Origin of the sequence: Bartonella sp. AP11XZML, assembly GCF_042196445.1 — a bacterium.
In the GTDB taxonomy this organism is placed as follows: domain Bacteria; phylum Pseudomonadota; class Alphaproteobacteria; order Rhizobiales; family Rhizobiaceae; genus Bartonella.
This window is the reverse complement of the sequence record NZ_JBHIQF010000042.1, coordinates 288,358-344,690: the sequence shown is the minus strand read 5'-3', so window position 1 is coordinate 344,690 and position 56,333 is coordinate 288,358. Positions and strand designations below refer to the sequence as shown.

Below are 56,333 nucleotides of genomic sequence, written 5' to 3'. Positions count from 1 at the left end.
CAGTTTGTTGTTTTTCATCAGAAAGAGGATGAGAACTTCCTGAACCTAAGACTTCAATAACGTGACTTCCAAGAGAGGAAATAGTTGGAGATACAGAAGCCTGAGATTTTTGCCTTAAGTTTTGGCGGTTTTTTCTTCGACGTGGCAATTTAATAGCATGCTCTTGTGGTGCTGTAATCGTTGAAAGAGAAGAAACTGATTGATTTTGATTTAAATGCCGCATAGATCTGCTTCTACTACGTGGTAAACTGTTGAGAAATGAAACATTATCAATAAATACTGCAGATAAATACCAAACTTTTTCACCCCCATCCTCATCAATTCTCTGTTTTAAACCATACGTATAGGTTCCGCCATCAATAGTTTTAACATTTGCACCAGAAAAGCTTCTCAGGGTAAAATGTGCGCCTCCACTTTGATCAACAATTAAATCAAGTTCTGTTGAAGAAGGATCAACAATTTCAATACCGGAATCTAAAATATTTATTGTGTGAGAACCACGGCCATTTTTGATAAAGAGATAATCACCTTCTCCTTCTGCAAGGCTGACATTAAAATCGAAATGTAGACTCCCCAAAAGATTATCAATATAAAGCTTAGAGTAATGTAAATCGGATTCTGTAGAAGTAAAAATGACTTTTCCTACACCGCTTAACTGCTGAATGTGTGTACTTTTATCGTCAAACCCACGAGCAACGGAGTATAATTGAGCGTCTTCTCCGTTTAATTCAATGTTTTCTACTATAGTTTGTTGACCATTATCTCCAGCATCAAGATGGAGCCCACCAAAATCCTGAACTTTTATTTCTCCTCCTAATATTGCACCAGGAGAAATCCATGAATTAGCATTACCTTCAATCGTTAGATTTTTTACAATGCTACCAGCATAGACTTTTTGAACACCACCAGTGCGTAAAATGACTGTATTTGCTTCACCTCCTGCTAAAACACGCTGCACACCCTCTGAAAAGATTTCAGCATTTACAGCTAAACCGCCGGCTTTTTCTGCAAAGTTATCATCATTAGGAAACCACTTAGCAAGAGTTTGTACTCCTCCACTCATCACTTTTGTTCCCACAGCCATCCCATCATCATATACATTCTGCTGTCCCGGCGTATCACCTTGACCATAAAGTGTCGTGTTATAAGCACTGCTCCCCACAATTCCACCATTTACATAACCATTTCCGAAAACAAGCTGCTCCCCACCATAAATTTCAGCTCTCAATGCAGAGCCTCCCCCCTCCACTTTTTGTTTTCCACCCTCGTAAATAATCGTAGATTCTGAGACCCCCTGTTCCCCTACAATCTCAGTACCACCATTTTCAATGGTTGTATTTTTACTGAAACCACCAGCTTCAACATAAAGTCTTCCTGATCCCTGAATTGTATTATTAATAGACTTCTTAAGAACACCTTGCTCTCCATCATCAGAGACATAAACTACGTTATCATCACCGAGCAAAGAGCTTTGTAGAATTCCTCCTCCTTCCCCAATGCTGTAATGAATTACATCAGAGATACTAAAATCTTTTGCCGATGTCATATTTTCTTCTTTTTCAGGAAGCTTATCTATAGGCGACTCCACATGAGGTGAAGGAATTACAGGAGCAGAAGTTATTTGTGATGTAGCCAAAGACCAAGTCTTTCCCCCATTATCATCTTTTGTCTTTAAGCCATACATGTAGGCTCCACCATCAATCGTACTCGTCTCTTCACCAGAAAAATCTGTCAGAGTAAAATGCGCATTTCCGCTTTGAACATGAATTAAATCAAGCTCCAAAACTAAATTCTGATCTTGTAGAGGAGAATTGGTAATTTCAACACCAGAATCGGTAACACTTATGGTGTGATTACCTGATCCTTGTTTTATCAGAAGATAATCACCGCGCTGTTCTGCAAAATTAGTATGCAACCTAAAATGTAAACTCCCTGAAAGATCATTGATCTCAAGTTTAGAGTAATGTGGATTAAACACGGTAGAAGTAAAAATAACACGACCATTCCCACTCAGATTCTCAATCAAAGAACTTTCACCATCTATATTAGAGGCAATCGCGTACAATTTTGTATCTCTACCATTTAAGACAATTTTTTCTACTTCAGTACGAGATTGCTCTGCACCAGCATAAAGATAAATCCGTCCAGAATCATTAACCGTTGTCTTTCCTTCCAATGTTGCGCCACCATGTAACCACGATTGTGCTTGATCCTTAACGGTTAAATCTTTTACATAACCTCCTAAATCTATTGCCTGAAAAGCAGTTCCTTCTAAAAGAACGCCAATCGCGATTCCTCCCGCTAAAACATGTTGCTGTCCACCAGAAAAGACCTTCGTATCAAAGGCAAAACTGCTATAATGGTCTAGATCTTCTTCCACAAAAAGATTTTGTACCCCTCCTTCCATGATCTTTGTGCTAAAAACCTCTCCATCATCATACACATTCTGGTATCCTAACACTCCATTTTTACCAGAAACGATAGTGTCATAGGCACTGCTTCTTACCATCTCACCTTTGATATCAGACTTTCCTGAAACAAATTGCTCACCTCCGTAAATTTTAGCCCCTTCAGCTTTTCCCCCTCTTTAACCTTTTGTTGCCCACCTTTATGAACAATAGTATCCTGTGAAAGACCCTGTGTTTTAATAAGCTCAGTGCCACCTCTTTGAATTGTCGTATACAAGCTAAAACCACCGCTATAAACGGAAAGCTTTCCACCATCTTTAACTGTATTACTAATTGAAGTTTCTCCATTGCTATCAACTTCCTTGCTACTCGTGTCAAAGCTAGGATCTGCAATAGAAACAGTTGTTCCTTGATCAATTGTGAGTTCTGTAAGTAAATCACTTGATGAACCAGTATATGGTTTCAATACACTATCAAAAACTTGAGAAGTTGTCTCATCAATGGTGTGGTTTGCATCTAAGTACCAAATTTTACCAGTACCCTTATTGTTTCTATGTTTCAAACTGTACCGATAGGTTCCGGCATCAACAGTTCCGATTTTTTCACCAAAAGTGTTTGTCAGAGTAAAATGGGCATTTCCGCTGCGATCAGTAATTAATTTAAGCTTTTTGTAAGAAGAATTTGTAATTTCACGCCCAGAATCAGCCACACTTATTGTGTGAGAACCAGAGCCCCTTTTTTTAATCACAAGATAATCACTAAGCTGCTTGGCAAAATTGACATTAAAATCGAAATGTAAAGAACCTGAAAGATCATCGATATTAAGCTGTGAATAATGCTTATTAGTCCCTAAAGACGTAAAAATAACTCTCCCATTTCCTTTTAAATTCTTAACATTAATCTCAGTTTTTTTGCCGTTATCTTCAGACGCAATAATGTATAGTTTGCTATCTTCTCCATTTAAATTAAGATTTTCTACTTCCGTAACAGCTTCACCATTTCCAGCATAGAGATAGAGGTTGCCAAAATCATTAACATTTGTATCCTTATCTAATATCGCACCGGCAAAAACCCATGATTGTGCTTGATGATTAATTGTTAGATTATCCACGTATCCAGAATCATATATCTTCTGAGTAGCTCTATCGTATAAAGTAACTTCGCTCGCATTCCCTCCTGCAAAGATATTCTGCATACCATTTTTAAAAAGTTCGGTACTCAGTGCAAAAGCCCCCTCATTAATTGTAAAATCTTCATCTTTTATATCGGCTGTATCAGCATCTTCTGAGAAACCGTTATGAAAATTCTCTTTACCATCAAGATTCTGGACACCACCTTCCATAATCTTTGTGTCAACAGCCATCCCCCCACTATAGACACTTTGTATTCCTAGCATTCCATCTGCAGCATGAATTTCAGTGCCATAAGCACTACTTGCCTTATCTTCACGCGACAAACCATCCCCAAGAAACCCCTTACCAAAAATAATCTGCTCACCGCCATGGATTTGAGCCCCTTCTGCATTTGCACCACTCTCAACAATTTGTTTCCCCCCTTTTTTAACAGCGGCATATTCCGAACTGCTCAAGTTTTGGACAAACTCAATCCCACCATGCTCAATTGTCGTATCCCTGCTAACACTTGCTGCATCAATGTAGAGTTTTCCCCCTTCTCTAACCGTATTATTAATGGAATAAGCTGCATCTTTATAGTTAAAGCTATTTATTTCAGAACCTTCAGAGTCACGGTTAGTAATATAGATCGTAGCACCATCGCTTATTATTGAATTTGTGAGTACTTCAAAGAATAGCTTTTCTAATCTCTTCCTTTCCTCTTCTGAAAGATCACTTCCTTCTACTGTCTGTTTATTCTCTATCTTTTTTGATCCCCCCTTTTTTTCTTTTAGTCCCCTCACTTCCGATAACAACTTTCTTGTCTCTTCTAGGTGTTCACTGATACTTACTGGTGTTAATAACTTTTCTCTTGGTGTAGCTACTCCATATGCACTCGCAATCTTGACAAAAAAACCACTGGCCATTACCGCACAAAAACTTAATTTCAATTTGCGTTGCATTATTTACACTCCATAATTTTAAATTTAAATTCTCCCATTTAGAAAAAAGTGCATAGATCAAAACAACACAACGTAATTGCTCAACCTCATGTCTTTTAAGATAGCAAAGCATTCGATGGATTAAGCTCTGACAGATCAAATATACACCATGTGTTTTAAAATGCATGCACAACTAAAAGATTTAATTTGTTTTAGATACACTTTAAAAGTGTTATAATTGCATCCATGAAAAATATTTTTAATATTTTGAGACACTAAACACTGATCTACGAATAAGATTGATTCCTTAATAGATAAAAATGGCATTAAACTTTAAAGGAAACAGCAATGTGAATGAGAGCTGCGTTTATGGCCACCTATTGCCATCTTCTACAGCATTTAAAGCAGTGTCTTTATTTTATTCAATATGGATAATATATACACCACTTATTCATACTCATCAGTCCATAATCATTGTTCTAATATATAACGAAGTGTCATAATATTGACTCGACACTGATTTGAAATTTCTATAGTTATAGTCAGTTAACTCGTCATTTGATTTGTCATATACTGAAAGGGACATTCTATTCATGTCTATAAACTCAGAAATGAAAGCTACAAGCAACAGAAATTCCCCTCGTCGCATTTTGTTTGCAAGCCTTATTGGCCCAACAATTGAATTCTTTGATTTCTATGTCTTTGCCACTGCCGCAGCTCTCATATTTCCTCATGTGTTTTTTCCAACACAAAATGATCAGATTGCCATTTTACAATCTTTCCTGATCTTTGGAGCGGCCTTTTTTGCTCGGCCCTTTGGATCAATTGTTTTTGGACATTTTGGAGATAAAATTGGAAGAAAAGCAACACTTATTGCTTCTCTTCTCACAATGGGTCTTTCAACAGTCATTATTGGTTTTCTTCCTACTTATGAAACCGCTGGATGGTTTGCCCCTTTCCTCTTGACCTTGTGCCGTATTGGACAGGGAATGGGATTAGGAGGAGAATGGGGAGGAGCTGTTTTGCTCGCAACAGAAAATGCCCCTCCAGAAAAGCGCGGCTGGTACGCGATGTTCCCCCAATTGGGTGTTCCAATCGGTTTATTTTTATCTATTGCCGTTTATTTAGGTCTGTTGCATTTCCTTGATCATGAAGAACTTTTAGCTTGGGGATGGCGCATTCCTTTTATTGCTTCAGTTATTTTTATGATTATAGGATTATGGGTCCGTCTTTCAATCAATGAAACTGTTCAATTCAAAAAAACTCTTGAAAGTAAAGAACGTGTCAAAGTTCCTATCATCGATGTCTTTTTAAAATGTCCACGAATCCTATTTCTTGGAATATTTTCTGGTATGGCAACATTTGTTTTGTTTTACTTGGTCACTGCATATTTGTTAAGCTACTCAACAAACCATCTGCAATTGCCATTTCATCAAGCTCTTCAAGTCGAAATTGTTGGTGCTATTTTCTGTGGAATTTTTACTGTCATCACTGGAAAACTCGCTGATCGTATTAGACGTCGAACTTTGATGATTTGGGTTACAATCATCACCGGTATCTATTCTTTTGCAATTCCTTATTTCTTAAATTCTGGAGTTATAGGAGTCCTTGCAATGTCTGTTATCGGTTTGTCTATCATGGGGATGATATACAGTCCTCTTGGTGCTGTTTTGGCTTCACCATACCCAACAGCAATTCGATATACTGGTTCTTCTATTACTTTCAACTTATCGGGTATCGTAGGAGCCTCTCTTGCGCCTTATATTGCAGAATATCTGGTACAACATTTTGATACATCTTATATCGGCTATTATTTGCTTCTTGCTTCTTTTATTTCACTGATTTGCTTCGTCGGATTTACAGATGATGAAATATCCAACTAAAATATAATAAAGAAGAATAAAATAAGTACTGGCAGCAAAAATGCTGCCAGTTTCATTTTTAAAGACAGGGGTTGAGGTATTTTCCACCACAATATTCCCGCGAACAAGGCACTCAAAAAGAAAAATAAAAAATCTGCAATATTGCTTATATAAGAAACAGCAAACATTTCTGATAAGATATGCGTTGTCCCCAACCATGAAACGCAAAAGAAGGCCAACATCACAGCCCATAAAACAAGCAAAATTCGATCAATAATTATCATTATGGCGTTTCGTTTTTTTAATTATAGTCCATATATTTAACATGCCTAAAAGAAAAATCACAATAAAAACCCAACGCCCTCCCCCTGAGCCTTCCGTAATAAAAAGTGCAGGATTTACTATTCCCAGTAATCCTATAAAAATCAGAACAATAGATACAAGACGCATTAAACCTGTTTTTCCCAGCGACGATCTTCAGTCTGTTGCCAATACGTTAAATTATGATTTTCCATTTTATATTTTTTCCACTGTGCACGAACGAGATTCAACTGCTCTTCACTTCTACCATCAAATATCACGACAAGCCGTTGATAAGCATCAATATCCGAACAAACAGCTCCCTCTATGAGAAAACGAATCTTTGAATCATTCGGATTTTCTTGTCCTGTCGTAAGAAATACAGGCTGAAAGTTTGGATATTGATCACACTCCGTTCCATGTCCAATAAATGATTCATCAGTATAAACCCATAAATGTATATCTATAGAATCGCGTTGTTCTTTACTCACACACTGTATTGTTACTTTACCAAAACGAGCCAATGCACGCTCCACAAGCGTCGGCAAAATATCCTTCAGCGTTGACTGCGTCAAATGATAGAATAAAATATCCAATCTCTTAAGCCTTCATCATTCTTTATAAAAAGCTAACATCTTTTTAAAAAAACTTCTATATCCCTAATACAAAGGAAACGGTTCAAGATATAAACCCTCTTTTTTGATTGAGATGCATTATCTTTTTGCACGTGTCTTTAAAAGACAAAAATTTTTATCTTCAACGTTAATAAAAAAGTTTTTTAAGTTATTTTCTAGATTCTTTGTAGACTATAGTTGAAAATAAAATATAATATACGGAAAATTTAAAGAGGACCTCATAGGCAATTTTATATTATTTATTTGGTAAAAATATCCAATTCATGAAAGGATATTTTTTCAAACTTTATTACATTTTAACCGAAAGCAGTAAGAATATTTGCTATCGAATTAAAAACTGAGGATTTTCCCCAATTTATGCGTATTATTGAGTTCTACATCCTGAAACGTGTCCTTGTTTTGTTTAGTTCTGTCATGATTGCAGCAGTGGGCGTTAGTTGGACTATACAAATTCTTGCACGGATAAACTTTCTCACAACAAGTAAACAAACACTCCTCACAGTCTTACAATTTTCACTCTCATTGGTTCCTTCTGTTATTTTTGTTGTCATTCCGTTTGCATTAGTTATCGCAATTACAACCATCCTCTCAGCAATGCATCAAGACTCAGAACTTGCTGTCATCAATGCCTCTGGTTTTCCTAAAAGTATTGTTTGGAAACCTATCCTTCTTCTTGCTATTGTTGCATCCTGTATCTCCTTTTCTATAGCTAATTTTGTTGTTCCTCAAGCGCGTCTTCATATGCGACAAATGCTAGCAAGCGCTCATTTTGATCTTATTAATCTATTCATTAGTGAAGGGAGCTTCCAAAAACTCGCCAATAACCTTTACATAGAAATTGGTGAACGAAATCCAAATGGAACACTTGAACGCCTTTTCATTGCCGACCAGCGTGATCCTAAGACTGATCTTTTTTATTATGCAACAGACGCATCCATTGTGAGCAATAAAAACGGCAGTTTTCTGGTTCTCAATAACGGTGAAATAGAAAGAGTCAATCATCAAAATAACAGTGTTTCAATCGTGCAATTTAGCTCATATACTTTTAGCCTAGGAGAGTTTATCCCTAGTGATAAAACACCTACTCTTTATCCAAAAGATCGGTCTCTTTCTTATTTACAAAACCCTGACCCAAAAGATCCCTACTATCAACGAAAACCACTCCAATATAAAGCTGAATTTCACCGCAGATTAACACAATGGCTCTACCCTATTGTTTTTTCACTTATTGCATTAGCAGCAGCAGGGGATGTACGCTCCCATCGACAAGCTCGTCATTCCGCAAATATCTCGGCAATTGCCCTTTCTTTTCTGGTGTATTGGATAGGATATTTTTTCGCAGAAAAAGCAAAAAGCGATCTTGCATACGTTCCTCTCCTTTATATTATACCTATAGGAACAAGTGCATTTGTCTTTTTTATGCTTTTAACGAATCATAAAATTGGGCTTCCCACAAAAGTTAATGAGATACTTCAAATCGCTTTTCAAAAAATAATGAACAAATTTGAACATCGAAAATCTCAAGATTCCTCGGATGAAATATCATGATTGGGTGGACACTTGGACGATATTTTTTTATACGTTATCTTAAAATAACTTGTTATTTCTGGGGAAGCATTTTTGTTCTTGCTCTTTTAATCGATTTCACAGAGAATTCCGGTAGGCTATCTTCCCTTCCGCATTATACAGCAAAAGATGCATTTTTCCTCTCTGTTTTACGCATCCCTTTTATCATGCAACAACTTATCCCTTTCATTGCACTCTTTTCTGCAATGGCAACGCTTATCTCGCTCAACAAAAAACTTGAACTTGTGGTGACTCGTTCAATCGGTGTTTCTGCATGGCAATTTCTTATGCCAGCTTGTTTTGGAGCTTTTCTTTTAGGATTATTTTCAATTCTTCTCATTAATCCACTTGCTGCATGGGGATTTTCTCAAGCAGAAAAAAAGATGACTGAATGGCGCAATCACAATGTACTAACACCTCTTCACAATACAAGTATCCACTGGTTAACACAACGTACAAATTTAGGCAGAACAACCATTGGTGCTAAATCTATCACCGATCAAGGACTTTCTCTTCTCGATGCCACCTTTGTACAATACAATGACAATGCAACCGTTAAAAATTGGATTAACGCCCCAAAAGCAACCTTGACTAATGGATTTTGGCTATTAACAAATGGAACAATCTATAAAATAGGGCATCCTCCTGAAAAATTTACCGTGTTGCAAATAAAAACCAATCTAAAACCTGAATTTTTAACGGAACGTTTAGTGAATCCCGCAACTATTCCATTTTACCAATTGCCAAAAAAAATTATGATTGCACGTTCATTTGGCTATTCTGCTAATAATTTTGATATGTATTTCCAATCTTTGATTGCATTACCGGCATTGCTTGTGGCAATGACCCTCATTGCAGCAACTGTATCTTTAAATTTTACACGTTTTGGGCAATCTAGAATGTTGATTCTTGGTGGCGTAATAGCTGGGTTTATGCTTTATGTTATTTCCGTACTTGTTCAAGCTTTCGGTAATGCTGGATATATTCCACCAATTATTGCAGCTTGGACACCCGTTGTTATTGCGTTATTCTTAGGAATCTCTTTTTTACTTCATAAAGAGGATGGCTAAGTGAAAGCATTAACACTTAAAAAAACTATTTTAACAAAATTAAGTGCTCTCGCTTTTAAAAGTGTTGTGGGGGTTATTTTAGGAAGTGCTTTGTCTTATTGTGCGCACGCTCAAAGCCTTCTATCTCCTTCTCAAAGTCGCATTCAAAATCCGGAACCTCCTCTTTTGCTCTCTGCGGATGAACTCATCTACAATCGTGATGAAAACACTGTTTCTGCACACGGTAATGTTCAAATCGAATATGATGGCAATAAAGTTGTCGCTCAAAAAATTATTTACAATCAAAAAACAGGACGGCTTATAGCACAAGGGAACGTTGAAATTACTCAAAAGGATGGTAATAAAATTTATTCCAACCAAATTGATATGACCAAAGATCTTGGCGAGGGTTTTGTAAACGCCTTACGTATTGATACAGCCAACAATGTTCACTTTTCAGCCCAAAATGCTACACGCAAACACAACCACATAACAGTCTTTGAAAATGCAACCTATACAGCCTGTGAACCTTGCTCTTATAAACCAGATAGAGACGTCCTATGGAAAATTAAAGCAAGAAAGATCATATGGAATAATAACATCAAAAAAATTCGGTTTGAAAATAGCAGTTTTGAAGTTTTTGGTGTACCGATTATAAAATTTCCAAATTTTGAGATCTATGATCCAACTGTCAGGCGTGCTAGCGGTCTGCTTACTCCTCATTTTTTTTATACTGATTATCTCGGTATGGGGATAAAGAATTCTTATTTCTGGAATCTCGCCCCCCATTATGATTTTACCCTTTCTTCTACGGTTTATACCCAACAAGGGCTTTTAACCGAAGGGGAATGGCGTCAGCGTTTAAAAACGGGACGTTATAACATTCGCTTTGCTCATATATATCAAATGAAACCGCATAGATTTGATAATGATACGATTGATGCCCAACATAAAAACCGTTATATGCTGGCGACAAAGGGGGATTTTCGTATTAATTCACACTGGACTTATGGATGGGATATTCTTGCACAATCAGATCGGCATTTTAGTCGTGCCTATAAACTTGAAAACTATAACAATCCTACACAACTTTCTCAGATCTATCTGAATGGTCTTGCAGGAAAAAATTATTTTGATATGCGTTTTTATCATTTTAAAGTTCAAGATTCAATATTGAATGATCCTCATTATGAACGTCACTCTCGGCAAGCGTGGGTCTTACCACGCATCGATTATTTTTTCACACCAGATGAACCCATTTATAATGGAGAGCTTACCTTCCATAGTAATATGCAATCAGTTTATCGTCGCCATGCTGACTTCAGTTCACCCGACCAGAACGGAACCCCTCTCAACACAGTAAAACTTTCTGGTATGGCTGGAAATAGTTTGCGTTTAACAAACGAGCTTCAGTGGAAAAAGCGCTTCAACACGCACAACGGACTCATCTTAACCCCTCTTCTCTCTCTACGAGCTGATATCATTACAACCAATGCAAGCGAAAATCACACAGATTCTATAGAAAACAATGCCTTATCCGCAATTCATGGTTCAGCAATTCGTGGCATGGCAACAGCAGGGTTGGAACTACGTTATCCCTTCCTCATTACAGCTGATCATTCTACACATATTATAGAACCAACTGCACAAATTTTTATACGCAATAATGAACAATATATTGGACAAATTCCTAATGAAGATGCTCAAAGCTTTGTCTTTGATGCAACCACTCTCTTTCAACGAGACAAATTTTCTGGTTATGATCGTGTAGAAGGTGGTACAAGAGCCAATATAGGTATAAGATATTCTGGAAGCCTTAATGATAATTGGTCTCTTTATGGTCTCATTGGACAATCCTTCCATCTAGCAGGAAAGAATTCTTTTGCAGAAAAGGACTTTATCAATGTCGGTACTCATTCTAGCTTAGAGGCAAAACGTTCAGACTATGTTGCAATGTTTGGTACAACCCATAAAAGTGGTTTTTCCTTAGAAACGCGTGGACGCTTTGACAAAAAAACAGGAAAAATCCGCCGTAGTGAAATCGAAGCATCACAAAAATGGCAAAATTTTTGGGCGGCTCTACAATATGCCTATATCGCAAAGCAACCAGACTATGAATATTCTCAAGAGCGCCAAGAAATTTCTTTTCAAACAGGACTTAAATTAGCAGATTATTGGTCCATTAATAGCAACGCCGGTTATGATTTAGTATCTGGTACATTTATAAAGCGAGGAATTAGCTTGAGTTATATGGATGAATGTTTCGGGTTAACATTCGGTTATCAACAGGTAACGAATCCAGGCAGGAAAGCACCCTTGCAAAACTTTAATTTCTCTCTTTCATTGCGTACGATTGCAGATATCGGAAAAAAGATAGATTAATTTATAAAGGGAATGTATCAGTCATTTAACTTATCATTGTTTTTATGAAAGAAAGCGTGTATTTTAAGTTGTTGATGAGAATTAATAAACAATGCGAAAGCCTATTTACATGAATAAATTGAAAAAGCGTTTTCTTGCTTTATTTTATATTGCGTCTTTGAGCGTAAGTAGCCTGTTAATAAATGGATTTTTGATTCCGACAGTCTTTGCGCAGACTTCTATTGTTGTTACAGTTAATGGCAACCCCATCACAAATTATGATATACAAAGACGCCTTGCTTTTCTCAGATTACAACAAAAGCAAGGCAATTTGGTGGCACAGGCTAAAAAAGAGCTTATTGACGAAAAGCTAAAAAATATTGAAATAAAACGTCTTAATATTGAAGTAAGCAATGATGAAGTTGATAGAGCTTTTGAGAATTTTGCGACACAAAATAATATGACGATTGATCAGCTCAACCAGATTCTGATCCAAACTGAGATCACAGTGCAACACTTTAAAGATTACATCCGTGGACAAATAGGATGGGGGCGTCTTGTTAGCGCACGCTATCAAGCTGAAACAGGTATGATTAGCGAACAAGAAGCTGTACGCAGAATATTAAAAAATGGTGGTGTAAAACCTTCAACCAACGAATATACATTACAGCGAATTGTTTTTGTCATTCCTGCGCATCGTCGTTCAGAGATCTTTGAAAGACGTCAAAGAGAAGCAAGTAATTTTCGCGCACATTTCCGTGGATGTGCCAATGCTCACAATCAAGCAAGAGGTATTTTAGACGTTACTATCCGCCACTTAGGAAAGTTTCTGGAGCCACAACTTCCTAATGCATGGGAACAAGCTATTCTTGAAACGCCTGCTGGAAAAATGACAAAATTACAAGAAACATCTGATGGAATTGAAGCAATTGCTGTCTGCAAAATAAAAAGAGTTTCTGATGATTATGTCGCTCGACTGATATTTTCTCTTCAAGATAGTAAAAAAAGAAGCCCGCAAAAACTTGAAGAATTAAGCGACAAATATTTAGGAGAACTGCGGCGAGTGGCACGCATTCAAAATTCATAATGGCTGCTCTTATTGTTAGTGGTGGTGATCCTGCCGGTATTGGTCCTGAAATAGTATTAAAAGCGTGGAATTTGCGTGTTACGCGCCAAATTCCACCTTTTGTACTTCTTGCTGATCCAGATGTTATTCGTTCGCGCGCTCGTTTTTTACAGATTGATGTTGAGGTGCAATCTGTTTTAAGCAATAATCCTGCAAAAAATTTTCAAAACGCTCTTCCTATCATACCGTTAAAAAACAAACAAAGTGATCAATTAGGTATACCTTCATCGAATAATGCCGCTGGAATTATTGAAGCAATTAAACGCTGTGTTCAATTGATTCAAAATGGCCATGCATGTGCACTTATCACTTGTCCTATTGCAAAAAAGAATCTTTATGATGCCGGTTTTCAATTTCCAGGTCATACAGAATTTTTAGCTGATTTAGCCCATAAAGCTTTTCATAAATACTATCATCCAGTTATGATGTTAGCAGGACCTCGATTAAAAACAGTACCAATAACTGTTCATATTCCATTTAAAAATGTTCCTTCACAGCTTACCCGTGATTTAATTATTCAAACGGTACTTATTACTGAATGTGACTTAAAAACACGGTTTAAAATAACGTCACCCCGACTAGCTGTTGCTGGTCTTAATCCTCATGCTGGAGAAGGAGGTGCAATGGGCAAAGAAGATATTGAAGTTATCACTCCTGCTATTGAATATCTTAAAAAGAAAGGACTCAATATTGCAGGCCCGCTACCTGCCGACACAATGTTCCATGAATGTGCAAGAAAGGCATATGACGTTGCCATTTGTATGTATCATGATCAAGCCCTTATCCCTGTTAAGACATTAGACTTTGACAGCACTGTTAATGTCACGTTAGGTCTACCTTTTATTCGCACGTCTCCAGATCACGGAACTGCTTTTGACATTGCTGATAAAGGGATAGCCTCTCCCGAAAGCTTTATTGCTGCTCTTAAACTTGCAAATCAACTTGCAAAAAATAGTTTAAACCCATGCCAATAGATAATCTCCCTCCTCTGCGTGAGGTCATTGATATATATGGATTACAAGCGCATAAATCTTTGGGGCAGAATTTTCTTTTTGATCTTAATTTAACATCTAAAATTGCTCATCAAGCAGGCAATATAGAAGGAAAACCTGTTCTTGAAATTGGTCCAGGTCCCGGAGGTCTCACACGTGCCTTGCTAGCAAAGGGTGCCATTGTAACAGCAATAGAACGCGATGAGCGCTGCATACCGGCTCTCTTAGAAATAGAAAAACACTATCCTAAAAAATTAAAAGTTATTTGTAATGATGCACTGAAGCAAGATTTCTCAAAACTCTTTGAAACAAGCCCTGTAAAACCGCGCATTATTGCAAATCTTCCCTATAATATTGGGACACAACTCTTATTAAATTGGCTTTTGACTGAACCATGGCCTCCTTTTTATGAATCAATGACATTGATGTTTCAACGTGAAGTTGCCAAACGGATTACAGCTAAACCTCAATCTACTCATTATGGACGTCTTAGTGTCTTAACTGGCTGGCGTACCACTGCTAAAATTGCTTTTGATGTCCCCCCTCAAGCCTTCATACCAATACCTAAAGTAACGTCTTCCGTTGTTCATATTATTCCGCGAATACAACCTCTTTCCTGCTCTGCACAAAAACTAAGCCTCGTCACAAAAACCGCCTTTGGGCAAAGACGAAAAATGCTTCGTCAAAATCTCAAAATACTTGGAGGTGAAAAGCTATTAGAAAAAGCTGGAATTGATGGAACGCGCCGTGCTGAAACGCTCTCGATTTCTGAATTTGTAACTTTAGCGCATCTAGTGCTCTAAAAAATGCACTTTGTGTTATAAAACCTTTTTTAATCACAACATTTATCGATTTTTTCAGCAATAAGCCCATCAACAAAAGAGCCAAGATAAGAACAACGCTCACGTTTTACGGTTTCAGCTAAATAAATTGATTTAATAAAAGATAAAGACTGATCTAAATCTTCGTTAATCACAACATAATCATAAGAAAGCCAATGCTTTAACTCCGTTCGTGCATTTTCCAATCGCAAATTGACAGTATCTTGACTATCTTCTGCTCGACGATGTAAACGCGAAACAAGCTCTTTCATTGATGGTGGAAGAATAAAAACAGATACAGTGTCTCCTAGCATCTTTTTTTGCAGCTGCTCGGTACCTTGATAATCAATATCAAATAACATATCTTGGCCAGCATTCAATGCGCTTTCAACAGTTTCACGTAAAGTGCCATAATAATTTCCGTGAACTTCTGCCCACTCAATAAATTCATCCCTATCACGCTTATATTCAAACTCTTCTTTTGAAATAAAGTAATAATGCAGCCCATCTACTTCACTAGGACGCCTTTTCCTTGTAGTCATACTTACGGAAAGCTCTAATTGTCCCTCTTTTAGAAGTAATCGAGAAATTGTTGATTTACCAGCACCTGAAGGCGAAGAGAGAATAAATAAAAAACCGCGGCGTTGATTCATTTTTATAGTACTCAATTTACTTTCAAAGACTGTCATTACATCACTCTACTTTGTTCATAAATGTTTCTCCAAAATTTGAATTATACATTATCTCAACCTCTCTCCTAATCAATGTGTTTTCTTAGCAATTCTCAATGTTATTCTGCTCTTTTTTGAGATAAGGTATTAGCAGTATATTCACTTCTTTCTTAAATATTTTTCTCCATACGCCAACCCCACTTGTGACAGACAAGAAAATGATTTTTTATCATTCTCATAAAAAGTTTAAATAGAAAAATTTTACTATAATTGGGATTCTCATTTACGATGCAAAAAGATGTGTTATCACTATAAATTCAATGTTTTGCCTTTAATTCTCGCCACTTGCGAACATTCATATTATGTTCCTCTAAAGTTCGAGAAAAAACATGCCCTCCTGAACCATCAGCAACAAAATAAAGTGCATCACTGCTTGGTGGATGTGCCACCGCTTTTAAAGAATCTCGACCTGGATTTGTAATAGCCGTTGGGGGCAAACCATTAATTTTATAAGTATTATATGGTGTTTCCTTCTCAAGATCTGAACGATAAATTGCACGACCGGATGGTTTTCCTTTTCCTCCGAAGAGACCATAAATTACTGTTGGATCCGATTGAAGACGCATATGCTTTGTAAGGCGGTTATAAAATACCGCAGCAACCATTGGTCTTTCTGCTGCAATTCCCGTTTCTTTCTCAACAATTGAGGCTAATATAACAAATTCATCAATTGATTTAATGGGTAAATCAGGTGAACGCGTAGCCCATATAGCATGAATTAATTTTGTCTGTCCTTCACGCAACCTGTTTACAATCTCTTTACGCGTTGTTCCCCGAATAAAACGAACAGTATCCGTCATTAAATAACCTTCTGGAGGCAAAATTTTTGGAAGGTCTCCAATCAAAATTTCATTCGCAGCTAATCGATCGAAAACTTGCTGAACCGTTAAACCTTCAGGTACTGTAAATGTATACTCTATAGATTTTCCTTTCACAAGAATATCCATAATATCCTGCATCGAAGCATGAGCTGGAATTAAATATTCACCAGCCTTCAGATGCGTTGTTTTTTGGTGATAACCAACCCCATAAACAAAAATATCTGATGATCGAATGAAACCACGTTTTTCTAGCAATGAAGCAATTTCACGAATTCCGGTACCAGGATGGATAAGAACAATTTGTTCTTCCTCAATTTTTCCCTTTTCTTCAAAAATACTTTTTCCAATATAAAGAGGAATACTTATGGCAAAAAGAATAATCACAATCAGCATAAGAAAAAAATGACCGAGAATGACCAACGGATTACGGACGATAGATGATTTCTTTCGTTTTTTATGTATTAACATGTCATAACTATCTGCTAAATGATTCGAAGAGGAATCACTTACGTCCTTTAATGATTTTCCATTTTTCACATCGGACATAACCCCTCAATAGCGATTAAGTATAATATTATAATTTCTTATTCACCTTATAATAAAGTAGAAAACTCAAAAGCAAAAATTAAATAAAAATACTTATTATCCCCTAAAACGTCGCATCACCAACGATGCATTTGTCCCACCAAATCCAAAAGAATTAGAAAGAATCGTATCAATCTTTCGTTCACGCGGTTTGTGTGGTACAAGATCGATTTTCGTTTCAATCGATGGATTGTCAAGATTAAGTGTCGCTGGGGCTATATTATCCCGTATAGCTAAAATAGAAAAAATAGCCTCAGCAGCACCGGCTGCACCAAGTAAATGCCCGATAGATGATTTCGTTGATGACATAGAAACTTGTGGTGCATAACTCCCTAAAACACGCTCAACAGCCGCTAGCTCTATGGAATCAGCCATCGTAGATGTACCATGAGCATTAATATAATCAAGTTCACTTACATTCACTTGTGCACGCTTAAGAGCAGCTATCATACTACGCTGAGCCCCTTCACCACTTTCTGAAGGCGCTGTAATGTGGTAAGCGTCACCAGATAAACCATAGCCAATAACCTCAGCATAAATACGCGCTCCTCGTTTTTTTGCATGTTCCAGCTCTTCTAAAACAACAACAGCTGCTCCTTCCCCCATCACAAAACCATCACGATCAGTATCATAAGGACGTGACGCCCGTTCAGGATCATCATTGCGACAAGTGGAAAGAGCTCTACAAGCTGCAAAACCTGCAAGAGATATCCGATTTATTGGAGATTCGGTTCCCCCTGCCACCATGACATCTGCATCACCAAACATAATCAAACGTGCCGCATCACCAATCGCATGCGCCCCTGTTGAACAAGCCGTTACAACAGAATGATTAGGCCCCCGTAAACCATATTGAATAGACACATAACCAGAAGCAAGATTAATCAAACGACCTGGAATAAAAAAAGGAGAAACACGACGTGGACCCTTATCACGAAGCGTATAACCAGCTTCAACAATACCCTCAACTCCCCCAATTCCCGAACCAATTAACACGCCTGTACAAATCTGATCTTCATCACTCTTAGGAAACCATTCGGCATCTGCAAGCGCTTGGTTAGCAGCTGCCATTGCATAAACAATAAATGCATCAACTTTACGTTGCTCTTTAGGTTCCATATACAAATCAGCATTATAAGTCCCCTCTGTTCCATCCCCTAAGGGGATACGCGCAGCAATCTGGCATGGCAAATCTGACACATCAAACTCAGTGATACGTCGGACACCACTTCTTCCTTCAAGAAGTCGTTTCCAACTATATTCAGTATTACCAGCTAATGGAGATACCAACCCTAAACCAGTAACAACAACACGTCTCATAACTTCTAACCTTGAACTAAACTTCACCTCTCAAAGCTCTCTTTTCAAAAGAGCTCCGAAGAATATAGGCAAAAGCAATTTATGCCTTTGCCCTTTAGTAATCACGCAGAAGCTTTATCAATGAACTTGACTGCATCGCCAACTGTAAAAATCGTTTCAGCAGCTTCATCTGGAATTTCTACCCCAAACTCTTCTTCAAAAGCCATAACGAGTTCAACCGTATCAAGGCTATCAGCCCCTAGATCATCGATAAAGCTTGCATTTTCTACAACTTTATCAGCATTAACCCCAAGATGTTCCACGATAATTTTCTTAACGCGCTCTACTGTATCACTCATGTTGAAATCCTCGAATTTATATTTCCTATAATTTGGTTAACTATATCGGTTCATCTAATCAAGCAATAGATGCATTACTTTAAAAGATTTTAGTAATGATTTAAAACATCCTGTGGATATCCCCTACAAAATGAACCAATCTGACATTCCGACATCAATTGATCAACGACCATATTAAAGAAATAGATGCATCTATCCATTTCAATCGTTACTATCTAAAATAATACAACTCATAAATCAATGTGGAATAAAATAAATACTCAAATCATTGCCATTCCACCATTGATATGGAGTGTTTGACCTGTCGTATAGGCTGCTTCATCGCTTGCTAAATAAACAGCAGCAGCGGCTATTTCTTGCCCACTTCCCATACGCTTCATCGGAATCGCAGCCATAATGGCTTCTTTTTGCTTTTCATTAAGCTTGTCTGTCATTGCAGATTTAATAAATCCTGGAGCAATACAATTGACAGTGATGTTTCGCGAAGCAATTTCTTGTGCCAATGCTTTAGAAAAACCTATCAAGCCTGCTTTTGCAGCACAATAATTCGTTTGTCCAGGGTTTCCCACAACACCAACAACAGATGTAATGTTAATAACCCTTCCATAACGGCGGCGCATCATAGAATGTATTAATTCACGCGTCAAAAGAGAAGCAGCTGTTAGGTTAACTTCTAAAACATCATCCCAGTCTTTATCTTGCATACGCACAAAAAGACCATCCCTAGTGATTCCCGCATTGTTAACCAAAATATCGACGCCATCCATTTCTCTTTCTGCAACTTCAGCCAATTGTTTAATCGATTGGCGTTCAGAAAGATTAGCGGGGAATACAAAAACATTCTGCCCTAATTCTGCCGCCACTTCTCTAAGCTTTTCTTCGCGTGTTCCATGAAGTCCAACAATGGCTCCTTGTGCATGAAAGCAGCGTGCAATTGCCTCACCAATTCCTCCCGAAGCCCCCGTTACAAGAGCTTTACGTCCTGTTAATCTAAACATTTTTTAACTCCTTATAGATTAAACGCCGAGCATACCTAGCGCTGATTCTATTTCATCAACTGTTCCAATGGTTACCCCCTTTATATCTTTGTTAATACGACGCGTTAAACCTGTTAATACTTTTCCAGAACCAACTTCAAAAAGCGTATCAACTCCATTAGCAGCGATCCATTCTATTGTTTCACGCCATCGCACCCTCCCAGTCACTTGTTGGACAAGAAGAGTAGTAATACGCTCTGGATTGCTCTCAGGTGCAACAGAAACATTGGCAATCAAAGGAACAATAGGGGACATTTTGTTAACAGTCAAAAGTGCTTTCTTCATGGCATCAGCAGCAGGTTGCATTAAAGATGAATGAAAAGGTGCAGAAACAGGAAGAAGAAGTGCACGTTTTGCACCTTTTGTTGATGCAATCTCTACCGCTGCCTCAACTGCTTTTGCTTTACCGGAAATAACAATTTGCCCACCACCATTATCATTAGCAATCTGACATAGTCCTTCTCCAGAAACAGTTTCACAAATTTCTTCCACAATGTACTCTTCTAAACCAATTAATGCAGCCATAGAACCTTCACCAACCGCGACAGCAGCCTGCATAGCATTGCCACGAATACGCAAAAGTCTTGCCGTATCTGTGAGAGTAAATGTACCAGCAGCACAAAGAGCCGAATATTCTCCTAAAGAATGACCAGCAACAAACCTTACCTTTTCTTCTATACGAAGCCCTAATTGTTTCATCACACAAATGACAGCCATAGATACAGCCATTAATGCCGGTTGTGCATTTGCTGTTAACGTTAAAACATCTGCTGGTCCCTCAAAAATGATCTTTGATAATTTCTCACCCAAAGCATCATCAACTTCCTCGAAAACCATCCGTGCGACAATAAATTGCTCTGCAAGCGCTTTCCCCATACCAACAAGTTGACTCCCCTGCCCTGGAAAAACAAAAGCTGCACCCATTTATCAACTCCTAAAATGTACAATTAAATTATTTTCTTTTGACCTTATTCATCCGCACAAATCAAGATAAAGCCCTTTATTTAAAACGAATACCACCCTTAAAATTATATTTTAAGGGCGGAATTTGATATAAAAACTTAGGAAAATAGGGTGCTATAAACTGAATAACACCCAAACTTATGAGACTTCCTAAAAGTGCACCTGCTAAAATATCAAAGGGATAATGTACACCCACAAAGATGCGCGCCCAACAGATCAAGCACAAAAACACGGTGGCAAATTTAAAAGTAACTTTGTATCGGTAAAAATAAAAGTTAGCTGCATAAGATGCAATGGTCAAGGCATGATTACTAGGAAAAGAAGCTGTTGCACGATGTTGAATAAGCGGTGTCGTCAGCCCTACCACGAATGGGCGAGGATGAAAATAAAAAAGAGAAATGAGATAACCTATGAAAAGAGATGCACAAATACTCATGCAAATGCTTAGCACAACACACCGTTCCCTCTCCCCACCACAAAACCACAACGCACAAAGATGGAGAGGAATAATATAAATTAAAAACTTTGCACAAAAAATACTAAACAAAACTACAATCGACCAAGCTTGATGATTGCCGACAAACATTTCAAAGAGTGTAACATCAATCTGGTTTAAAAAGTCCATTTTTCCCTCCTTTGCCTTTATATTACAGTATTATCTTTTTGTAGAAGAAGGAAATATATCAAGATTTAACAAATCAATTTTTTTGTGTGCATAAACTTGCTATTTTAAAAGATAACCTGTAGATATGAAATATTCGTTGCCGGCACTTTAGCTGGAGGTTGAACGGAGGGCTGTAAAATATCAGTAGGAAATACAATGTTTCCGGCCTCCCGTATCTCCGCTCTGAGATGTCTCGAATTGTAAACGCGTCCTTTCTTCTTTGGATTTCCAAAAAAGACAAGTCGCAGAGGCTTTGCGCTAAAACCGGTGAAATTTAATTGAAGAAAGGCAAAACAATGGCTCTTTATGAACATATGTTCCTTGCCCGACAAGACATTGCACCGCAGCAAGTTGATGAACTTTTGAGTCTCTACAAAGGTGTCATTGAAGCGCATGGTGGAAAAGTTGGGCGTATAGAAAATTGGGGACTTCGTCCTCTTGCTTACCGTATTCGTAAAAACCGTAAAGCTTATTATGTCTTAGTCAATATTGATGCACCAGCTTCAGCAATTGCTGAAGTGGAGCGTCAGATGCGCATCAATGAAGATATTTTGCGTTATATGACCATTCGCGTAGAAAAACACGAAAAAGAAAAATCTGCTATGCTCTCACACCTTGATCGCAATAGTCACATTGGACATGATGAAGAGCGTCCTCGTTTTCCACGTCGTCAACGTGAAAATACTATAGAAGGGGTAGAATGATGACTGATACTAATCAAAACTCTGCACGTCGCCCCTTTCATCGTCGTCGTAAAACATGTCCTTTTTCAGGGACCAATGCTCCCAAAATTGATTATAAAGACATCAAGTTGTTACAACGTTATATTTCCGAACGTGGGAAAATTGTTCCTTCACGGATTACTGCTGTTAGTCAGAAAAAACAGCGTGAATTAGCTAATGCTATCAAACGTGCTCGCTTTTTAGGCTTACTTCCGTACGTTATAAAGTAAGCAATCAATACGCTATGCAACTGGAGAGTTTCTCCAGTTGCATTTCTTATATGGTTAAAAAATAGCTTGTTGTATCCTATGTTAAGCTATTAAATGTCAAAGTTGGGGTATTGACACGCCTCTAACTGCAGAAAGCAGGACAGCAATAAATGAAAAAAAATCGTACTTATGAGATATTAACCGGTATTTTGGCAGGATTGTTTGCTGTTGTGATAGGACTGGCAATCATCAGTGTTGCAAATATCGCGCCCTTTTTTTCTCTTCTTCTTGGCTGCTTTCTTTCATTGCCAATTTTTATTGTTGCGTTCGGTCAAGGAACATTAGCCAGTCTCATCGCCCTCATAAGTGCCACTGTTGTTCTTATCATAACCACTAATACCTATATTGCTCTTGGCTTTATGTTCTTATTTTTCCTTCCTGCTGTCTATGCTTCTTGGCTTCTTGGGCTTGCACGACCAGCGCAAAAAGAAAACGAACTGATATGGTATCCATTATCATCGGTTATTTTTCATTTAACTAATTTTATCGCTCTTATAGCAACTTTCATTGGGCTCTATGTTCAAACACGTCCTTCCACACCCATCGTTGCAAAAAAAATCACCGAAAACATAGCACAAACTCTGCAACAAACACAGTCAATAAAAGAAGCCGATATACGCGCTTTTAATGAGCTTTTAATGACGCATACAGCAACTTTTACTGCTTTTTCTTTGACTATTTATAGTTTGGTTTTTCTCATTGGTAACCTTTACTTTTCCATGATAGCAGCACAACATATGAAATGGCTGAAAAGACCCCGTGATGATTGGAGCCAAACTCTCCGCCTTCCAATTTCTGGAATTATTATTTTTATTATTGTTTGCATAGCATCGATGATTGAGTTGAGCGCTTCTCTTAACTTGAGTACCCGTGTCTTTAGTACTGCATACATTGTCATCATATTAATTAGCGGTCTAGCATATCTTCACAATATTACAAAAGGGGTAAACGGTCGGATTATTATACTTTCTCTTGTTTATATTGCTATTTTTACAGTCGTTTTTACTCCACCTATTGTTTTCATGATGCTTTTGATGGGAATTTGGGCTGCTATTCAATACAATTTTCAATCACGCAAAAAACTCCACTAAATTTATTTGTTCGAAAGGAAAAACTATGGATATTATTTTACTTGAGCGCATTCCTCGTCTTGGTCAGATGGGTGATATTGTCTCAGTTAAAGATGGTTATGCGCGTAATTTTCTCTTGCCTCAAGGTAAAGCTTTACGCGCAAATGAAGCTAATAAAAAACATTTTGAGGTACAACGTGCACAACTTGAAGCACGTAATCTTGAACGCAAAAGCGAAGCGCAAAAAATTGCTGAAAAACTTGATGGACAATCATTCATTGTTGTTCGTTCTGCTGGTGAAACAGGACAACTTTATGGTTCTGTGTCAACACGTGATATTGCTGAAATCATAACAGATGAAGGCTTTTCTATTGGAAGAAATCAAATCGAACTTAATCATCCAATAAAAATGATCGGTCTTCACACTATCACTCTTAGCTTACATCCAGAGGTTCAAATTTCTGTGATTATTAATGTTGCGCGTTCTACCAGTGAAGCACAACGCCAAGCAGAAGGTGAAACCCTCACTTCGGCTAAAGAAATATATAATATTCAAGAAGAATTATTAGAAGAAAGTCAGGAAGAATTATTGGCAGAAGAAATTAATGACAACGATATAAACAGTTCTCATCAAGAAGCTTAATTGCTATTTTTGCTTTCTGTTTTATATTTTTTATTCCATTTTAAATATCGCTCATAAAATACTCACACTTTAAAAGTGAGTATTTTATGGCTATCGTACATAAAGAACCTAATTTTTATGAAAGAATTAGAAATATATTATTTAAAGGCATTACATGCCGAGAATGATAATATCACTAAGAGTGAAATGTCTTTTTTTTCCAGCATATAAAGCAAAAATAATTTAAAGTTCTACCCTTAAGGCTAAAGTTTGTATGAGCGTTAAGTTGATTATATCCTCACATGATCTGAAATAATTTCAGTTATAAAAAAATAATTCTACTTACACAGATATTGGAATTTTAAGGTTAAGTAACTTAAAAATACTTAAATTTAGAGTAGCAAAACTTCCACTTTAAAATCACATATTATAAAATAAAATAGATAGACGTTAGATAAATAATACACAAATGATAAATGAGGAACGAAAAGAGAGTTTTAAAAAATTATATAATTTTAACTTAAAATGAAGATTTGTAGCTCTATTCTTTTAATTATACGATTTTCAATTTATCGCCTAAAGTAGCTAGACTTAGAATTTTAGTGGAAAAATATTATGGAAGAAACTAACGTTGTTAATGTCAGCTCTTCAAAGAAAGAGGATTCTCCTTCTTTTCGGCAACTTCCGCATAATATTGAAGCTGAACAGGCATTGCTTGGTGCCATCTTTATCAACAATGATTCTCTTGACCGCGTTTCAGATTTTCTAAAACCAGAACATTTTTTTGAACCATTGCATCAAAAAATTTATCATGTTTTATCTCACCTTATTAAAATAGGAAAACGTGTAGATCCAGTTACAATCAAGCCCTATATCCAAATGGAAGAAAAAATTGGAGATATTACTGTATACCAATATGTTGTTCGCTTAGCCACAGAGGCAGTCACTATTATTAACGCTGAAGATTATGGACGCGTCATTTACGATCTCTTTATCCGACGGTCTTTGATTAACCTTGGAACTCAAGTTGTCAATACAGCCTTTGATGCTCCTGTAGAACTCACGCCTACCCAACAAATTGAAACTGTTGAAAATCAATTATTTGAGCTAGCAGAAAAAGGGAAATATGGAGGTGGATTTGAAAATTTTAATGAGGCTATTAAAAAAGCTATCGATATGGCAAGTGCTGCGAAAAAGCGCTCTTCACAATTATCAGGGATAGCCACCCATATTAAAACACTTGATGAAAAAATGGGAGGATTACAAGCATCTGACTTAATTATCCTTGCGGGCCGCCCTGGTATGGGTAAAACCTCACTGGCTACCAATATTGCCTTTAATATTGCTAATGCTTATAATCGTAATGCCAATATCCAAGAAAATGAAGGCGGCATTGTGGGATTCTTCTCACTTGAAATGTCATCCGAACAGCTTGCAACCCGTATTATTTCTGAACAAACAGAAGTCTCTTCTTCTGATATTCGGCGTGGCAATATTTCAGATGAACAATTTTCAAAAATTATTCGTGCGGTGAACCAACTACAAAAGGCACCACTTTATATTGATCAAACTGGGGGAATATCAATTACGCAATTAGCTGCTCGTGCGCGGCGTCTCAAGCGGCAACATGGTTTAGATATCTTGTTTATTGACTATATCCAACTCATGACAAGCAGTTCAAAGCGTTCATCAGAAAATCGTGTTCAAGAGATCACAGAAATTACCACAGGATTAAAAGCATTAGCAAAAGAATTGAATATTCCTATTATCGCTCTCTCTCAACTTTCTCGTCAAGTAGAAAATAGAACAGATAAACGTCCACAGCTCTCAGATTTACGTGAATCTGGTTCAATTGAGCAAGATGCCGACATCGTTCTGTTTGTCTATCGCGAAGAATATTATCTCAAAAATGAAGAACCAAAACTAGGTAGCTTGGAACATACGAAATGGCAAGAAATAATGGACAAAGCTTTTGGAAAAGCTGATGTTATTATTGCAAAACAGCGCCATGGGCCGACAGGAATCGTGCCCCTTGCCTTTCAATCTGATTTCACACGCTTTAGTGATCTGGCCGATAGCAATTACCTTCCAGAGCAAATTGGTTAAATCGACATGGCGCGTAATCGTATTCAATTTATCTGTCAAAATTGCGGAACCATCCATTCCCGTTGGGCAGGAAAATGTAGCGCTTGTGGGGAATGGAATTCCCTTATCGAAGAAACTATAAATAGCGGCATAGGAAGTGGTCCTAAGCAGAATGCTCGTAAAGGACGCATTGTCACACTCACATCTCTTTCTGGAAATATCGAAGATGCTCCACGTATTCATTCTGGTATTGCTGAACTTGATCGTGTTACCGGTGGGGGCTTTGTCCGTGGATCAGCACTCCTTGTTGGAGGTGATCCGGGTATTGGTAAATCAACATTGCTGACACAAACAGCCGCTGCTTTATCACGTAAAGGATATAATGTCATCTATGTTTCAGGTGAAGAAGCTATTGCGCAAATTTGTCTGCGCGCACAAAGGCTTGAAGCTAACAATACAGAAGTGAAACTTGCTGCTGAAACCAATGTTGAAGATATTCTGGCAACCTTAAGCGAACATAAAAACCTTGATATGGTGATTATCGATTCGATTCAAACCCTATGGTCAGATACAGCAGATTCAGCACCTGGCACTGTCACACAAGTACGTATCGGTGCTCAGGCAATGATCCGCTTTGCCAAGAAAACAGGAGCCGCCGTTGTTCTTGTTGGGCATGTTACAAAAGATGGACAAATTGCTGGTCCTCGAGTCGTTGAACATATGGTTGATGGCGTTCTCTATTTTGAGGGTGAAGGAGGACATCATTATCGCATTCTTAGAACTGTAAAAAATCGCTTCGGACCAACAGATGAAATTGGTGTCTTTGAAATGTCTGATAAAGGATTACGTGAAGTGATAAATCCATCCGAATTATTTTTAGGGGAACGTAATGAAAAAGCACCAGGCGCTGCTGTTTTTGCAGGAATGGAAGGGACACGCCCGATACTCGTAGAAATTCAAGCGCTTGTTGCTCCTTCTTCCCTTGGGACACCAAGACGTGCGGTTGTCGGATGGGATGGAAATCGTCTTTCTATGATTCTTGCCGTTTTAGAAGCCCATTGTGGCATTCGTTTTGGACAGCATGATGTCTATCTGAACGTAGCAGGTGGATATCGCATATCAGAACCCGCTGCTGATTTAGCTGTAGCCGCTGCTTTGGTATCTTCTCTTGCCAATATCGCATTGCCAACGGATTATGTATATTTTGGTGAAGTCAGTCTTTCAGGAGCTACCCGCGCTGTTGCACATTCAGCACAGCGCATCAATGAAGCAAAAAAACTCGGCTTTCAAGGAGCCTTTCACCCCACAACAACAACCGAAATGATGAAGTCGCTCAACTTTCAACAAAAAACTTTCTCCGACCTTCCCGAACTCGTTGCTACTCTTACCGTAAGTAAAAAATGATCTGCACCACAGATATGATAATATAGAAAAAACTCTATAAAATACAAAAGATCCTTGCTATAAGAACAAAAAATGGCATAACAAAAAATATATTTGCACACAGACTTAAAAGAACACAACTTTATGTATAAGGAACAAACAAATGATCATAACAATCCTTGATGGAATTGTCGTAGTAATCATCCTGTTGTCCGCTTTTCTTGCTATGCTTCGAGGATTTTCACGTGAAGTGTTATCGTTGATTTCTTGGGCAGTTGCAGCTGTTACGACACTGTTTTTATTCAAACCTGTCTTACCTTTCTTTGAACAATATCTCTCTAATAAAATGATTGCATTGATCACAACATTGGTCACAATTTTTATTATTGTTCTCATTATTACTTCAATTATTACAATGAAGATCTCTGATTTTATTATTGATAGTCGAATTGGTATCCTTGACCGTGCTATTGGTTTTATTTTTGGAGCACTTCGTGGTTTACTTATCATGGTCATCGGTATGTTACTGCTTAATGCACTGATTAAACCCGAGCTTCAAGCGAATTGGTTAAAAAATGCAAAAACAAGGCCTATTTTAGATTCATTGGGACAAAAAGTTTGGGAAATACTCCCCAAAGATATTGGATCTGTTCTCGAAAAGACGGAAAATTTGTTTAAAGACAGCAATAAACATACGTATGAGCAACACTCTCATGAAAAGATAATTTTCAAAAAATAGAGAATAGTTTTTCATGAGGAAAGAGAACTAAATGATGTAAAATGTGATATTAATGATTCCTCCATATCACAACTGAAAGAATATGATGATAAAAAGCGATGTTTTCTGTCAAGAATTTTCATTAGATGATGATACCCTTCATGAAGAATGTGGAGTTTTTGGTATTCTTGGGCATGAAGATGCCGCAACATTAACAGCTCTTGGACTCCACGCACTTCAGCATCGTGGGCAAGAAGCAGCTGGGATTGTTTCTTACCATAATAAAATATTTCATCAAGAAAAGCATTTAGGTCTTGTTGGCGATCACTATACAAACCCTGCAACACTTGCGCGCTTACCAGGAAATCGTGCTATTGGACATACCCGTTATTCAACAACTGGAGAAGTGGCATTACGCAATGTTCAACCCCTTTTTGCTGAATTGAAAGTTGGAGGTATTGCTATTGCGCATAATGGTAATCTTACCAATGGTCTCACATTACGCCGTGAACTCATCGCTTCTGGTGCTATCTGTCAATCAACGTCAGATTCAGAAGTTTTTCTCCATCTTATCGCCCGCTCACGTTATGAATCGTCCTCTGATCGTTTTGTTGACGCGATTCGGCAAGTAGAAGGTGGGTATGCTATGTTAGCGCTCACACGTACAAAGCTTATTGCGGCACGCGATCCAACAGGAATTAGACCTCTCGTGATGGGGGAACTTGATGGTAAGCCTATCTTTTGTTCTGAAACTTGTGCTCTTGATATTATTGGAGCAAAATATGTCCGTGATGTTAAAAATGGAGAAATCATCATATGTGAAATACAAAAAAATGGGGAAATTACGAAAAAAATTATAAAACCAGAAAATACAAAACCAGAAAAACTTTGCTTGTTTGAATATGTTTATTTTGCCCGTCCGGACTCAATCGTTGGAGGACGTAGTGTTTATACAACACGCAAAAATATGGGAATCCGTTTAGCACAGGAAGCCCCTTGTGAGGGTGATGTTGTGGTTCCTGTTCCTGATGGAGGAACGCCTGCTGCAATTGGCTATGCACAAGAAATTGGAATTCCCTTCGAGCTTGGTATTATTCGTAATCACTATGTTGGCCGCACTTTTATCGAACCAACACAACAAATTCGCGCTTTTGGCGTCAAGTTAAAACATTCGGCAAACCGTCCTGTGATTGAAGGAAAACGTGTTATTCTGGTTGATGACTCTATTGTGCGTGGAACAACATCCCTTAAAATTGTACGAATGCTTCGCGATGCAGGAGCAAAAGAAGTTCATATGCGCATTTCTAGCCCTATGATTTTTTATCCTGACTTTTATGGTATTGATACACCTAAAGCTGAAAACCTTTTAGCAAATCAATATCCAGATTTAAAATCTATGTGTGATTTTATTGGAGCGGATTCATTAGAATTTCTTTCAACGGATGGATTATATCTTGCTGTAGCAGGGGAAAAACGGAATAACGCCGATCCACAATTTACTGACCATTATTTTACTGGATATTATCCTACGCATCTGGTTGATCAAGAAAATCTCTCCAAAATTCATCAATCATCTGTTCTTAAAACAAGAGATTAATGATGACAAAACGTGACTTTAGTCTCCATGGGCGTGTTGCACTTGTTACTGGCGCATCAAGAGGGATTGGCTATTATTTGGCACTCGAGCTTGCTGCACGCGGCGCTCATATTATTGCTCTTGCACGAACAGTCAGTGGACTTACTGAATTAGATAATCAAATCCGAGAAAAAGGAGCTCATGCAACCCTTGTTCCCCTTGACTTGCATCATATGGAAAACATCGATACCCTTGCTATCTCAATTGCCAAACGCTGGAAAAAACTTGATATTATCATTGCAAACGCAGGAATTCTTGGAACACTCTCACCAATAGCGCATATAGAAAACACGGTATTTGAAGATGTTTTTCAAATAAATCTTTTCAGCCAATGGCGCTTAATGAAAGCCGTTGAGCCTTTATTACGTGAATCTGATGCTGGACGAGCCATCCTGTTATCCTCAAGCGTTGCGCATGCTGCGCGCCCTTTCTGGGGAGCTTATGCAGCCTCTAAAGCAGCTTTAGAGGTGATTGCCCGCTGTTGGGCAGAAGAACTCAAACAAACCCCTATTAAGATTAATTGTGTCAACCCTGGTGCCACACGCACTGCCATGCGCGCTGAAGCTATGCCCGGTGAAGATCCACAAACTCTCCCTTCACCACAAGAGGTTGCAAAAAAGATAGTCCATTTGTTATCACCTGATTTAAAGGAAACTGGAAAACTCTTTAATGTCCATAAAAATCGGTTTGTAGATTATCATGTACCTGATTGATCATCATATGAGAAGTAAATCGTTTGACTCTCTCTTTTTCCTGTGCTTTTCGACAGAAGAATGAAGCACTTTATAATTCTTGGATAGCTTTAGCATCAGCCTTTTTCTCTTCTAAAGTAGCACGTTTATTATAAGCGATAAAACTACAAGGGAGAAAAATCATATAGCTAACAGCTGTAATCAATAAAGTTTCCCATGTGTAAGTCGCAAGAAAACCGACATAAATAACAATGACCAACATGCACGGTATAACGATATCGCGCCTTAAATTTTGATCAATTGTTTTTGCATTCCATACCGGTAAACGACTAATCAAAAGAAAAGCAATAATTACAGTATAAAGACTAAAAAATAATGCCCACCCCCAATTGGGAACCAAACCAAGAGTGCCTAAATAGGTAGGCAATAAAAGTAATAATGCTCCTGCTGGTGCTGGAACACCAACAAAATAACTTCTCTGCCACTTAGGTATATTGGGGTTATCTAACATCACATTAAAACGTGCTAATCGCAAACAACAAGCAACACAATAAACAAGGGCAGCAACCCACCCAATATGATTCGCTTGATTCAAGATAAAAGAATAAACAATGAGTGCAGGGGTAACACCAAAATTTATAACATCAGCAAGAGAATCCATCTGTGCCCCAAAAGATGAACTACCATCTATTAAACGGGCAATGCGACCATCAGCACCATCTAAAACTGCGGCCAAAAGCACCATTAAAATAGCAGCTTCATAGCGATGTTCAAAAGCCAAACGAATGCTGCTCATCCCTGCACAAATTGCTAAAATAGTAATGATATTAGGAATAACATACCGCATTGATGTAGGTGAACGCCGCCGATTTGCAACATCATCATGCTGCCCCTCAGGATTGAATGAAGAAAATGGCGAAAAATTTTTCATTGTGAGTCCTAATCGTATCTGAAATCCGTTGTGGCACTCTTATCATCAAAAGAACCCAAAACTGTTTCTCCAGCAATTGCTGTCTGTCCAACTGCAACACGCAATTTCATTTCAGTTGGTATATAAACATCAAGGCGAGAACCAAAACGAATCAATCCAAATCGCTCACCAGTCATAACGGCATCGTTTTCTTTTGACCAGCAAACAATCCGGCGTGCAACCATTCCCGCTATTTGTACGACACCAATTTTACCATGTTTGCTATCAATTACCACCCCATTACGCTCATTAAACTGACTAGCTTTATCAAAGTCAGCATTAGTAAATCGACCTGGATGATAAACGATAGACTCTACTGTACCACTGATAGGAATACGATTAATATGGCATGAAAAAACATCCATAAAAATGGAAATACGGATCATTTCATCTTTCCCTAATCCTAATTCTTCAGGTGGAACACATGATTCCACAAATGAAATACGCCCATCTGCAGGCGACATAACCCAATTTGAATTCAAAGGGATCACACGATCTGGATCACGGAAAAAGTATACACACCACACCGTGAGAACGAGACCAAACCAAAACAACGGACTCCATATCCAACCAAGAATGAGCGAAATAACAAAAAACGCTACAATAAAAGGATAACCTTCTTTATGAACCGGTACAAAGCTATTATGGAAAGATTGCAGAATACTCATATAATTTCCTATTCATCGTAAACTTAAACAAGCAACAAAGCTTTTTGTTCCTCTTGTGTCTTTTTATGTATTTAATCAATCACTCCATATAAAGATATAGATTACATTTTGCTCTATTTATTTTTTACGATTAACAACACTCGTCTCATCTTCTTCACGCATTTTACGTAATTTTTCTTCCGCTTGCGATGCTTCAAGCTGCTTATTCCACATTGAAGCATAGAGACCTTTCTTGCGTAAAAGCTCTGTATGCGTCCCATTTTCAATAATACGACCACTTTTAAGAACTAAAATTTCATCCGCATTGATAACAGTAGAAAGACGGTGAGCAATAATCAATGTTGTACGTCCACGGCTTACAATATCCAATGCTTGTTGAATTTCCTGTTCCGTCGCCGTATCAAGAGCCGCTGTTGCTTCATCTAGAATAAGAAGTGGAGGGGCTTTTAAGAGTGTCCGTGCAATAGCCACACGTTGTTTTTCACCACCTGATAATTTGAGACCACGCTCTCCTACCATAGATTGAAAACCTTCTGGTAATATCTCAATAAATTTTGATATCTGTGCCATTTCAGCAGCTTTGCGCATCTCTTCATCTGTAGCACTTGGACGCCCATAGCAAATATTATAGGCAATTGTATCATTAAATAACACCGTATCTTGTGGGACCATGCCAATCGCTTCACGCAAACTCTTTTGTGTTACGTCACGAATATCCTGCCCATCAATTGTGATAGAGCCTGCATCAACATCATAAAACCGAAAAAGCAACCGAGAAATAGTAGATTTACCGGCACCCGATGGACCGACAATAGCGACTGTTTTTCCTCCAGGAACTTCAAAATCAATATCTCTGAGAATCTGACGTCTCGAATCATAGGAAAACTTTACCTGATGAAAACAAATGGTCCCATCGCTTATCTCTAACGGTTTAGCATCCGATTTATCAACGATCTCTTTCTGAACATCTAAAAGATCAAACATTGCTTCAATATCCGTTAAACCTTGTCGAATATCACGATACATTGAACCAATAAAATTTAGTGGAATGGAAAGTTGCATTAAAAGCGCATTAATAAAAACAAAATCTCCTAAAGTTTGTGTCTTATAAAAAACTTCATAAGCTGACATCAGCATCATGATCGTCATTCCAATACCAAAGATAAGAGTCTGACCAAAATTAAGCCAGCTTAAAGATGTCCAAATCTTTGTTGCGGCTTTTTCATAACCTACCATAGAAGCATCAAATCGATCGGCTTCTAGAGTTTCATTACCAAAATATTTGACCGTTTCAAAATTCAAAAGAGAATCAACAGCGCGAGTATTCGCCTCAGTATCCGCTGTATTCATTTTTTGTCGAATGCGAATACGCCAATCACTCGCCTTAATGGTAAACAAGATATATAATCCAACCGTTGCAACAACAATGAGAAGATAATGCCACCCATAACTTATGTAAAATACCAGTGCCGTTAATATAAATTCTAAAACTGTCGGTACTGTACTAAGAATTGAAAATCTTACAATCGCTTCAATTCCTTTTGTTCCACGCTCAATCACACGAGAAAGCCCACCTGTTCGGCGTTCCAAATGAAATCGCAAAGATAACTCATGCATATGTACAAAGGTTTTATAAGCTAATTGACGAACAGCGTATTGACCAACAGTGGCAAACAGGGAATCGCGTAATTGATTTAATCCAGCCTGCATAATACGCGCGACATTGTATGCCAAAACGAGCATGATGGGAATAATCCAACTGGATGGGAACCATTCAGGTAGCTGAAAGCTTGAATCAAGCACATTCGTAGAATATTTAAATAAATACGGTACAGATATGAGAACGAGCTTAGCCAAAACAAGATAAAATATTGCCCATAGCACACGCATTTTTAGATCACGCCGACCTACCGGCCACATATAGGGCCATAAATTGTAAAGTGTGTGCAGAGTCTTCCCTGTATCTGATGATACAGTTTTTGTCATTTCATTGCGTTTCATAAAGTCCTTACTTCTCTATCATCCGCACAAACAGGCAAAATACCCTCTGTGGTTATTTATAGATTCATCTCTTCATTACGGCTTCCAATAAGCTATACCTACCCGTTTTTTGAAGTTAGACTGTTTTTGAAAAAGGAACAAGAAATAATCCACTATATAATTTATTATTTGGGTCTATATTCTCATACCACTCTGCTGCAAATAAATTTTCAACTTTTACATGTTTTTTTTTCAGTTCTGCATGAAGCCACTTTTTTGTTTTACCAATCTCTTTCAGCCCCTTATCAAGAATTTCACCATTTTGTATTAAAATGATAGACTTCTTTCCTTCTTCCTTTTTAATAACGGAACAATCGCCATTGGTTTCTAAACGAACGAAAGCAGCTTCATGTAAACTACAGCCTTTAATGCGCAACATTGTAATCAGATCATTCACACTGATACCTAATTTTTTAATCTTATCCACTTGAAATACTCCATCTAAAACCAATGCAATATGTCGTCCTGCAATGAGACGACGAAAAAAAACTGAATAGCGCATCAGAAAATTAAGAGATGTGACTAAAGTCTGCCAAATAAATAAGACGATCAACAATTGAATACTGCTAACATCCGGACTATAAATAACGCCTCCAATAATACTTCCCATGACAAAATTACTTACCAAATCAACTGGCGTCATTTGACTAAGACTACCACGACCTGTGGTTCTTAAAATCAAGAGGAAAGCGATAAGTCCTACAACTAGTTTTAGTGCGACATACCCATAATGATATAAAAATTCCATCATATTCTCCTTTTTTATGGAGCTGCTGGAATAGAGACATTAGTGTCGCTTTATTTCCCACACAGTTATGCGCTCACCACTCTGCGGATCCTTACTGTCTTTTAAAAGAACCCCCTCGGCTGCAAGCTCATCACGAATTGTATCCGCAGCTTCCCACTCTTTATTATGGATAAGTCTTAGTCTTTCGGCAATGCGCTGATCAATAAATTTTGTATCAAGGAAAGTTTTTCTCATAAATAATGGGCAATCTATTTCTTTAATCCATTCTTGTCTTAACAGTCCTAATAAATTCATCCCATTCAGAAGAGCCAAAGCATTTCCTTCTTTATAAAATTTTCGCAAAAGAGTCAGTGCTTTTGGAGTATTAAGATCATCACTAAGTGCATCTATCAAAGTATCATCAATTGCTTCATTGTTTTTCATCTCACTCTTTTTGCTGCGAAGCCATTCATACCAACGATACAGTTCGCTGCTCGATTGTATTAAACGCTGAGCTGTCCAATTTAATGGTTCACGATAATGTGTTTGCAACATCGAAAAACGCGCAGACAAACCAGCCCAATTTTGCTTCATTTCATCGGCTAAAATACCATTAAACTCCCCAAAATTATTCTCTAAAACAGAACGAATAGTTATGAAATTGCCAAAGCTTTTCGACATCTTTTTGCCTTCAACTTGTAAAAAACCATTATGCATCCAAAAATTAGCCATTCGCTCCGTCCCAAAAGCTGAACAACTTTGTGCAATCTCATTTTCATGATGAGGAAAAATTAAATCAATTCCACCACCATGGATATCAAAAACATTGGCGGTCGGATCATCACAGGTTAAACCACCGCCATAGGGCGCTAATAACTTTGCCATTGACATTGCAGAACATTCAATATGCCAACCTGGACGACCTAAAACAGGAATTCCGCCCGGTGATTCCCAACCTGGTTCTCCTTCCACAGAAGGCTTCCACAAAACAAAATCCATCTCTTCCCTTTTATAAGCAGCAACATCGATACGCGCCCCCGCCCTCATTTCATCTAAAGAACGATTTGCAAATGCCCCATAATGGGGAGGATTTTTTATGCTACTTACAGAAAATAATATATGATTTTCCGCTTCATAAGCGTGCCCCTTTTCAAGCAATCTTTCAATTAAAGAGCGCATCTCCTCTAAATGCTCAGTAGCGCGTGGCTGACTGGTTGGCAACAGACAACCAAGTGCTATGGTATCTTGTTGAAACTGAGAATATGTACGTTCTGTTAAGTGACGAATAGCCTCATTCAATGATACGTTTGGATATTCGCTAGCTGCTCGTGCATTAATTTTATCATCGACATCTGTAATATTACGCGCATATAGAACATGCTCATTACCATAAATATGACGCAATAAGCGAAATAAAATATCAAAAACAATAACAGGACGTGCATTTCCTATATGCGCATAATCATAAATTGTCGGTCCACAAACATAAAGACGTACTCTTGTCGCATCTATTGGTGTAAATTTTTCTTTTTTACGTGTTAGCGTATTATAAAATCGCAACTCTTTCATTTATTGACTCCATGGACGATATTATGCACCGATCCTTTTAGATGTATCTTATCTCAAATCATTGTATTACGCGGTTTAAGCTAAAAACTTGTATCTTATAGTAAATTCTTCTTACCATTTTCCCATTGTATTTACGGCTGTATTCATCGTTTATCATAAAAACAATCTATTTTATTTGATTGGACAAAAGCGTTCTATCATTAGAGATGCTTTCTCTCATTAAAGAAAATGAGCTTAGAAAAAAATCTATAGGCAATACAATATAAATCTATGTGAAAAATAGATAGCTTGCAGGCAGAAAATCTTAAATTTTTAACCACACAAAGCTTCGTCAGTATTTTCAATATTCCACAATGGGTTCCCTACTGCCTCTTACGCCCTATATTTTATAATCAATAATTGAGAATAATGTAGCAATTAACTTTATTTTTTTACACCGTTCTCATGACAAAATTATTTCATCTTTACAGAACTTTATTCAAAGAAAGCAATAAAAATAATGCAGTATAGATTGATAAACATCATTATTTTAATATTTCTTGTCATTTCAATGCCAGCCTTTGCACAACAATCTCCACCCTATGAAAAAAAATTACTCCGACTAGCAGAAATTTTGGGATCATTGCATTCTCTCCAAAATCTTTGCGAGCCTCCAACAAACCAATGGTATGACTATATGAATGCACTGATTGAAGCAGAACGCCCCATTCCACAAAGACGTGCTTATTTTTATGAAGCGTTTAATGAAGCGTATCGTGCTTTCTCAGAAAATTATCATCATTGTACACAAGCAGCCATTGAAGCCAATCAAAAATATATTGAGGAAGGAAGAATTTTATCTGAAAACCTCCTCATGCATTATAAATAATTAATCTATACAAAAAGTAGCTCTCTCAATCTTAGCGATATCAATGATACTCCTTTCACAAATGCGGGGAGCAATAAACCAGCTCTGAAAATAGAGAGACGTTTAAAGAATAATATCTTGATACGCTTTTATTCATATGCGCCTTTTTCCCCATACAAAACCGTTCTTTGGCTTCCTCCCCACACTTTAACGGACAAAGATTTTTAACTAAATTTGCTCTGTAAATAATCTAGGTTCTTGTTGAACAAGGTTTCTCTTGGCTTCTAACACATGTAATTTGCTGCATAGTTTCTACAAACAAGCCTAAGAATATTCACCTCGCATTAAAAAAACACTTATGTACCAAAGAGGCTGACATACCCTATATCACCATCTAAAAGATGGTATTTTACGGCATACTTATAATTTTAATTTGTTTACACCAAAGTTTCCATAAATTTAACAGGCTCTCCTTGTGAAGGTGTAACAATTTCACCTTCCCACATAACGCGCATACCACGGATAATAGTCCCAACAGGCCAACCTTTAACTTTTTGACCATCATAAGGTGTCCAACCGGTACGCGAACCAATTAAGCTATTCGTAATAATTTCTTCTCGCTTAAGATCAACAATGGTTAAATCAGCATCAAACCCAACAGCAATGCGCCCTTTACAACTTATACCAAAAATACGACTAGGGCCATGTGAAGTGAGATCAACAAAACGTTCAAGAGATATTTTTCCTGCATTCACATGTGTCAACATAATTGCTGCTGTTGTTTGCACGCCTGTCATACCTGAAGGTGAAGAGGGATAAGGTTGAAGTTTTTCTTCAAGAGTATGAGGCGCATGATCTGAACCTAAGACATCAATAATTCCTTGTTGAACACCGTACCAAAGAGCGTCACGGTGGCGCGGCTCACGAATAGGCGGATTCATCTGAATTAATGTACCAAACTTCTTATAATCATCAGCCGTGAGCGTCAAATGATGTTGTGTCACTTCAATTGTTGCAACATCCTTATGTTTTTTTAGAAAATCAATTTCTTCTTCTGTCGAAAGATGTAACACATGAATCCGAGCCTTCGTCTCATGAGCAATTTTTACCAAACGCTGCGTACATTTTAATGCCGCAACTTCATCACGCCAAATCGGATGTGACGATGCATCCCCTTCAATACGCAATATTTTACGCTCTTTGAGCCTCGCCTCATCTTCAGAATGAAAAGCCGCACGACGGCGTGTATTCTTCAAAATAAGGCGTACACTTTCATCATCATCAACCAAAAGATCACCGGTAGAGGACCCCATAAAGACTTTAATTCCAGCCGCACCAGGAAGTCTTTCTAATTCAGATAGTTCATGAGCATTTTCACGCGTTCCTCCAACCCAAAATGCAAAATCACAATGCATTCGATGAAATGCGCGTTGAACCTTATCGCTTAATGTTTCTTCTGATGTTGTCAATGGATTGGTATTAGGCATTTCAAAAACTGCCGTAACACCCCCTAACACAGCAGAATACGAGCCACTTTCCAAATCCTCCTTATATTCATTTCCTGGTTCACGAAAATGCACTTGGCTATCAATAATTCCTGGTAAAATATGAAGCCCTGTACAATCAATGACCTCACTAGCGGATGCACATGTAAGGTCGCCTATTTCAGCAATACGACCATTTGTAATACCAATATCACGCTTGCTTCTTCCATCATGATTCACAAGTGTTGCACCTTTAAAAATTGTATCAAATGCTTTAAACATAACCACGCTCCTTACATATTGCTCACTTATCGATTATGTAACTTTGAGCAGAAAGGCAAGAACCATGATTAAAAAACAAAATGCCATTTGCTTAAAAAACCGCGGGCTTATTCAAATTACAGGCGAAGAAGCAACAGATTTTCTACAATCCCTGATCACGACAGATGTAAAAAAAATCAGTCCACAGGAACTTTTCCCTGGAGCCCTTTTATCCCCACAAGGAAAGGTTCTTGCTGATTTTCTTATCGGAAAAAAAGAAGATGGTTACCTGATTGATATCAGGATGCCTTTAGCTGATACGCTCCATAAGCGTCTGTTGCTCTATAAGCTGCGCAAAAAAGTAGAAATTACACAACTATTTCAAGAGCTTGTTACAGTTTCTTTGAATAATGAATCAGATGCTTTAAATTTTGATTCAAGTTTTGCTGATAAACGCTTCCCACAACAAGAAAAAATAATACGAATCTATGGCAAAAAACCTTTTTTAACTTCAGAATATCATGACACATGGAATCAATTGCGTATCCGTTATGCAATTGCGGAAAGTGAACAAGACTATGAAATTGGCAAAGTCTTTCCTCATGATATTAATTACGATCAAATCAATGGACTTGCATTCAATAAAGGATGTTATATTGGACAAGAAATTGTTTCACGAATGCACCACCGCCGTGCAGCACGTCGCCGTATTTTTATTGTAAAAGGCCAGTGTAAATTAACCCCTCAATCTAGCATTGAAGCAGGAACAAAAGTGCTTGGCTACTTGGGAACATGTGTAGAAAATGAGGCTCTTGCTTTAATGCGTATTGACCACGTCAAAGATGCTATGGATCATAACATCCCCTTTACTGTAAAAAACATTCCTGTCACTATAAGCATTGCTGAAAATATGAATTTTACCTTTCCTGAAAATACTATAGAAAACACTCATGGCTAAAGCTGAATTATTAAAAAATGGAGAAGCCCGCGCTTGGCAAAGAATGCTCTCTGGAAGGCGACTTGATCTTCTCAACCCTTCTCCTTTTGATGTTGAAATTGAAGATATTGCCCATGGACTTGCTCGCGTAGCACGTTGGAACGGTCAAACACGAGGAGAGCATGCCTATTCTGTTGCACAACATTCACTTTTGGTTGAACAAATATTTCAAAAACTTTTTCCACAATCGGGAAGCAACGAATGTCTTTATGCCCTTCTTCATGATGCTCCAGAATATGTCATCGGCGATATGATTTCCCCTTTTAAAGCTGTCATAGGAAAACAATATGAACGCGTTGAAAAGCGCATCCAAGATGCTATCCACATGCGCTTTTCTCTTCCCGTTGATCTTTCTCAAAAACTTTTAAAAAAAATTAAACAAGCCGACCGTATCGCTGCCTATTATGAAGCGATTACGCTTGCTGGATTTAATACAGAAGAAGCCCTTCACTATTTTGGCTCTCCCAATAATATTTTACCCGATGATCTGAATTTATCCCCCTATTCTACCCAACACATTGAAAACGCATTTTTAACGCGCTTTAATGACTTGGATGTCCAAAGATTATAGCCCCTTCGCATTGTTGATTCCTTGTCATTACAGAATCATCACACTGACTTATAATAATAATTCATTGTTTTTTCATTTTGAATGAGAGCTCCTAATATCGTAAGCTTCACTCATTTCAAATCTGTTTATATTGAATCAATCAAAATCATTCTCTTGCACACCACAAGCGGGTCTGGCGTGTGGGTAAAATTTTTTAAAGAAAGAGTTAAAATGCTTCTTATGAACCATCTCAAGTGCTAAGCGCTGTCGCAGCATTGAAAATTGGCAAAGTGTGTAATAATGCCGGCTTGCTCTCTTATGAAGCGTAAAGACGGGAGTACTCTATAAATTTTATACACTTCATAAGGGACTTACCACTATACTATTCACGAACGCCGTCGCGAAATAGGATTGGGTACCTTAAGAAAGCTTTCTTTAAAAAAGCACGTGAATTAGCGACCCAATGGCGTTCTGTTTTGCATGAGAGGCGTGACTTCATTAAAGAAATGGAAAAAATCACAGTTCAAATTGTATACAAAATATATTAAATAATGCACATTCATTATCAAAATAACAAATTTTCTCTTGTCAAACCTTTCATCTTAAACTGAAGTTTATTTTAGTTTATAAACTTCATTATCCGCTGGGAAAGCACGAGATTTGACATCCTCTGCATAATTCTTTATTGCAGTTTCCATGGCTTGTTCAAGGTCTCCATAACGGCGTACAAATTTTGGCACATGAGAACCATAGCCCAACATATCTTCCATAACCAATACTTGCCCATCACATTGATTGGACGCCCCTATACCGATCGTAGGGATAGAAAGCTTATCTGTCAGTTTCACCGCTAAAGGTTCAACCATTGCTTCTAAAACAACAGCAAAAGCACCTGCCTCTTCAATCGCTGCTCCATCTGCTTCAATTCTTTGCCAATCATTCTCCTTGCGTCCTTGTGTTTTAAAACCACCAAAACGATTCATTGCTTGGGGTGTAAGACCGATATGTCCCATCACTGGAATGCCACGTTTACACAAAAAATCTATTGTTTCGGCTATATAAACGCCACCTTCAAGCTTAACTGCACCACACCCCGTTTGTGCAAGAATGCGCGATGCATTTAAAAAAGCTTGCTCTGGACTTTCCTCATAAGAACCAAAAGGCATATCAATAACAACAAGAGCTTTTTGAGATCCACGCACCACGGCTTTCCCGTGTGAAATCATCATATCTAAATTAACAGGAAGCGTTGTCTCAAACCCATACACAACCATCCCAACGCTATCACCAACCAAAAGGATATCGCAATATGGATCAGCAATCCGCGCAGTATAAGCTTGATAAGCTGTTAAAGAAACAATTGGCTGTTGTCCCTTTCGTGCACGTATTTCGGAAGATGTTATACGCTTTACGGTTTTATGTACACTCATTTTCCACCCTTCTCTTGCAATATATATTGATCAATCAGCCTTATCTCACCAAAGCGGACAGTAAGAAGTAAAACTGCTGGTTTATTCAATGTTCCTTTAACCACGCATAAAGTTTCCATATCCCGTAAATCTATCGCTTCAATGATTGCACGCGTTTCTTGTTGTAAAATATCACGAACAGTTTTGCATAATTTATCAACCGACCGTTCACCTTCATGATAAAGCTTTTCAGCAGCTTTTCCACTTTCAGGAATAATTTTGGCAGCTTTACGATCTTCTAATGTTAAAAGCTGATTGCGTGAAGAACACGCTACACCATCTGACTCCCGTAGAATAGGAACTCCAACGATTTCAATAGGAAAAGCCAAATCTTCAACCATACGCCGAATAATTAAAATTTGTTGAAAATCCTTTTCCCCAAAAAAAGCCTTATCTGGTTGGACAATGTTAAAAAGTTTAGCAACAACGCTTGTTACACCACAAAAATGCCCTGGACGTAATTTTCCCATCAAAATACGTGATAATTTTTTCACTTGTACAATTGTATCATTCCCCAGTGGCCACATTTCATCTACAGAAGGAGCAAAAACACATTCAACACCTACTTCTTTTAACAAAGCACAATCGCCCTTCAAATCTCTTGGATATTGAGAAAAATCTTCTTGAGGTCCAAATTGCTTTGGATTGACAAAAATAGAAACCACTACGCGATCACACATTGCTCTTGCATACTGTACTAATGCAAGATGGCCATCATGCAATGCCCCCATTGTTGGAACAAAACCAATCGAAAAACCTAAACGTCGTTCCTCTGAAGTATATTGGCGGACTTCAGCAATTGTCTTTAAAATTCTCATTTTCCCATTCAATTATCATCAGATCAACCAATTAATGCCTGTACACCAAATTGGCGCTCAAACAATTGTATCAAATTCATGCGCACTGACGGCTGCTTTATATCTCGTGGCTCCCAGACATGACGCATAAGAAAAAAACCCGTCAGTATAAAACCATTTATTATGTCACTAAAATCAGCAGGACGAGTCGTTCTTTGTACAAGAAACTGTGGTAGAATGAGAAGCTTTTTTTTCCAAGGTTCCCCTGCTTCTTCACAGACAGCCCGACCAGATTTTGGTGATACGTAATGAAGCCTTTCCTGACGACCTGTTGCAGCACAACAAGATAAATCAAGACCAAAACCAAGTTCTTCAAGAAGCCGCATTTCAAAACGTACAAGCAATTCTGCATTTACAAATGGTTCATCAAAATTCTGCATAAAAAGGTGTAAAATATCATATAAAATGGGGTGCGGATCACGTTCGGGAAGAAGCCGCAAATGAAACGCTATCAATTGCAAAGCATAAAGTGCTTCTGGTAGACAGATTAATCGTGCCGCATGTAAATCAAGAGCTTCAAGCCGAAAAAGTCCCAAATGTTCGTCTAAACGAGCCCACCATTCAGCCTCCACAAAATTTCCAGGTTGAAGAAGAGCTGCCATGCGACGCGAGCGCCCCCCTTTTACCACTCCCATATAACGACCATGTTCACGTGTCATAATCTCAAGAATAACACTTGTTTCACCATATTGGCGTGTACCAAGTATAACGGCTTGTTCTTTCCACTTCATTTTACTTTAATTATTTTTAAAAATCTTATTTTAAAAAATCCAATCCCATTTCACGATAACGTTCTGGATCGGTATCCCAATTATCGCGCACTTTCACAAAGAGAAAAAGATGCACCTTTTGATCCATAATTTCCATGAGTTCTTTACGTGCTGCTTGACCAATCGCTTTAATTGTATCGCCTTTTGCTCCTAAGACAATTTTTTTCTGACTCTCACGCTCGACATAAATAACTTGATTAATTTTAACGGAACCATCTGAACGCTCTTCCCAGTTTTCTGTTTCAACCGTTGAGGAATAAGGAAGTTCATCATGAAGACGAAGAAAAAGTTTTTCACGCGTAATTTCAGCAGCAAGATGACGCATGGGCATATCAGAAATTTGATCTTCCGGATAATACCATGGCCCCTCCTGCATCATGTTACTCAACGCATGAAGTAAATCCTTGCAACCAGAACCGTTTAGAGCAGAAATCATAAATGTTTGCGCAAACTTTACACGTTCATTTATTTTAGTGGTTAACGCTAGAAGAGATGATTTAACAACTGTATCAACCTTATTAAGAACAAGAACTTTTTCTTGTTTCATATTGTTTACAATATCTAACATCATATCAACTTCATCCGAAAGACCACTTTGAGCGTCAATTAAAACAAGCAGAACATCAGCGCTCTTAGCCCCTCCCCAAGCAGCAGAGACCATGGCTCGTTCTAAGCGCTTATGGGGACGAAAAACACCCGGTGTATCGACCAACACAATTTGCACATCATCATGAATGACAATACCGCGGATTAAAGTTCGTGTTGTTTGTACCTTATGTGTTACAATTGAAACCTTTGTTCCAACCAATTGATTAACCAGTGTCGATTTACCGGCATTAGGCATCCCAATAAGCACAACAAACCCAGAACGCGTTTTCATAACGTCACTCATGATTATTTTTTCCCACTGTTTTCCATACACCCTCTCGTCGCAAAATTTTTTCAGCTGCCATTCTTTCAGCATATCTTTTGGAGCTTCCCTGCCCAATCTCTGAAGCAAACCCAGAAATACTGACCTCTACCATAAAAACAGGATCGTGATCTGGACCTGAACGTTTTATAACCTGATAATGTGGTTGTGCATTGCCTTGGATATGCGCCCATTCCTGTAATTCTGTCTTGGCATCACGTCGACCAGCATCCATTTTCTTTGCCCGACTTTGCCAATATTTTTGAATAAAAGGGCGAACGCTTTCCAATCCTCCATCGAGATATATTACTGCAATCAAAGCTTCCACGACATCTGCATGCATGTTGATAAGTCGACGTCCCTCAAAATTTTTCATCTCAAAACCAACACGGATCATATCAGGAAGCCTCATTTCACGCGCAATATCAGCACATGTCTGTGCATTGACCAGATGATTTAAACGGACTGATAATTCACCTTCACTTGCCTGAGGAAAAAGTTGATACAGCATCTCTGCAATCAAAAGCCCTAAAACCCGATCCCCTAAAAACTCTAGTCGTTCATAATTCCCCTGTTCCGAATCTTGTACACTCGAGTGTGTTAATGCCTTCTTTAACCTCTCTTCATCTTTAAAACGATGCCCCGTCAGCTTGAAAAGCTGATCAATCATGAGACGTTTCATCGTTGTTTCCTTGCTTGATAAGCGGCAAATCATGAACCGTATTTATGAAAGAAAACAAACGTTTCCAACGCACATCAAATGGCCAGCGCCAAATCTGCCAAGCACTTGAACCATTACTGATAGAAAAGAAAATCACGCTCGCGCGACCAATAAGATTTTCTTCTGGAACATAGCCTACATCTAAACGACTATCATCTGAATTGTCGCGGTTATCTCCCATCATAAAGTAATGTCCTTGAGGAACTTCAAAGACTTCTGTATCATCAACTTTCGGGATGAAAGCTAAATCAAGTGTATCATAACTGACACCGTTAGGCATTGTCTCGCGATAAACCTCAACAGGATAGTTAACCTCTGTTATATCAGAATTATCAATCTCCCCCATAAAGTGACGTGAAACAGCCTCATCATTAATATAAAGGACACTTTGACGGACTTGTATACGATCACCTGGTAATCCAACAACGCGTTTTATATAATCAATCTTCGGATTACTTGGTAAGCGAAAAACGACCACATCTCCACGTTGAGGTTGAGATGCCCAAATCCGTCCAGAAAAAAGAGGAGGAGAAAAGGGGATGGAAAAACGAGAATACCCATATGCATACTTAGAAACAAACAGATAATCTCCCACCAACAAAGTAGGACGCATTGAACCGGAAGGAATACTAAACGGCTGGAAAAAAAGTGTCCGAATAAACGCTGCTAAAAGCAAAGCCTGTATTAAAACAGAAATAAATTCACGAAGCCCACCTTTTTTTTCTTTTTTATGCACTTTATCTTTTTGGATCATCACCAACTGCCTTCTCATCACAGATATAATTTTTTTCATCATAATATTCAAATAACAAAAGCACAATCTCTCATGCCATCTATCCACGTGGAAGTGCTTCGATAATAATAAATGCCTGTGCCCAAGGAAAATCATCTGTTATACTAAGATGAATAACTGCATCATGATGAGGAGGTAATAACTTTTGAAGTTGTATTTGCGCACGATTTGTTAATTGCATTATTGGTTTACCAGATGGCAAATTAACTACCCCCATGTCTTTCCAATTGATACCACAAGCGATTCCCGTTCCTAAGGCTTTAGCACATGCTTCTTTAGCAGCAAATCTTTTTGCATAAGAAGAGGAGCTTTTTTTGAGATTTTCAGATCTATTTCTTTCAATATCCGTAAAAATACGTTGGATAAAACGCTCACCATAACGAACCAACATTTTCTCAATACGTCGTATATCAACCAGATCATTTCCAAGACCAATAATCATAAGATATTACCCGATCTTTCTTACGATGAGCGCTTCTTTAAACGCCTTTTTTTTATAATCTTTTGATATCGCTTTTGTTTAAAACGAACCGTTGCTCTGTAAACACCTATATAAGATAAACCACCAAAAACAATACCTAAAAGAGTTCCCCCTAAAATCATAGGACTCATAATTGTGTCCCATGCGCCTTTAAAGAGGAGAGAGAGATTTGACAATGTCAAACCATTAAATAGAGCACGAATTTGCGAAAGAGAAATCTCTTTGACATCGCTAAAAAGTGATAAACAAAAATACCCTACTTTATAATCAGCCATGACAATCAATAAAAATGTGAGTGGATTAGAAAAAATTGTCCCAATGATTGCGGCAGCAAAGTTTGCACGCAAAAGCCAAGAAAAAAATATTGCCAAAATAATATGCAGCCCAAAGAAAGGTGAACAAGCTAAAAAAACGCCAACAGCAACCCCTAATGCTACTTCATGCGGTGTTGCTGATATACGCAAAATACGTTTATGTATGTAGCAAAATGAGCGAGAAAATGAACGACGTGGCCATAACCAAAGTCGAATACGCGTTACAAAATCTATTGGTTCTCGACGACGAAAAAGCATATGACTCTCAATATACATCTTTTGATGATGAAATAATCTATATCATCCAAATTAATCTTTTTAAGCTTTTGCACAAAAAAAATAGAACGACAATTAAATATTTCGACCGCCTGGTTTAATCGCGGGAAGAACAGAAAGCTCTGCAGGAAGTGCATCACTAGCATAAGAGGTTATCTCGTATTCAGCAAGCGCAATCAACGGAACTCCAACATTGACCTTACCACCAGAACGATCAAGGATACATGCACTGGCCAATACCTCTGCTCCTGCTGCAACAAGCGCTTCAATAGTCTCACGAATGGAAAGACCCGTTGTTACAATATCTTCAACAATAACAACCCGTGCACCCTTCTTGATTTCAAAACGACGCAATTCAAAGATGCCATTTACACGCTCTACCCAAAGAGAAGGAACACCAAGGTGACGTGAAGTTTCATAGGAAGGAATAAGACCACCAATTGCGGGACCAACAACATAGTCAATTTTTCCCTCGATAGATTTTTTGATTTTTTCAGCCAATCCACGACATAACTTTTCCGTCAAGTTAGCATGCATGAATACTTTCGCTTTTTGCATATAAGTCGCACTATGGCGCCCCGATGTTAAAATAAAATGCCCTTCTAGAATAGCATCTGCTTGTTTAAAAATATCAATGACATCTTGTGTATTCATTGCAAAATCTTTCTTTTTATCCATGAACCCGCCGTACTGTACTTACTGAACCTGCCTTTTTTAACTGAGAAAAAATACGATTCAAATGTTTTAAATCCCACACTTCCAAATCAATCATAATTTCTGTAAAATCTGGTGCTGTACGGATAAAAGATAAATTTTGGATATTGGCATCGTTAGCAGAAATTATTTGTGTAATTTCAGCCAAAGAACCAGGACTATTTACAACCAAAATATTCATCCGTGCAGGAAAACGTTCATTCATTTGGGCATCAATATCCCAGCGAACATCAATCCATCGTTCTGGCTGATCATCATACGCCATCAAAGCTGAAGACTGTATTGGATAAATAACGATCCCAGCTCCTGGCTGCATAATACCAACAATCCGATCTCCAGGTACTGCTCCTTCCGGTGAAAAACGTACGGGTATATCTCCACGGGTTCCTCTAATAGGCAAGGCTTTAGATTGATGATTCTCGACCTTTGCATTCTTTTCATTTTCTGGAACTTTAAAAATCATACCTTGAGCATTTTCAATATTAAACCAACCTTCTTCCCCAGGCCTAAAAGATGACTTTTGTACCACACGGTGATCTTGATAATCAGGATAAACCGCTTTAATCACATCAGCGGAAAACAGCTCTCCACGCCCAACAGCAGCCAATACATCCTCTACATCTTTACGTGCTAAACGTGGCAAAACTTTCTTCAAAAGGTCTTTTGAAAATTGCTTTCCCATATATTCAAATGAACGCTCGAGAATACGATATCCTAAACCCGAATATTGTTTACGTACCGCTGCACGACTTGCTCGTCGAATAGCTGAACGTGCTTTACCCGTGACAACAAGAAATTCCCATGCTGCTGGCGGAATTTGAGCGTGTGAGCGAATAATATCAACCTCATCACCATTTTTTAATTTGGTCATTAAAGGCATAATACGACCATTGATTTTTACACCCACACAAGAATCACCGATGTCTGTATGGACGGCATAAGCAAAATCAATAGGCGTAGCTCCTTTAGGAAAAGCAATTAATCGACCTTTCGGCGTAAAACAAAAAACTTGGTCTTGAAAAAGCTCAAGTTTTGTATGTTCTAAAAACTCTTCTGGATTATCTCCATCAGACAAAGATTGTATCGTTTGACGCAACCATGCATAGGCATTCGTTTCACTTGATAACTTCACAGTCGAATAATTGGAACCATGCTCTTTATAGATGGAATGAGCAGCAACCCCATATTCAGCAACTTCATCCATAGCAGCCGTTCTAATTTGCAACTCAACACGTTGTCTTGAAGGGCCAACAATTGTTGTATGAATAGAACGATAATCATTTTGCTTTGGTATAGAGATATAATCTTTGAAACGACCAGGAACCATTGGCCATGTCGTATGAATGACACCAAGAGCACGATAACAATCATTCACGGACTCAACAATCACACGAAATCCAAAAATATCCGATAATTGTTCAAAAGATAATGCTTTACTTTCCATTTTGCGAAAGACTGAATAAGATTTTTTCTGACGGCTTTTAACATCTGCTTTAATGCCATGCTCCAAAAAAAGTTTTGTCAATTCATTTTCAATTGTGGAAAGCAAATTACGGTTGTGTTTCAATAATTCAGAAAGTCGATTGGTAATTGTACGATAACCTTCTGGATTTAAATAAAAGAAAGAGAGATCCTCTAATTCCTCACGCATATCCTGCATACCCATACGACCTGCAAGTGGCGCATAGATATCCATCGTCTCCTCAGCAATTCGCCGACGTTTATCATCACGCATAACACCAAGGGTACGCATATTATGAAGACGGTCAGCAAGTTTGACTAAAAGAACACGAACATCATCAGAAATAGCAATAAGAAGTTTACGAAGATTTTCTGCTTGTACAGCTTTCTTTGATACAAGATCAAGCTTATTAAGCTTTGTAAGCCCTTCAACCAACTTCCCAATTTCAGAACCAAAAAGCTGATCAATTTCTGCTCGTGTAGCGCTTGTATCTTCAATTGTATCATGCAAAAGAGCAACAGCAATCGTTGCCTCGTCCAACCGCATATCTGTCAAAATAGCAGCAACTTCTAAAGGATGAGAAAAATAAAGATCACCTGACGCACGCTTTTGATGTGCATGCTTTTTCATTGCATAATCATAGGCCCTGTTTAAAAGAGCCTCATCTACGTCAGACTTGTAACGTTGAACACGTCCAACAAGCTCACACTGACGCATCATACGAGCATATCCTTTATCTTTTCACACCTCTAATCTTTATTGAACATGTCCTATCAATAAAAGACAAGAAAAATAATTGCTCCTTACATGACAAGGTATCTTTACTCCTGTAACATAAATTGCTGCAATTAATAATCGTCACTTTTTTCTGGAACAACCAAACCTTCAATACCCGCTAAAAGCTCTTCTTCTGACATATGATCAAATGAAGTACCTTCTTCTTGCGACGACGTATTAAAAACACTTTCAACTTCACCTGAATGGGTAATAAATTCACTTGCCATTTCTGGCTCATCTACTTCCACATGCTTTTGCAACGAATGAATAAGGTCTTCCTTTAAATCAGCAGGCGACAATGTTTCTTCTGCTATTTCACGCAAAGCAACAACTGGATTTTTATCATTATCACGATCAACCGTAATCTGCGCTCCTTGTGAAATCTGACGCGCCCGATGACCTGCTAAAAGTACCAATTCAAAGCGGTTGTCAACTTTATCAATACAATCTTCTACCGTTACGCGGGCCATTTATGCCTCTTTCTCAAATAAAAAAATTAATAGCGGATAAAGGAGTATATACAATAATCAAAATAAAACACAAGAAAAACAACACAAACTTTTATATTTTTTGATTAAAGAACTTATTTAAAAAAATTCTTGGAAAATTTATAAAAATGTATGACCTATTCATGCTCGTTATCAAAATTTCTTTTAAAAGCATTCCAATAGATTGACTTCAAACAAAGGGAGGTCTTTCTTGACAAAATACTTGTCTGGAGTCCTTATCCTTTTAAAAGGAATACCTGCTGTTTAAACCCTTTGCAATAACAGCAGCCTTATACATACTTTTTATGATAATATCTTTATCTAAAGAGAAAACTTTTTTTCTTTGAACATCATGTGTATTGCACTCTTATTCATCGAATAAATTACTGAAAGATGACCTCTCTTTACACAATAATGAGCAATAAGTTTATATTAAACTTATTTCTAAAAAAGTTTATTTATATTCATTATAGATTGTTTATCAAAACATAACCCGTCATATACGCTATATAAAGACTCAAAAAAATAGAAAAACGATTGATGCCTAACACCATGAATAGCCAATTAACATCACTTTGCCCAGAACCACCCCAAAATTGCAATTTATGTCCTAGGCTTCATCAATTTATCGCTGGCTGGCGTGTAAAAGAACCAAGTTGGTATAACGCACCGGTGCGCCCATTCTTTCCTCATAAAGGGCCAGACACAACACGCCTTCTTATTGTTGGGCTTGCTCCTGGATTACGCGGAGCAAATCGAACTGGACGTCCATTTACTGGTGATTATGCTGGGCACTTACTGTATTCAACTTTAAAAAAGTTTGGTTTTGCCCAAGGAACCTTTGAAGAAAGAGCAGACGATACTCTTGAACTTATTGATGCAGCAATCGTTAACTCTGTTCGTTGTGTTCCACCAGAAAATAAACCCACCGGTGCAGAAATTAACACGTGCCGCTATTTCTTCTCACCTCTTTTAACAAATCTTCCCAAACTTAAAGCCGTTATTACCTTAGGCACCATTGCGCACCATTCAACAATACGTGCCCTTAATGCAAAAGTTTTAGCTCACCCTTTTGGACACGGCAAAATCAATAACATCGGCAGATTACGCATCTTTTCGAGCTATCACTGTTCTCGTTATAATACAAATACTGGACGTTTGACAGACGCCATGTTTCATCAAATCTTTCAAGCAGCAAAAACATACTTAGATCAATGCTAAAACTGTTTTAAAAAGTGCTATAAATAAAGAATATCTAGATCGCATCCATTAGCCATATCTTTTTAAAAGTCTTGCTTTTTCACGTCCCCAATCGCGTTTTTTTTCCGTTTCGCGCTTATCATGAAGCTTTTTCCCCCGCGCTAGAGCGATCTCCAACTTAACGCGCCCTCGTTCATTAAAATAAAGTTTGAGAGGAACAAGTGTCATTCCTTCACGAGACGTTGCATTAAAAAAACGTGCCATCTCACGTTTTGAAAGTAATAATTTGCGCAAACGTCGTGGTTCATGATTAAAACGATTAGCCTGCGTATATTCAGGAATATAGCTGTTTACTAACCATAATTCCCCATTCTCAAAACTCGCATAGCTTTCAGCAATATTGGCATGATTAGAACGTAAGGACTTCACTTCCGCTCCCTGAAGGACAAGACCAGCCTCGAGATTATTAAGGATTTCAAAATTAAAACGTGCTTTACGATTGTCAGCAATTATTTTCCGTACGGGCGCGTTCTTTTTTTTATTCATGGCTTTGTCAATATCATTTTATGCTTTTAAAAGACCAGCATGACTGAGGGCTGCATCAATAATCTTCTTTGTTCTTTCTGTTAATGGAACAATAGGAGAACGCACAGTATCACCACAAAATCCTAATTTTGCAGCAGCATATTTAATACCTGCTGGACTAGGTTCAATAAACAGAGCACGATTAAGAGGCATCAAGCGATCATTTAATTCTCGTGCTGTTTTATAATCACCACGAAAACAAGCGGCTTGAAGCTCTGCACAAAGCTTTGGAGCAACATTAGAAGAAACTGAAATACACCCCATACCTCCATGTGCATTAAAACCTAACGCCGTACAATCATCACCGGAAAGCTGCACAAAATCTTTTCCACACTTTTCACCTTGTTCACTAACGCGCTCAATTCTGCTCGTTGCATCCTTAACACCAATGATATTGTTAAAATCTTGATAAAGGTCTTTCATCGTTTCTACAGCCATATCGATAATAGAACGACCAGGAATATTATAAATTATAATCGGAATAGAAACAGCTTTGGCAATGGAAGAAAAATGCTTGTATAAACCAGATTGATTTGGTCTATTATAATAGGGAGTGACAACCAAAACTGCATCTGCACCAGCTTTTTGCGCGTATTGTGCAAGCTCTACAGCCTCGCTTGTGCTATTTGATCCCGCTCCAGCAACAACAGGAACACGCTTTGCAACCTGCTCAACACACAATTCTATAATCCGCTTATGTTCTTCATGACTTAACGTTGCTGATTCACCTGTTGTCCCAACAGGGCTTACACCGTTAATCCCTTGTGTGATCTGCCATTCAACAAAATCACAAAACGCCTTCTCATCAATCGCGCCCTTGTTATCAAACGGTGTGATAAGCGCAGTTATAGCTCCCTTGAGCATGATAAACTCCCTATAATGTTTGCTTTTATTTTTTTATAATCGCCTTTTATAAATTTTAAATAGAGCATAATCTTGCTCTATCATTGAAGCAAGATGAATTTCAAAAAAAGCCCTCATAAGATGAAAATGCCCCTCCTTAAATGTTGAACATTTCTTTAAAATAAGCCGTCTATATTAACGCGTTTTTCATGCTTGTGTTCTATAAATCCTTAAGTTTTTACAAAAAGCAAGGTCTCAAGGTCTTTTCTCTATGCGTGTATTTTCCACCTCTCTTTTCGTATCAACCTTTACTGCACTTATACTGGCAATAAGAATTTTATTTTCAAGTGGATACGCGCAAACACCCCTTTTGCAAGGGAAAGTACCAATCCCTTTGGTTCGCCCTACTCCCTTTACCGCAAAAGAAGCTCAAGACTCTCTTCAACAGATACACACTACATCACACAATACCGCTACACTTCAGCAACTGAAAACTGGGCTAGATGCACTAGCAAACAACAATATTGCAAAAACAATAAATCTTCGTAATTCAATGGAAAAACATAGCCTTGATCGTCATATTTTGACATGGGCGCTGGGGGTGTCAAACCAAGCTAATATACCCAGTTCTGAAATATTTAATGCAATCAACATGCTAAAAGGATGGCCAGGTATAGAAACGATGCAACGCAATGCTGAACGTGCTTTTCTTAACGAAACCAACGTCACACGCGCAATCATCCAAAAATTTTCTCATCACCCGCCCCAAACAGTACAAGGGATGGCTCTCTTCGCTAAAGCACTTATCGCAACGGGACAAACCACTCGTGCTCAACACGTTATTGCGCCATGGTGGCATAAAACACAGCTTAATGCAAAAGAAGAAGTATTTGTTCTTAAAAATGCAAACGCTGCATTAAAACCTATTGATCATTTGAAACGCATGCAGTTTATGCTGTATGCACATCGTTTTGATTCAGCAGCACGCGTTGCAAAATTAGCCCATGCTCAATCTCTTTTTAATGCTTTTGTGGCCGTTGAAAAAAATGATCCTAGAGCTACACAAAAATTAAAAGCTGTAGAGAGATCATGGCAAAAAGATCCTCTTTTTCAGTTTGCTCGAATACGCCATCTTCGACGAACAGAGCAATATGATGATGCAGCAGCACTCATGATGAAAACATCAAAAGATGCATTCCGCCTTATGAACCCTCATTCATTGTGGAAAGAACAACGTGCCCTTTCTCGTGAAATGCTCGATTTAAACAAACCAAAAATTGCTTATCAACTTGTTGCAATGCACACTGGTATAACATCTGCATTGGCCGTCGATGCTGAGTTTCATGCAGGATGGTATGCACTACGGTTTCTTCATAATCCTAAATTGGCAATGCAGCATTTTTCACGTATTCCTCAACTCTCTTCTTTACCTTTTTATGCATCACGTGGATATTACTGGATGGGACGAACAGCAGAAGCGCTAAAAGAACATCAAAATGCCCAGCAATACTTTCATCGCGCAGCTCATTTTGGTGCAACTTACTATGGTCAATTAGCCGCTGCACGACTCAACCAAAAAAAGCTTAAAGTTTTCTTTCCCAAACCAACAACCGCTGAGCGACAACATTTTAGTGCACGAAAAGCGATCAAAGCAATTCAACGTCTTGAAGCAGCCGGCTATGCTGATTTTGCTAAAATTTTTTATAGAGAGCTCGGAAAAAAAATAGAAAGCCCCGGTGAATTAGCTCTTCTGGCTGTTATGGCAGAAAAAAATGGAGACTATTATACCAGCCTCAAAATTGGAAAAATGGCTGTTTTTCAGGGGAAAAATGTCGGTGCACTCTCTCATCCTCTGGGAGCTATACCAGCTTCTGCTCATATTTCTGTAGAAGAAAAATCGCTTATCTATGCCATTGCACGCCAAGAAAGCGAATTTAATCCAACAGCCATATCAAAAGCAGGTGCACAAGGTATACTCCAATTGCTTCCTACAACAGCAAAAGCACTGGCAAAAAAATACTCAATCGCATGGTCTCCTAAAAAATTTAGCAGTGATGCTCATTATAATGCAACATTAGGTGCTCATTTTCTCAATGAACAATTAGAACGTTTTAATGGATCCTATATACTAACTCTTATTGGCTATAATGCGGGTCCCCGTCGAGTCAATGAATGGATAAAACGTTATGGCGATCCTCGAGGTCAATCTCTCGATAACGTCATTGATTGGATTGAACGTATTCCTTATACAGAAACACGTAATTACGTGATGCGTGTCATGGAAAATTATGGTGTCTACAAAGCAAGACTCACTGGGAAAATAGATATAAAAACCGACTTGCTTTCTGGTCGACGGAAATAATATGCCTTAACTTCCCAAATAGCATTTGAAAGCGTTGATAAGAAGTGTTTTTATTCCTTTTTAAATAGTACCATACCCACTTTCTTAGGACGTATAAGAAAGTAATTTTAATTGATTCAGTATTAATAAATTCGAAATGATGAATTATCATTATAAATCAATAGGTAGTACAAATAATTCATTTCTTCTCAACATAGACGACAATATCATAGAGATTACAAATATAAGAGAAGAGTGAAACAAATAGCTCATCCTTTTACTGTTGCTTATTAGTCAATATTCAAATCTTGTGAAACAGCATCTTTTAAGACTATTTTTCCTGCTTATAACATTTCTATACCAAATAAGAGCACGTTATTATATATATCG

General features: G+C 38.0%; 50 protein-coding genes and 2 pseudogenes. 22 read left to right on the top strand and 30 right to left on the bottom strand.

What is annotated here, in order from left to right; all coding sequences use genetic code 11:
* Positions 1 to 4,482 (bottom strand): annotated as a pseudogene (locus tag ACFIMG_RS09940) (pertactin-like passenger domain-containing protein); the annotation flags it as partial.
* A gap of 572 nt (positions 4,483 to 5,054) precedes the next feature.
* Here ACFIMG_RS09940 and ACFIMG_RS04855 point away from each other — a divergent pair.
* The gene (locus tag ACFIMG_RS04855; protein ID WP_375679043.1) at positions 5,055 to 6,344 is read left to right on the top strand and encodes an MFS transporter; all 1,290 of its coding nucleotides are present in this window, start codon (positions 5,055 to 5,057) and stop codon (positions 6,342 to 6,344) included.
* On the opposite strand, the gene ACFIMG_RS04850 is transcribed toward ACFIMG_RS04855, so the two are convergent.
* The 3 genes from ACFIMG_RS04850 to ACFIMG_RS04840 are packed head-to-tail and all read right to left on the bottom strand — an operon-like array spanning position 6,341 to position 7,219.
* Positions 6,341 to 6,607 carry a hypothetical protein gene (locus ACFIMG_RS04850; RefSeq protein ID WP_375679042.1) on the bottom strand — a complete coding sequence of 89 codons (267 nt, stop codon included), beginning with the start codon at positions 6,605 to 6,607 and terminating at the stop codon, positions 6,341 to 6,343. The two genes, ACFIMG_RS04855 and ACFIMG_RS04850, sit on opposite strands and share 4 nt — an antisense overlap.
* Positions 6,594 to 6,773, bottom strand: a complete 180-nt coding sequence (locus ACFIMG_RS04845; RefSeq protein ID WP_375611245.1) for a hypothetical protein — start codon at positions 6,771 to 6,773, stop codon at positions 6,594 to 6,596. The genes ACFIMG_RS04850 and ACFIMG_RS04845 overlap by 14 nt, the downstream gene beginning before the upstream one ends.
* Entirely contained in the window at positions 6,773 to 7,219 is a 447-nt protein-coding gene (locus ACFIMG_RS04840) for a DNA polymerase III subunit chi (RefSeq protein ID WP_375612923.1), read from the bottom strand. Before ACFIMG_RS04840 ends, ACFIMG_RS04845 begins: the two co-directional genes overlap by 1 nt.
* 396 nt (positions 7,220 to 7,615) lie before the next feature.
* Here ACFIMG_RS04840 and lptF point away from each other — a divergent pair, with 396 nt between their 5' ends.
* The 6 genes from lptF (at position 7,616) to rsmA (ending at position 15,155) form a co-directional block, all read left to right on the top strand.
* Positions 7,616 to 8,806 carry an LPS export ABC transporter permease LptF gene (gene lptF, locus ACFIMG_RS04835; RefSeq protein WP_375679041.1) on the top strand — a complete coding sequence of 397 codons (1,191 nt, stop codon included), beginning with the start codon at positions 7,616 to 7,618 and terminating at the stop codon, positions 8,804 to 8,806.
* Positions 8,803 to 9,894, top strand: coding sequence for an LPS export ABC transporter permease LptG (gene lptG / locus ACFIMG_RS04830; RefSeq protein ID WP_375645472.1), 1,092 nt, complete (start codon positions 8,803 to 8,805; stop codon positions 9,892 to 9,894). The genes lptF and lptG overlap by 4 nt, the downstream gene beginning before the upstream one ends.
* A complete protein-coding gene (locus ACFIMG_RS04825) occupies positions 9,895 to 12,255 on the top strand; it encodes an LPS-assembly protein LptD (RefSeq protein ID WP_375679040.1) in 2,361 nt (786 codons plus the stop codon). It abuts the gene before it with no gap.
* 109 nt (positions 12,256 to 12,364) lie between these two features.
* Positions 12,365 to 13,321, top strand: a complete 957-nt coding sequence (locus ACFIMG_RS04820; RefSeq protein WP_375612927.1) for a SurA N-terminal domain-containing protein — start codon at positions 12,365 to 12,367, stop codon at positions 13,319 to 13,321.
* A complete protein-coding gene (gene pdxA, locus ACFIMG_RS04815; protein WP_375679039.1) occupies positions 13,321 to 14,334 on the top strand; it encodes a 4-hydroxythreonine-4-phosphate dehydrogenase PdxA in 1,014 nt (337 codons plus the stop codon). The genes ACFIMG_RS04820 and pdxA overlap by 1 nt, the downstream gene beginning before the upstream one ends.
* Entirely contained in the window at positions 14,325 to 15,155 is an 831-nt protein-coding gene (gene rsmA, locus ACFIMG_RS04810; RefSeq protein WP_375679038.1) for a 16S rRNA (adenine(1518)-N(6)/adenine(1519)-N(6))-dimethyltransferase RsmA, read from the top strand. Before pdxA ends, rsmA begins: the two co-directional genes overlap by 10 nt.
* A gap of 29 nt (positions 15,156 to 15,184) precedes the next feature.
* Here rsmA and gmk read toward each other — a convergent pair whose 3' ends face one another.
* The 7 genes from gmk to ACFIMG_RS04775 all read right to left on the bottom strand — a co-directional run bounded on the left by gmk (position 15,185) and on the right by ACFIMG_RS04775 (position 21,593).
* Complete coding sequence (gmk, locus tag ACFIMG_RS04805; protein ID WP_375652280.1) at positions 15,185 to 15,862, bottom strand: guanylate kinase; 678 nt, start codon at positions 15,860 to 15,862, stop codon at positions 15,185 to 15,187.
* A gap of 299 nt (positions 15,863 to 16,161) precedes the next feature.
* Positions 16,162 to 17,271 carry an endolytic transglycosylase MltG gene (mltG, locus tag ACFIMG_RS04800; protein ID WP_375679037.1) on the bottom strand — a complete coding sequence of 370 codons (1,110 nt, stop codon included), beginning with the start codon at positions 17,269 to 17,271 and terminating at the stop codon, positions 16,162 to 16,164.
* Between the two features lie 96 nt (positions 17,272 to 17,367).
* The gene (fabF, locus tag ACFIMG_RS04795; protein ID WP_375622331.1) at positions 17,368 to 18,630 is read right to left on the bottom strand and encodes a beta-ketoacyl-ACP synthase II; all 1,263 of its coding nucleotides are present in this window, start codon (positions 18,628 to 18,630) and stop codon (positions 17,368 to 17,370) included.
* Between the two features lie 101 nt (positions 18,631 to 18,731).
* The gene (locus ACFIMG_RS04790) at positions 18,732 to 18,968 is read right to left on the bottom strand and encodes an acyl carrier protein (protein WP_004860281.1); all 237 of its coding nucleotides are present in this window, start codon (positions 18,966 to 18,968) and stop codon (positions 18,732 to 18,734) included.
* A 260-nt stretch (positions 18,969 to 19,228) separates the two neighbouring features.
* Positions 19,229 to 19,966 (bottom strand): 3-oxoacyl-[acyl-carrier-protein] reductase, encoded by a 738-nt coding sequence (gene fabG / locus ACFIMG_RS04785; RefSeq protein WP_375679036.1) that lies wholly within the window; start codon positions 19,964 to 19,966, stop codon positions 19,229 to 19,231.
* Between the two features lie 18 nt (positions 19,967 to 19,984).
* On the bottom strand, positions 19,985 to 20,929 hold the full coding sequence (gene fabD / locus ACFIMG_RS04780) for an ACP S-malonyltransferase (protein ID WP_375679035.1): 945 nt from the start codon (positions 20,927 to 20,929) through the stop codon (positions 19,985 to 19,987).
* 76 nt (positions 20,930 to 21,005) lie between these two features.
* Positions 21,006 to 21,593 carry an undecaprenyl-diphosphatase gene (locus tag ACFIMG_RS04775; RefSeq protein WP_375679034.1) on the bottom strand — a complete coding sequence of 196 codons (588 nt, stop codon included), beginning with the start codon at positions 21,591 to 21,593 and terminating at the stop codon, positions 21,006 to 21,008.
* A gap of 335 nt (positions 21,594 to 21,928) precedes the next feature.
* Here ACFIMG_RS04775 and rpsF point away from each other — a divergent pair, with 335 nt between their 5' ends.
* The 9 genes from rpsF to ACFIMG_RS04730 all read left to right on the top strand — a co-directional run bounded on the left by rpsF (position 21,929) and on the right by ACFIMG_RS04730 (position 30,850).
* Positions 21,929 to 22,336 (top strand): 30S ribosomal protein S6, encoded by a 408-nt coding sequence (gene rpsF / locus ACFIMG_RS04770; protein ID WP_375612935.1) that lies wholly within the window; start codon positions 21,929 to 21,931, stop codon positions 22,334 to 22,336.
* Positions 22,336 to 22,584, top strand: a complete 249-nt coding sequence (rpsR, locus tag ACFIMG_RS04765) for a 30S ribosomal protein S18 (RefSeq protein WP_012754957.1) — start codon at positions 22,336 to 22,338, stop codon at positions 22,582 to 22,584. The genes rpsF and rpsR overlap by 1 nt, the downstream gene beginning before the upstream one ends.
* Before the next feature lie 149 nt (positions 22,585 to 22,733).
* Positions 22,734 to 23,714: a hypothetical protein gene (locus ACFIMG_RS04760; protein WP_375629257.1), complete on the top strand. Its 981-nt coding sequence runs from the start codon at positions 22,734 to 22,736 to the stop codon at positions 23,712 to 23,714.
* 25 nt (positions 23,715 to 23,739) lie between these two features.
* Positions 23,740 to 24,336, top strand: a complete 597-nt coding sequence (rplI, locus tag ACFIMG_RS04755) for a 50S ribosomal protein L9 (RefSeq protein ID WP_273791080.1) — start codon at positions 23,740 to 23,742, stop codon at positions 24,334 to 24,336.
* A 594-nt stretch (positions 24,337 to 24,930) separates the two neighbouring features.
* The gene (locus tag ACFIMG_RS04750; RefSeq protein WP_375610161.1) at positions 24,931 to 26,421 is read left to right on the top strand and encodes a replicative DNA helicase; all 1,491 of its coding nucleotides are present in this window, start codon (positions 24,931 to 24,933) and stop codon (positions 26,419 to 26,421) included.
* A 6-nt stretch (positions 26,422 to 26,427) separates the two neighbouring features.
* The gene (radA, locus tag ACFIMG_RS04745) at positions 26,428 to 27,804 is read left to right on the top strand and encodes a DNA repair protein RadA (protein WP_375612937.1); all 1,377 of its coding nucleotides are present in this window, start codon (positions 26,428 to 26,430) and stop codon (positions 27,802 to 27,804) included.
* A gap of 142 nt (positions 27,805 to 27,946) precedes the next feature.
* Positions 27,947 to 28,522 (top strand): CvpA family protein, encoded by a 576-nt coding sequence (locus ACFIMG_RS04740; RefSeq protein WP_375629260.1) that lies wholly within the window; start codon positions 27,947 to 27,949, stop codon positions 28,520 to 28,522.
* Between the two features lie 82 nt (positions 28,523 to 28,604).
* The gene (purF, locus tag ACFIMG_RS04735) at positions 28,605 to 30,098 is read left to right on the top strand and encodes an amidophosphoribosyltransferase (protein WP_375610159.1); all 1,494 of its coding nucleotides are present in this window, start codon (positions 28,605 to 28,607) and stop codon (positions 30,096 to 30,098) included.
* Between the two features lie 2 nt (positions 30,099 to 30,100).
* Positions 30,101 to 30,850: an SDR family NAD(P)-dependent oxidoreductase gene (locus tag ACFIMG_RS04730; protein ID WP_375679048.1), complete on the top strand. Its 750-nt coding sequence runs from the start codon at positions 30,101 to 30,103 to the stop codon at positions 30,848 to 30,850.
* Between the two features lie 70 nt (positions 30,851 to 30,920).
* On the opposite strand, the gene pssA is transcribed toward ACFIMG_RS04730, so the two are convergent.
* The 5 genes from pssA to cysS all read right to left on the bottom strand — a co-directional run bounded on the left by pssA (position 30,921) and on the right by cysS (position 36,803).
* Positions 30,921 to 31,760, bottom strand: a complete 840-nt coding sequence (gene pssA, locus ACFIMG_RS04725; protein WP_375611225.1) for a CDP-diacylglycerol--serine O-phosphatidyltransferase — start codon at positions 31,758 to 31,760, stop codon at positions 30,921 to 30,923.
* Between the two features lie 8 nt (positions 31,761 to 31,768).
* Positions 31,769 to 32,467: a phosphatidylserine decarboxylase gene (locus ACFIMG_RS04720; RefSeq protein WP_375640554.1), complete on the bottom strand. Its 699-nt coding sequence runs from the start codon at positions 32,465 to 32,467 to the stop codon at positions 31,769 to 31,771.
* A 117-nt stretch (positions 32,468 to 32,584) separates the two neighbouring features.
* Complete coding sequence (locus tag ACFIMG_RS04715; RefSeq protein ID WP_375612940.1) at positions 32,585 to 34,468, bottom strand: ABCB family ABC transporter ATP-binding protein/permease; 1,884 nt, start codon at positions 34,466 to 34,468, stop codon at positions 32,585 to 32,587.
* A 115-nt stretch (positions 34,469 to 34,583) separates the two neighbouring features.
* A complete protein-coding gene (locus ACFIMG_RS04710; protein WP_375679047.1) occupies positions 34,584 to 35,255 on the bottom strand; it encodes a DUF421 domain-containing protein in 672 nt (223 codons plus the stop codon).
* Between the two features lie 39 nt (positions 35,256 to 35,294).
* A complete protein-coding gene (cysS, locus tag ACFIMG_RS04705; protein ID WP_375679033.1) occupies positions 35,295 to 36,803 on the bottom strand; it encodes a cysteine--tRNA ligase in 1,509 nt (502 codons plus the stop codon).
* A 499-nt stretch (positions 36,804 to 37,302) separates the two neighbouring features.
* Between cysS and ACFIMG_RS04700 the strand changes: the two genes are divergently transcribed.
* Entirely contained in the window at positions 37,303 to 37,671 is a 369-nt protein-coding gene (locus ACFIMG_RS04700) for a TIGR02301 family protein (protein WP_375679032.1), read from the top strand.
* Positions 37,672 to 38,087: 416 nt separating this feature from the next.
* Here the strand turns inward: ACFIMG_RS04700 and ACFIMG_RS04695 are convergent, their stop codons facing one another.
* The gene (locus ACFIMG_RS04695) at positions 38,088 to 39,416 is read right to left on the bottom strand and encodes a dihydroorotase (protein ID WP_375679030.1); all 1,329 of its coding nucleotides are present in this window, start codon (positions 39,414 to 39,416) and stop codon (positions 38,088 to 38,090) included.
* A gap of 64 nt (positions 39,417 to 39,480) precedes the next feature.
* On the opposite strand from ACFIMG_RS04695, the gene ACFIMG_RS04690 reads away from it, so the two are divergent.
* The 3 genes and pseudogenes from ACFIMG_RS04690 to ACFIMG_RS04680 form a co-directional block, all read left to right on the top strand.
* Positions 39,481 to 40,353, top strand: coding sequence for a YgfZ/GcvT domain-containing protein (locus tag ACFIMG_RS04690; protein WP_375679029.1), 873 nt, complete (start codon positions 39,481 to 39,483; stop codon positions 40,351 to 40,353).
* Positions 40,346 to 40,963: a YfbR-like 5'-deoxynucleotidase gene (locus ACFIMG_RS04685; protein ID WP_375610152.1), complete on the top strand. Its 618-nt coding sequence runs from the start codon at positions 40,346 to 40,348 to the stop codon at positions 40,961 to 40,963. Before ACFIMG_RS04690 ends, ACFIMG_RS04685 begins: the two co-directional genes overlap by 8 nt.
* 351 nt (positions 40,964 to 41,314) lie before the next feature.
* Positions 41,315 to 41,457: pseudogene (locus tag ACFIMG_RS04680) on the top strand (integrase); the annotation flags it as partial.
* Positions 41,458 to 41,556: 99 nt separating this feature from the next.
* Here the strand turns inward: ACFIMG_RS04680 and panB are convergent.
* From panB to rpoZ, 11 genes are all read right to left on the bottom strand, one after another.
* Complete coding sequence (gene panB, locus ACFIMG_RS04675) at positions 41,557 to 42,372, bottom strand: 3-methyl-2-oxobutanoate hydroxymethyltransferase (protein ID WP_375679028.1); 816 nt, start codon at positions 42,370 to 42,372, stop codon at positions 41,557 to 41,559.
* A complete protein-coding gene (panC, locus tag ACFIMG_RS04670; protein WP_375671825.1) occupies positions 42,369 to 43,229 on the bottom strand; it encodes a pantoate--beta-alanine ligase in 861 nt (286 codons plus the stop codon). The genes panB and panC overlap by 4 nt, the downstream gene beginning before the upstream one ends.
* 23 nt (positions 43,230 to 43,252) lie before the next feature.
* Positions 43,253 to 43,999, bottom strand: a complete 747-nt coding sequence (gene recO / locus ACFIMG_RS04665) for a DNA repair protein RecO (protein ID WP_375631707.1) — start codon at positions 43,997 to 43,999, stop codon at positions 43,253 to 43,255.
* Positions 44,000 to 44,024: 25 nt separating this feature from the next.
* Positions 44,025 to 44,930 (bottom strand): GTPase Era, encoded by a 906-nt coding sequence (gene era, locus ACFIMG_RS04660; RefSeq protein ID WP_012754937.1) that lies wholly within the window; start codon positions 44,928 to 44,930, stop codon positions 44,025 to 44,027.
* Positions 44,923 to 45,630, bottom strand: coding sequence for a ribonuclease III (gene rnc / locus ACFIMG_RS04655; protein WP_375634160.1), 708 nt, complete (start codon positions 45,628 to 45,630; stop codon positions 44,923 to 44,925). The genes era and rnc overlap by 8 nt, the downstream gene beginning before the upstream one ends.
* The gene (lepB, locus tag ACFIMG_RS04650) at positions 45,611 to 46,423 is read right to left on the bottom strand and encodes a signal peptidase I (RefSeq protein ID WP_375611213.1); all 813 of its coding nucleotides are present in this window, start codon (positions 46,421 to 46,423) and stop codon (positions 45,611 to 45,613) included. The genes rnc and lepB overlap by 20 nt, the downstream gene beginning before the upstream one ends.
* 79 nt (positions 46,424 to 46,502) lie before the next feature.
* Positions 46,503 to 46,904, bottom strand: a complete 402-nt coding sequence (gene acpS / locus ACFIMG_RS04645; protein ID WP_375634162.1) for a holo-ACP synthase — start codon at positions 46,902 to 46,904, stop codon at positions 46,503 to 46,505.
* Between the two features lie 20 nt (positions 46,905 to 46,924).
* Positions 46,925 to 47,515, bottom strand: a complete 591-nt coding sequence (locus ACFIMG_RS04640; protein ID WP_375606309.1) for a DUF2062 domain-containing protein — start codon at positions 47,513 to 47,515, stop codon at positions 46,925 to 46,927.
* A 93-nt stretch (positions 47,516 to 47,608) separates the two neighbouring features.
* Positions 47,609 to 48,187: an orotate phosphoribosyltransferase gene (pyrE, locus tag ACFIMG_RS04635; protein WP_375679046.1), complete on the bottom strand. Its 579-nt coding sequence runs from the start codon at positions 48,185 to 48,187 to the stop codon at positions 47,609 to 47,611.
* Between the two features lie 16 nt (positions 48,188 to 48,203).
* Positions 48,204 to 50,429, bottom strand: coding sequence for a RelA/SpoT family protein (locus tag ACFIMG_RS04630; protein ID WP_375679027.1), 2,226 nt, complete (start codon positions 50,427 to 50,429; stop codon positions 48,204 to 48,206).
* A gap of 128 nt (positions 50,430 to 50,557) precedes the next feature.
* Positions 50,558 to 50,956 carry a DNA-directed RNA polymerase subunit omega gene (gene rpoZ / locus ACFIMG_RS04625; RefSeq protein WP_375679026.1) on the bottom strand — a complete coding sequence of 133 codons (399 nt, stop codon included), beginning with the start codon at positions 50,954 to 50,956 and terminating at the stop codon, positions 50,558 to 50,560.
* A 570-nt stretch (positions 50,957 to 51,526) separates the two neighbouring features.
* Between rpoZ and ACFIMG_RS04620 the strand changes: the two genes are divergently transcribed.
* On the top strand, positions 51,527 to 52,195 hold the full coding sequence (locus ACFIMG_RS04620; RefSeq protein WP_375679045.1) for a uracil-DNA glycosylase: 669 nt from the start codon (positions 51,527 to 51,529) through the stop codon (positions 52,193 to 52,195).
* Between the two features lie 48 nt (positions 52,196 to 52,243).
* Here ACFIMG_RS04620 and smpB read toward each other — a convergent pair whose 3' ends face one another.
* Both smpB and dapA read right to left on the bottom strand, forming a co-directional pair.
* Complete coding sequence (smpB, locus tag ACFIMG_RS04615; protein WP_012231306.1) at positions 52,244 to 52,720, bottom strand: SsrA-binding protein SmpB; 477 nt, start codon at positions 52,718 to 52,720, stop codon at positions 52,244 to 52,246.
* Positions 52,721 to 52,738: 18 nt separating this feature from the next.
* The gene (gene dapA, locus ACFIMG_RS04610) at positions 52,739 to 53,623 is read right to left on the bottom strand and encodes a 4-hydroxy-tetrahydrodipicolinate synthase (protein WP_375611210.1); all 885 of its coding nucleotides are present in this window, start codon (positions 53,621 to 53,623) and stop codon (positions 52,739 to 52,741) included.
* Between the two features lie 250 nt (positions 53,624 to 53,873).
* Between dapA and ACFIMG_RS04605 the strand changes: the two genes are divergently transcribed.
* Complete coding sequence (locus tag ACFIMG_RS04605) at positions 53,874 to 55,964, top strand: lytic transglycosylase domain-containing protein (protein ID WP_375679025.1); 2,091 nt, start codon at positions 53,874 to 53,876, stop codon at positions 55,962 to 55,964.
* Positions 55,965 to 56,333 lie beyond the last annotated feature (369 nt).

Bases quoted from the DNA above. Each gene is read 5' to 3' on its own strand.
- ACFIMG_RS04855 (WP_375679043.1), top strand. From the start codon at position 5,055: ATGTCTATAAACTCAGAAATGAAAGCTACAAGCAACAGAAATTCCCCT.
- ACFIMG_RS04850 (WP_375679042.1), bottom strand. From the start codon at position 6,607: ATGATAATTATTGATCGAATTTTGCTTGTTTTATGGGCTGTGATGTTG.
- ACFIMG_RS04845 (WP_375611245.1), bottom strand. From the start codon at position 6,773: ATGCGTCTTGTATCTATTGTTCTGATTTTTATAGGATTACTGGGAATA.
- lptF (WP_375679041.1), top strand. From the start codon at position 7,616: ATGCGTATTATTGAGTTCTACATCCTGAAACGTGTCCTTGTTTTGTTT.
- lptG (WP_375645472.1), top strand. From the start codon at position 8,803: ATGATTGGGTGGACACTTGGACGATATTTTTTTATACGTTATCTTAAA.
- ACFIMG_RS04820 (WP_375612927.1), top strand. From the start codon at position 12,365: ATGAATAAATTGAAAAAGCGTTTTCTTGCTTTATTTTATATTGCGTCT.
- pdxA (WP_375679039.1), top strand. From the start codon at position 13,321: ATGGCTGCTCTTATTGTTAGTGGTGGTGATCCTGCCGGTATTGGTCCT.
- rsmA (WP_375679038.1), top strand. From the start codon at position 14,325: ATGCCAATAGATAATCTCCCTCCTCTGCGTGAGGTCATTGATATATAT.
- gmk (WP_375652280.1), bottom strand. From the start codon at position 15,862: ATGACAGTCTTTGAAAGTAAATTGAGTACTATAAAAATGAATCAACGC.
- mltG (WP_375679037.1), bottom strand. From the start codon at position 17,271: ATGTCCGATGTGAAAAATGGAAAATCATTAAAGGACGTAAGTGATTCC.
- fabF (WP_375622331.1), bottom strand. From the start codon at position 18,630: ATGAGACGTGTTGTTGTTACTGGTTTAGGGTTGGTATCTCCATTAGCT.
- ACFIMG_RS04790 (WP_004860281.1), bottom strand. From the start codon at position 18,968: ATGAGTGATACAGTAGAGCGCGTTAAGAAAATTATCGTGGAACATCTT.
- fabG (WP_375679036.1), bottom strand. From the start codon at position 19,966: ATGTTTAGATTAACAGGACGTAAAGCTCTTGTAACGGGGGCTTCGGGA.
- fabD (WP_375679035.1), bottom strand. From the start codon at position 20,929: ATGGGTGCAGCTTTTGTTTTTCCAGGGCAGGGGAGTCAACTTGTTGGT.
- ACFIMG_RS04775 (WP_375679034.1), bottom strand. From the start codon at position 21,593: ATGGACTTTTTAAACCAGATTGATGTTACACTCTTTGAAATGTTTGTC.
- rpsF (WP_375612935.1), top strand. From the start codon at position 21,929: ATGGCTCTTTATGAACATATGTTCCTTGCCCGACAAGACATTGCACCG.
- rpsR (WP_012754957.1), top strand. From the start codon at position 22,336: ATGACTGATACTAATCAAAACTCTGCACGTCGCCCCTTTCATCGTCGT.
- ACFIMG_RS04760 (WP_375629257.1), top strand. From the start codon at position 22,734: ATGAAAAAAAATCGTACTTATGAGATATTAACCGGTATTTTGGCAGGA.
- rplI (WP_273791080.1), top strand. From the start codon at position 23,740: ATGGATATTATTTTACTTGAGCGCATTCCTCGTCTTGGTCAGATGGGT.
- ACFIMG_RS04750 (WP_375610161.1), top strand. From the start codon at position 24,931: ATGGAAGAAACTAACGTTGTTAATGTCAGCTCTTCAAAGAAAGAGGAT.
- radA (WP_375612937.1), top strand. From the start codon at position 26,428: ATGGCGCGTAATCGTATTCAATTTATCTGTCAAAATTGCGGAACCATC.
- ACFIMG_RS04740 (WP_375629260.1), top strand. From the start codon at position 27,947: ATGATCATAACAATCCTTGATGGAATTGTCGTAGTAATCATCCTGTTG.
- purF (WP_375610159.1), top strand. From the start codon at position 28,605: ATGATGATAAAAAGCGATGTTTTCTGTCAAGAATTTTCATTAGATGAT.
- ACFIMG_RS04730 (WP_375679048.1), top strand. From the start codon at position 30,101: ATGACAAAACGTGACTTTAGTCTCCATGGGCGTGTTGCACTTGTTACT.
- pssA (WP_375611225.1), bottom strand. From the start codon at position 31,760: ATGAAAAATTTTTCGCCATTTTCTTCATTCAATCCTGAGGGGCAGCAT.
- ACFIMG_RS04720 (WP_375640554.1), bottom strand. From the start codon at position 32,467: ATGAGTATTCTGCAATCTTTCCATAATAGCTTTGTACCGGTTCATAAA.
- ACFIMG_RS04715 (WP_375612940.1), bottom strand. From the start codon at position 34,468: ATGAAACGCAATGAAATGACAAAAACTGTATCATCAGATACAGGGAAG.
- ACFIMG_RS04710 (WP_375679047.1), bottom strand. From the start codon at position 35,255: ATGGAATTTTTATATCATTATGGGTATGTCGCACTAAAACTAGTTGTA.
- cysS (WP_375679033.1), bottom strand. From the start codon at position 36,803: ATGAAAGAGTTGCGATTTTATAATACGCTAACACGTAAAAAAGAAAAA.
- ACFIMG_RS04700 (WP_375679032.1), top strand. From the start codon at position 37,303: ATGCAGTATAGATTGATAAACATCATTATTTTAATATTTCTTGTCATT.
- ACFIMG_RS04695 (WP_375679030.1), bottom strand. From the start codon at position 39,416: ATGTTTAAAGCATTTGATACAATTTTTAAAGGTGCAACACTTGTGAAT.
- ACFIMG_RS04690 (WP_375679029.1), top strand. From the start codon at position 39,481: ATGATTAAAAAACAAAATGCCATTTGCTTAAAAAACCGCGGGCTTATT.
- ACFIMG_RS04685 (WP_375610152.1), top strand. From the start codon at position 40,346: ATGGCTAAAGCTGAATTATTAAAAAATGGAGAAGCCCGCGCTTGGCAA.
- panB (WP_375679028.1), bottom strand. From the start codon at position 42,372: ATGAGTGTACATAAAACCGTAAAGCGTATAACATCTTCCGAAATACGT.
- panC (WP_375671825.1), bottom strand. From the start codon at position 43,229: ATGAGAATTTTAAAGACAATTGCTGAAGTCCGCCAATATACTTCAGAG.
- recO (WP_375631707.1), bottom strand. From the start codon at position 43,999: ATGAAGTGGAAAGAACAAGCCGTTATACTTGGTACACGCCAATATGGT.
- era (WP_012754937.1), bottom strand. From the start codon at position 44,930: ATGAGTGACGTTATGAAAACGCGTTCTGGGTTTGTTGTGCTTATTGGG.
- rnc (WP_375634160.1), bottom strand. From the start codon at position 45,630: ATGAAACGTCTCATGATTGATCAGCTTTTCAAGCTGACGGGGCATCGT.
- lepB (WP_375611213.1), bottom strand. From the start codon at position 46,423: ATGATCCAAAAAGATAAAGTGCATAAAAAAGAAAAAAAAGGTGGGCTT.
- acpS (WP_375634162.1), bottom strand. From the start codon at position 46,904: ATGATTATTGGTCTTGGAAATGATCTGGTTGATATACGACGTATTGAG.
- ACFIMG_RS04640 (WP_375606309.1), bottom strand. From the start codon at position 47,515: ATGCTTTTTCGTCGTCGAGAACCAATAGATTTTGTAACGCGTATTCGA.
- pyrE (WP_375679046.1), bottom strand. From the start codon at position 48,187: ATGAATACACAAGATGTCATTGATATTTTTAAACAAGCAGATGCTATT.
- ACFIMG_RS04630 (WP_375679027.1), bottom strand. From the start codon at position 50,429: ATGATGCGTCAGTGTGAGCTTGTTGGACGTGTTCAACGTTACAAGTCT.
- rpoZ (WP_375679026.1), bottom strand. From the start codon at position 50,956: ATGGCCCGCGTAACGGTAGAAGATTGTATTGATAAAGTTGACAACCGC.
- ACFIMG_RS04620 (WP_375679045.1), top strand. From the start codon at position 51,527: ATGAATAGCCAATTAACATCACTTTGCCCAGAACCACCCCAAAATTGC.
- smpB (WP_012231306.1), bottom strand. From the start codon at position 52,720: ATGAATAAAAAAAAGAACGCGCCCGTACGGAAAATAATTGCTGACAAT.
- dapA (WP_375611210.1), bottom strand. From the start codon at position 53,623: ATGCTCAAGGGAGCTATAACTGCGCTTATCACACCGTTTGATAACAAG.
- ACFIMG_RS04605 (WP_375679025.1), top strand. From the start codon at position 53,874: ATGCGTGTATTTTCCACCTCTCTTTTCGTATCAACCTTTACTGCACTT.